We start from the raw sequence: 56,329 nt of genomic DNA, 5'->3' as shown, positions 1-56,329 counted from the left end.
TTGCCCAGATCCCAGGCCCAGTCGATGGCGCCGGTCTTCAGGTCATAAGCGCGGATCACGCCCGAAGGCTCTTCCGTGCGCTGGCTGTCCCACACCCAACCGCCCACGATGACGCGGTTGCCCACGACAAAAGGCTGCGAAGTGGGCATGTAGAAATGCTCTTCGTACGAGCCCAGGCCTTCGGACAGGTCGGTCGAGCCGTTCTTTCCAAAGTTCGAGCAGACCTCACCGGTCTTGGCATCCAACGCCCACAGGCGGGCATCCTTGGTCGTGGTGATGATGCGGGCATCACACTTGCCATCCGCCGACTTCATCTCCTGGGGCATTTCGTAGTAGCCCACGCCGCGGCAGCGGTTCCAGAAGGTGGCTTCCTTGACGTTGGGGTTCCACTCCCAGCGCTTTTCACCGGTTTCGGCATTCAGCGCCATCACGCGGTTTTCTGGCGTGCAAATGTAGAGGCTATCACCCACCTGGATGGGGGTGTTTTGGTCTTCGTAGTTCTTGCCCGTCTTGGAGCCGGTGCGGAACTTCCAGGCCACTTCCAGCTGGCTGACGTTGTCCTTGTTGATCTGGTCCATGGGCGCAAAACGGCCGCTGTCATTGTCGCGCCCATATTGCAGCCACTGGTTGTCAGTGCTCTTGGCATCTGTCAGTGTCTTGACGTCGCGCACCGGTGTTTCGCCCAGCTTGGCGGTGTTTTCTACCGTGCCGTGGGGTGTCATGATGGACGCTGCACCAGCCAGTATGACCACCGCTTGCACTGCAGCAGCGGGCAGGGCGACCTTGTTTTTCTTGTTCGACAGGGCGCGTGTGCACAGGGCAGCCAAGACGCCAAGCACCAGCACAGGAGCCAGGCGAGGCACCAGGCCCCAGAACGATGTGCCGACTTCGGCCAGCGCCCAGATGGCCGTGCCAATCACGACCACCAGATACAGCAGACCGCCGTTGGCATTGCGCTTGCACAGCAAGGCCCCCGAGACGATGGTCAGCAGACCGGCAATGAGGTAGTACCAGGAACCGCCCAGCGTGACCAGGCGAATACCGCCTGCTGCCAGCGCCAAGCCCACCAGCACCAGAACCACGCCGAAGATGCGTGGCAGCAAACCCGTAGAGGGTTTGTCAGTTTGTGTTGAAGACATAAATACACCTTGAAAAGACAACAAGCCCGACCAAAGGGGGGGCGAAGGTTGAATGGCTCATTCAACTCTTGTATATGAATTTTACCAGTTGGTCATTTTTGTTGTGCAATGCAAAAATGACCACAGAGTTTTGTATTGAGTAATTTCAGAAAATATTGAAATATCTACAAATTTAACGCATTGTCGTATGCTGCGCTTTTTAATAAATACAAGCGATGGAGGGTGGCCTTTCGATTGAGCTGCCTGGGGCAGGAGCTGTGCCGCTTGGAAAAAATCGCGCAGCATAGATCAATTCAAATCTCGCGAGATCTGTTGCTTACAGCGCAACACTCGAGCTTGTCAGCTGCTGGCTGGACTTGCTTGACCACGGGTCTGGCGTACCACCAAGGGCTAGTTTCGGCTTGAGATTTATAGCTGACGCTTGACCAAATAGCGGGTGAACTCCAATAGCCATTCCTAAAATGACTTCATAAATGATTGGACCAGTAAGCTATCACTGCGCTCTTTCATGCAATACACGTAAGTAGTGGTGTGGGCAGGGTCGCCAGCAATGCGAACAGGCGTTAAGTTTGGATCTGCGATGAACTCGGCTTCGGATACAGCTCCAATACCGAGTCCTCGAATGACCGCTTCTCTGATTGCTTCACGGCTACCGATTTCTAAGCCAAGTTGAGGCTTGACGCCTGCCTCACTGAGTATTTTTTCTATAGCTGCACGGGTGGTGGATCCCTGCTCACGCAATAACAGACACTGGCCATTGAGATCTTGGATATCTATCTGACGGCGTTGTGCGAAAGCATGATTTTTGTTGACGAATAAGATGATTGCGTGGCGTGCGTACTCACGCGCTTCAAATTCAGGACGTTCGTACAGACCTGCCAGTACAGCGACATCCGTGACGTAGTGCTCTAAGTCGTGCAGTACTTGCTGAGAATTTCCCATGCGGATCGATAACTGCATGTTGGGATGACATGCACGGTACGAGGCAACCATCTCAATGACATGAAATGGACCGACAGCACCAATCTTCAGCTCGCCTTGATTGAGCTTGCCTGAATCGCGAAGGAAAAAATCCGCTTCAGATTCGATGGCAACTAGTTTTTCAGCAATAGCAAGTAACTTTTGACCAGCGCCAGTCAGCGACATGCGGTAGCCCTGACGGTAAAAAAGCTCAATTTTGCTCTGTCGCTCTAACGTAGTGATTTGGCTAGAAATGGTGGGCTGACTCACCCCCAAAGCGCGGGCTGCAGCACTGAGGCTGCCATGTTTAGCGACCGCAATAAATGCGCGATACCGGGCAGTGCTCATGGATGTCTTATCTCAATGTTTCATCTATAGAAAGTGTTCAAACATATTTTGAAACTTTCACATGACAGTCATATGTCTTGCCTAGCATTCAACCCATCGCAACACATGCAGTGTTGTGAACGATGTAAATGCAAAGGATGACTTCCAATGAAGATGAATCGCAAAGTGTGGCTACAAACATCCATCGCATCATTGATGCTGGCCTCTACGGGTGCAGCTACTAATGCGGCTTGGGCGCAAAGCGGCGAATTGCGGGTGGGCTTGATTCCATCGGAAGACGCTCAGGCCATGATGCGTGCAAGCCAGCAAGTAATGGAGCAGCTGGAGCAAAAGACGGGACTGAAGGTCAAGCCCTTTGTAGCTAACGATTACAACGGGGTCATTGAAGCGATGCGCTCGGGCAAGATTGATGTGGCTTACTTTGGCCCTTTTTCCTATGTGCTTGCAGCGCAAATGGCCAATGCCGAAGCATTCGCGATTCCTGTTTCTAAAAAATCAGGTCAGAGCTCCTATCAGAGCATCATCATCAGTAAAAAAGAAAACGGCCCCACGAGTGTGGCGCAGTTGCAAGGCAAGACCTTTGCTTTCGTAGACCCCAGTTCAGCATCCGGTCACTTGTTTCCTAAAGCGGGATTGAAGGGCGACGGCATTGATGCTGATAAATACTTCTCCCGCGTAATTTTCTCTGGATCACACGATGCCAGCATCATGGCTGTGGCGCATGGCAAGGTCGATGCGGCAGCAGTAGCAAGCCCCATTTTTCAGACGGCAGTGGCCAAGGGGCATGTGAAGGCAGAAGACTTTCAGGTGATCTGGACCTCTCAGCCCATCCCTGAATCGCCCATGGCTTGGCGCAAAGGCTTGGATGCCGAGGCCAAGAAAAAAGTAGCCGCAGCACTCGCAGAAATTAAAGGGCTGCCATGGGGCGACCGTGGCGTGCTCAATGGCTTTGCAGCAACTAACGATGCGGCCTATAACGTGGTGCGTGATACAGCCAAGGCCCTGAATTTGGATTTAGGGAAAATGAAATGATCACGATTCGTAACTTGCGCAAAAGCTACGGCAGCAACCATGTGTTGCATGGCATCGACTTGGATGTGAAAGCTGGCGAGTTTGTGGTGATGCTGGGGCTGTCTGGCGCTGGTAAGTCCACGCTGCTGCGTTGTATGAATGGTCTCAATCAAGCCGACAGCGGAACGCTGCAAGTCGGTGGAATTGACTTGATGCAAAAGCACTCACGCCGTGAATTGGCTCGCCATGTTGCGATGGTTTTCCAACACCACAACCTTGTGCAGCGTCTGTCGGTGCGCAAGAACGTTTTGACTGGCCGCTTGGGGCAGGTTGGAACGTTTGCTTCCATGATGCAGATGTTTAAGCAAAGCGATATCGTGCTGGCTAACGAGTGTTTAGAGCGCGTAGGCTTGATCCATAAAGCCGATGAACGCACTGAAGCTTTATCGGGTGGGCAAATGCAGCGCGTAGGCATTGCCCGTGCGCTGGCGCAACAGCCCAATGTGATCTTGGCTGATGAGCCAGTGGCAAGCTTGGACCCAAAGACTGCCCGCAGCGTGCTGCAGTACCTGAGGGACGCCACAAGAGAAATGGGCATTGCTGTGGTTTGCAATTTGCACCAAGTCGATTACGCCAAAGAGTTCGGTGATCGTGTTGTGGGGCTGGCGCAGGGACGCATGGTCTTCAACGACGTACCGGCTGCGCTGGATGCATCTGCATTGGATGCGATTTATCACACACCTGATGCTGAACCCAGATCTCATTGCGAGCAGCAAGCTGCTCCTGCTTCTCAGATCTACAGTCCAGGAATCTGGATGCCTGTAGCAGCAAATGCGGCGCACACTGTTGCCTCTTGCGAGAGGGTCTTGTGATGGGAAGCCCAAATTTGCATAAAGCACATGACCGTTGGGTTTGGACAGCAGGCCGCCCTGAAACGACGGGTAGTTGGCTCAGCTATGCCGCCTTGGCGTTGGGTATTGCTTGGCTATTGCACTGGAGCGCAGGTGGCGCGCAGATGAGCTGGAGCGAATTGGCAGGTGGAATGCCACAGATTGGCGACTTTTTGTCCCGGTCAGTGCCTCCTGACTGGAGCATCTTGCCGCGTTTGTGGGCCCCTGCGATGGAGACCATTCAGATTGCCATCTGGGGAACCTTGCTGAGTGTATTGCTCGCATTGCCGCTGTCATTGATTGCGGCGAGCAATCTACACAGCTGGCACTGGCTTCGCAGGGTGACTCGCCAATTCATGAACGTGGTGCGCAGTATCAATGAACTGATCTTGGCTCTGGTGTTTGTATCTGCCGTAGGTCTGGGCCCGTTTCCGGGGGTGTTAGCTCTGGCGCTGCACGGTATGGGCATGCTGGGCAAGTTCTTTGCAGAAGCGATTGAGGAAATTGACGATGGCCCACTGCAAGCACTGCGAAGTGCTGGTGCCAGCCAGCTTCAAATCATCGCTTTTGGTGTCGTACCCCAAGTTATTACCGCTTGGATTGCTGTGGTGCTCTACCGCTTCGAGGTAAACCTGCGATCGGCCACTGTGCTTGGCATGGTAGGTGCTGGCGGCTTGGGCTTTGAGTTAGTCAGCAGCCTCAAGCTGTTCCGCTATCAAGAAACGGCGACCTGCATCATCGTCATCACGGTGATGGTGATTGCTGCAGACATGGTCTCCAACTGGCTGCGCAACCGCATTCAGCAAGGCGCACGCCACTGATTTAACTACTGGTGCGCTATCAGTGCACCGCTCTTAACCCCTTTAAACATTAGCTTTTGCGCTGTCAATCTCTATGCGCAGGGCTAACTGCATCCTCAATATTTGGAAAGAATTTTGCCGTGTGGAATTATCACAACCCTGTCAACGTCACTGTAGGCGTCAACAGTTTGGAAAAATTACCTGCATTGCTTGGAGGGCGCAGTTGCATTCTGGTGACGTTTCCTGAGGCTCGCGGACTTGGCTTGGTGGAGCGTGTTCAGCAGTTAGTGGGTGAGCAGTTGCAAGGTGTGATCGATACCATTGCTCCGAACCCAGATGTCCAATGGTTAGGTCCTCTGTATGAGCAGGTGCAACGTGAATACGCTGATGTGCCAGTCATCCTTGCTTTAGGTGGTGGTAGCGCCATTGACTCTGCCAAGGCATTGCTGTGCGCTACACCCAACGGCAAGTTTGAAGAATTGCTGGAGGTTCTTGAGCAGGGTGGCCAACTACCCGCCACCAGCGAAACCACAGCACACAAGGCCTTGATCGCGATTCCGACAACTGCAGGCACAGGCAGTGAAGTCACGCCTTGGGCCACCATTTGGGACCAAGCGGGTGGCCGCAAGCATTCGCTGCATCAAGCATGCACTTGGCCGCAGGCCGCCATCATTGATGCAGGCTTGATGAGCAGCTTGCCCGCTGGCGCGACTTTGGCCTCTGGCTTGGATGCACTGTCTCATGCTTTGGAGTCGATCTGGAACGTCAACCGCAATCCAGTTTCCATGTCGCTGGCAGTGCAAGCCGCTCGCCAAGTGATGGCCACCTTACCTGCTTTGATGTGCGATCTGGCTAATGTGCAACTGCGCCGTGATATGGCGCAAGCAGCTTTGCTTGCCGGATTGGCATTCTCCAACACCAAGACAGCGTTAGCGCATTCACTTTCTTACGACATCACGCTGCAACACGGCGTGCCTCACGGTATCGCTTGCTCATTTAGCTTGCCGTTAATTCTAGAGATGGCACTAGGCAGTGACGCGCAGGTAGATACCGCACTGTTGTCCATCTTCGACACGACGGAGCCAGCCATTGCGCAAGCGTGCCTGTGCAACTTCTTGCAAAAGCTCGGTGTTGCAACAGATCCCGCGCATTACGGCGTAGAGGCTCAGGCATGGGAAGCGATGGTCAACAAGGCAGCCAATGGCCCACGAGGGCGCAACTTTATCCGTAGCTTAGCTACCGTTTGATAGTCATTGCATCTAGAAATTTTTTGAAGAAAAGTCCATGAACGCCATCACTTCCGCTGAGATTCAAACGCTCGACAACCAGACTGTTGATTTATCCCCTCTGCAGGCCGTCATCTTTGATTGGGCCGGGACACTGGTTGACTTTGGTTCACTAGCTCCTACGCAGATATTTGTTGAAGCTTTTGCCACGTTTGGCATCAATGTCACTCTTGAGCAAGCACGAGGCCCAATGGGCCTTTCAAAGTGGGATCATATTGATCAACTACTGCAAGAGCCCAATATTGCTGCGCAGTGGAGCAGCACGTTTGGTCAAGCCCCAAATCATGCGGATGTAGACGCGATCTATGCGCGTTTCATGCCCATGCAAATTGCCAAAGTGGGTGAATTCTCCGCACCCATTGATGGTGCAGTACAGGTGCTTGAGTGGTTGCGTGCCAATGGTTTGAAAGTGGGTTCTTGCTCTGGCTACCCCCGGCAAGTGCTCAATCAGTTGCTGCCTCAAGCCGCTCAAGCGGGCATCGCCCCTGACCATGTAGTCGCAGGCGATGAACTCACCGCCGGAGGGCGTCCTGGGCCTTATATGGCTTTAGCGAATGTGCTGGCACTGGGGATTAGTGATGTACGTGCCTGCGTGAAGGTCGATGACACCGTGCCAGGCATTGAAGAAGGGCTTAACGCTGGCATGTGGACAATCGGCTTGAGCCTGTCTGGTAACGAGGTTGGCTACAGCAAAGAGGAATATTTGAACGCGAATGCTGCAGATGTCGAGGCAAAAGTTGCAGCAGCTGAGGCCAAGCTTAAAAAAGCGGGCTCACATTACGTTGCGAGGACGATTGCAGACTTACCGGCAGTTCTGGAAAAGATTGCACATCGTATGCGCCAAGGTGAATTGCCTGCTGGTTAAGAGCGGCTAACACCACCGAGCAAACCGAAGGTTTGCGTTAGCGGCTGTCAAAGGCACATAAAAAAGGACGCGCTATTTGCGCGTCCTTTTTTGTCAGCTGATAAATCAGCAGATAGGGCTGATTACTTGGCTGCAGCGCGAGCGGCTTCAGCCTTGGCTTGGGCTTCGTTGAGCTTCTTTTGCAGGTCAGCGGCTTCTGCTTCGGCCTTGCGGGCCTCTTCTTCCTTAGCCTTCTTGGCTTCGGCTTCCTTGTCGCCACCCATGGCGCCAGCCAAAGCGTTACCAGCCATGGAGCCGGCAATAGCGCCGACAGCAGCACCAGCCATAGTGCCCATCATGCCGGAGCCACGAGTAGGTGCAGCAGCGGCAGCTGGAGCAGCGGCAGGAGCAGCTGCTGCGGGTGCTGGAGCAGCAGGTGCTGCTGCCTTAGGTGCCACGGGTGCGGGCTGAGCAGGAGCCTTGCTGCCAATGCTGGCAGGACGCACGGATTTGCTGCTGTTCATGCGCTTGGCTTGTGCCAGCGAAGGCACAGACAGCGCTGCAATAGCGATAGCGATCACGGAGGCGGCAGCACGGTACGAAGTCTTCACAGAGTGTTTTCCATTCATGGTTGTCATAGATGGCAGCCTGTCGCACAAAGGCGATAGCCCACCAGCATGCCTCGAGACGCTTGTCTCATGTGGCCTGCTTGCTATGGTATTTGGTAGCTAAAGGGGAGATTTCAAGGCCTTGAGAACAAACTGTCCGTAAAAAGACAGGTCTCAGACCTTGGCAGCCTGCTGTTGTGATGTGTATACGGCTGCGTGACTATTGTAGGAATAGTCTGAGAGCAGAAAAGTTCCTGTCGTTATTTATAGAAAAATAAACATAAAAAAGCCTTGTAGTCACCGCAGAGACTACAAGGCTTGCTATCAATTCAATGAATTGAAGTAATTATTTCTTGGAGTTGAGTTGGACCCAGGCCAGAAATTTGCTCATGAATTTGCTCAAAAAATCATGGCTGGCAGCGCCGATATTGCCGTCTGCGTCAAGCAGGGTGTCAGACCAGCGTACAAAACCTTCGGGCTGGGCCATGGTGGGCATGTCTAGAGACACCAGCACATTGCGCAAGTGCTGCTGGGCCATGGCAGATGCGGCGCCACCGGGCGAGCTGCCAATGACGGCTGCGGGAATGCCTGCCCAAACGCTCTTCCCATAGGGGCGGCTCAAACCATCCAGCACATTTTTGAGTGCAGAGGGAATGGAGCGGTTGTACTCAGGGGTGATAAACAGCACGCCTTGGCAGCCGCGAATTTGGGGCTTGATGTCTTCAAAGGGCTTGAAGTCAGGCATGTTGTCAAAGTCGCGGTTGTAAAGCGGCAGGTGGCCGATATCGATAAATTCGAATTCAGCTTGATCTTGCATGAGCTTGGCGAGCCCTTCGCCGAGCTTGCGGTTAATCGATTGCTTGCTGAGGCTGCCGACGATGACGGCGATTTTGGGTTTACTCATTGGCTTACCTTTGGGTTGAGGAGCTTGGGTGTAGAACACTTTAGCAAAGCCGTGCATCACCCAGTCGCCTCAATGAAGTGGGCAAGCAAAAAGCCGCAGCAGGTATTGCGGCGGCTTTTAGGTAATGAGCGTCAGGCTGGATTACTTGAGAACTTCCAGCAGGCGATCGAGTCCGCCTTCGTTGATGGCAACCTTGGCCTCGTTGCGAACGCGGGGCTTGGCGTGGTAAGCCACGGACAGGCCTGCTGCCTGCATCATGGGGATGTCATTGCTGCCATCGCCCACGGCAATGCACTGGCTGGCGTCAATTCCGATGAGTGAGGCTACTTCTAGCAGCGTGCGGCGTTTTTCAGCGCCGTCGCAAATATCGCCCCAGGCTTGCTCGACCAAGCCACCGGTCAGCACACCGTCTTTAGACTCCAGCACATTGGCGCGCACAAAGTCGATATTGAGCAAGCCGCGCACATGTTCGGCAAAGTAGGTAAAGCCGCCGGAGACCAGCAGCACCTTCAAGCCAGCAGCCTTGGCGGCTTTGACCAAGGTCTCAGCACCGGCCGAGAGCTTGAGGCGCTCCTGCAAAACACGGGCCATGTCGGCATCAGTCACGCCGACCAGCTTGCCTACGCGCTGGCGCAGGCTGTCTTTGAAGTCGGTAATTTCGCCGCGCATGGTGGCTTCGGTGATGGCGGCGACTTCTTCCTTCTTGCCTGTGGCGTCAGCAATTTCGTCAATGCACTCGATGGTGATCAGCGTCGAGTCCATGTCAAAAGCGATGAGCTTGTAGTCGCTGAGCTTTTGCGGTGCGGTAATGCCGCGAATCATCAGGCCGGGAGCGAATTCTGTAGCGTCAGTCATTGCGTGTATATGCGAATGCAGGTGGGGCAGAAATAGAGGCCAGCACGGCGCTTTGCCGCTCTGGCCGGATATGGCTGCCATTATCGCGCTGATGCGCGGGCTTGCTGCGGCTGAATGTCTGCGGCTTTCACTAGTTGTGCAAGCAGCTGATGCCATTGTCCAGCGCGGCCGCACAACGCAGTTTAGTTGGTCGATGAAGGGGTGGGGCGTTTTGCTCGTGAAAACAGGCCCCTTCATATAGACACAAAGCTTAAGCGTGCACCTCGGTTTCAGTTTTGAGCGGCTGGCCCAGACTGCGAAGCACATCGCGCACCATTTGCGCCCGGTCCTTGGGGTTCTCCAACTCTTTTTCGATGCGCAGCTTTTCGTTGCCCGCCAACTTGATGTGCTTGTTCTTTTGAATCAATTGAATGATGTTCATCGGATCAATCGGCGGCTGGGGTTTGAAAGTGATGTTGATCACGCCGGGCGCCGCATCGACCTTGATGACGCCATAGGGCGCAGACAGTACACGCAGGCGGTGCACGTCGATGAGGGTCTGAGCCTGCGCAGGTAGCTTGCCAAAGCGATCCACGATTTCTTCCAGCAAGGTGTCGATCTGATCGGCCGTCTTGGCGGTGGCCAGCTTTTTGTAGAACGACAGGCGCAGGTGCACATCGCCGCAGTAATCGTTGGGCAGCAGGGCGGGGGCGTGCAGATTGATGTCCGTCGATGCGGACAGGGGCGAGAGCAGGTCAGGCTCTTTGCCCGCCTTGAGGCTGCGCACGGCCTCGGACAGCATTTCGTTATAGAGCTGAAAGCCCACTTCGAGCATATTGCCGCTTTGGTTCTCGCCCAGTACCTCACCTGCGCCGCGAATTTCCAAGTCGTGCATGGCCAAGTAAAAGCCGCTGCCCAGCTCTTCCATTTGCTGAATCGCTTCCAGCCGCTGCTGGGCGTGTTTGGTCAGGCTGTCCATGTCCGGCACCATCAAATAGGCATAGGCCTGATGGTGGCTGCGGCCCACACGGCCGCGCAGCTGGTGCAGCTGGGCAAGACCAAACTTGTCAGCGCGGCTGATAAGGATGGTGTTGGCTGATGGAACGTCGATACCGGTTTCGATGATGGTCGAGCACAGCAAGATGTTGTAGCGCTGTGCCACAAAGTCGCGCATGACTTTTTCCAACTCGCGCTCGGGCATCTGGCCGTGGGCCACGGCGATGCGCGCTTCGGGCAAGATTTCTTCGAGTTTTTGCTTGCGGTTTTCGATGGTTTCGACTTCGTTGTGCAGAAAATAAACCTGCCCGCCGCGCTTCAATTCACGCAGCACCGCTTCGCGAATCACGCCCGTGCCTTCGTTGCGCACAAAGGTTTTGATAGCAAGACGTCGTTGTGGGGCGGTCGCAATCACCGATAAATCCCTCAAGCCTTCCAGCGCCATGCCCATGGTGCGGGGAATGGGGGTGGCGGTCAGCGTCAAGATGTCGACTTCGGCGCGCATGGCCTTCATGGCCTCTTTATGGCGCACGCCAAATCGGTGTTCCTCGTCGATGATGAGCAGGCCCAAGTTCTTGAACTGGGTCGATTCGCTCAATAGCTTGTGCGTGCCGACCACAATGTCCACCGTGCCGTCGGCAATGCCCTTGATGGCGGCGGTAATCTCTTTGCCAGAACGGAAACGCGAAACCTCGGCCACCTTGATGGGCCATTTGGAGAAGCGATCGACCAGCGTCTGGTAATGCTGCTCGGCCAGCAGCGTGGTGGGGGCCAGCAGCGCCACCTGCTTGCCGCCCATGGCCGCAACAAACGCGGCACGCAGCGCAACCTCGGTCTTGCCAAAGCCCACATCGCCACAAACCAAGCGGTCCATAGGCTGGGGCGAAATCATGTCTTGAATCACGGCATGAATGGCTGCGTTCTGGTCGGGCGTCTCATCAAAGCCAAAGTCGGCCACAAACTGCTCGTAATCAGCCGTAGGGAAGCGGAAAGCATGGCCCACACGTGCTGCGCGGCGGGCGTAAATGTTGAGCAGCTCGGCAGCCGAGTCGCGCACCTGCTCGGCGGCCTTGCGCTTGGCTTTTTCCCATTGCGCGCCGCCTAGTTTGTGCAGGGGCGCATCATCAGGCGATACGCCGGTGTAGCGGCTGATGTAGTGCAACTGGCTGACAGGCACATAAAGCACGGCGCTGGCGGCGTATTCCAGATGCAAAAACTCTTGCAGCGCGGGCGTGCCGTCAGGGTTTTTCTGGCCCATGTCCATATTGATCAGGCCACGGTAGCGGCCAATGCCGTGGTCGGAGTGAACGATGGGGTCACCCACCTTTAGCTCTGACAAGTCTTTAATCAGCGCTTCTACATCGCTGACCTGCTCTTGCCTGCGGCGGCGGCGCCCGGTGGGGCTGGTGGCGAACAGCTCAGTCTCGGTGACAAAGTCCAAACCTTCCGCCACCCATGCAAAGCCCGTCATCAGGGCTGAGGTGGCGATGCCGATTTTTTCGGTGTTGTCGGCTAGGAATTCCGCCAGCGAATCGAACACAGGAGGGTTGACGCCTGAGGCACGGAAAAAATCCAGCAGGCTTTCGCGCCTACCGTCTGATTCGGCCAAAAGCAAGGTACGGGTTGAACTTGCTGCTATATGTTTTTGCAGCTTAGCCAGCGGGTCTTCAGCGCCGCGCACCACAGACAGGTCTTCCAGCTTCTGAAAAATGGCGCTGTCAGCCACGTCTTCGGTGCCGGCTCGCAGGGCTAGTTGTGCGTGCTCTTTGCTGCGGGTATAGAACTGCTCTGAAGTCAGGAACAGTGATTCTGGCGGCAGGGCAGGGTGGTCTGGGTCGCCCTGCACCAAGCGGTAGCGGTCCTTGGTGTCTTGCCAAAAGCGCTGGAAAGCAGGTTCTAGATCACCATGCAAAACCACGTTCGCTTCGTCACCCAAGTAATCAAAAACAGTCGCGGTTTCGTCAAAAAACAGTGGCAGGTAGTACTCAATACCGGCGGTGGCAATGCCCTGTCCCATATCTTTGTAGATACGGCTGCGGGTGGGGTCGCCTTCGAGCATCTCGCGCCAGCGGCTGCGGAACTTGGCGCGGGCCTCCTCATCCATAGGGAACTCGCGCCCGGGCAGCAGGCGCACCTCAGGCACTGGGTAGAGGCTGCGCTGGCTGTCTGGGTCAAATGTGCGGATGGAGTCGATTTCGTTATCAAACAAATCGACACGGTAGGGCACCAAGGAGCCCATGGGGAATAGGTCAATCAAGCCGCCGCGCACAGCATATTCGCCGTGGCTGACCACTTGCGACACATGCTGGTAGCCGGCCAGCGTGAGTTGGGCTTTGAGCTTGGCTTCATCGAGCTTTTGCCCGCTTTTGAATTCAAAGGTGTAGCCGGCCAAAAAAGAGGGCGGAGCGAGCCGGTACAGCGCTGTAGTGGCAGGCACGATGACCACATCGGCGCCTTGCTCCTTGTCACGCTGGTTAATGCGCCACAGGGCGGCCAAGCGCTCGCTGATCAGGTCTTGATGGGGCGAGAAGCTGTCGTAGGGGAGGGTTTCCCAGTCGGGGAAAAGGGCGCAGCGCAGCTCGGGTGCGAAAAAGGCCATCTCCTCCATCAAGCGCTGCGCGTCCGCAGCATCGGCCGTGATGATGGCGGTGACGCGGCCATCGGCCTTCTCACGCTCGCCGAGCTTGGCCAGCAGCAGCGCATCGGCGCTGCCAGTGGGGCGGGGCAGGTGAAAGCGTTTACCAGGAGTGAGCTTGGGCAGTTGCATGGTTTTTCACAGACGAGCGGGGGCAGCCGCGCCGTTGGGCTGGCTGCCTGCATTAAAACGGGGACAGATCAAGCGCGGTTGAGTCTGGCCCTTAAGGATGAACTTAGAGGCTGGACTCATAGGCCAGTCAGCACAGCGCTGATGTTTGGCGACGCATTCACTCAAAATGGGGACAACTCTTTGTGATGCAAGCCGAAAGCTTCGGCTCAATAATTGAACAAGCCGCTTTCGGGCTAAACCGTAATTTTAAAATACAGCGCATGACAGATAGCTTTATTTCGCCTGAGTCCATGCCGGATGCAAAGGCAAACGCCAATACAAGCGCAAACACAAGGACTAATACAGGTGCATACACAGGCGCTGCTTCAGTGACTTCACTTCTGAGCGAGCACGCTGCCGTACCGCGCTGCTGGGCGTTGATTCCCTGCGCGGGAGTGGGCTTGCGCGCCATTGCGGCGGATGCGCTTGCGCCGGAGCTGCCTAAGCAATACCAGAGCGTGGCGGGTCAGCCTATGGTCATGCACACATTGGCGGCCATGCTGCAAGTCGAACGCATGCACAAGGTGTTGGTAGTGACCTCGCCTGCGGATCATTTTTGGCAGGGCCGCGAGCTTGAAAGCCGTTTGACGGTGGCTCCCCATGGCGGAGCAACCCGCGCAGAGACGGTGACTAATGGTTTGCAAGAGCTGCTGCGCATGGGCGCAAGCCCAGAGGACTGGGCGCTGGTACATGATGCTGCCCGCTGTTTGGTGACGGCTGCGCAGGTTAATGCGCTGATGAATGCTTGCCTGCCCGATGCCGTGGGCGGCCTGTTGGCCCTGAAGTTGCCTGATACCTTAAAGCAGCAATCTTCAGATCAGGGCTCTGCTCGCGTTGCGCAGACCGTGGATCGTAGCGATAAATGGCTGGCGCAGACGCCGCAAATGTTCCGCATCGGCGCGTTGTTGTCTGCATTGAAGGCCGCGGGCGATGCGGTCACGGATGAAGCCAGTGCCATGGAGTTTGCAGGCCATGCACCGCTGCTGGTGCCCGGCGGTGCGCAGAACTTTAAAGTGACTTATCCGGATGACTTTGCTTTGGCTGAGGCGGTGTTGATGCAGCGCCGCTCTGCTCGTTAAGAATCGCTCTAACTCTTATTAAATAATTATCAAATTGATAGCTATAAGTCCTTAATTTAAAAGGACTAGACAAGGATTTAATATGAATTTTCGTATTGGTGAAGGCTGGGATGTGCATGCACTTGTCGAAGGCCGTAAGTTGATTTTGGGCGGTGTGGAGGTGCCGCACACAATGGGTTTGCTGGGGCATTCGGATGCCGACGTGCTGCTGCACGCGATTACCGACGCCCTGTTTGGTGCGGCTGCGCTGGGCGATATTGGTCGCCATTTTTCAGATACTGATGCCCAGTTCAAAGGCGCAGACTCCGCCGTGCTGCTAGCCGAAGCCATGCGCCGCGTGCGCGCCAAAGGTTTTGAGGTGGGAAATATCGACAGCACCATCATTGCTCAAGCGCCCAAGCTGGCGCCGTATATTGAAGCCATGCGCCAGCGCATTGCCGACGTGCTGGCGCTGGATGTGGAGCAAGTCAACGTAAAGGCCAAGACGGCAGAGAAGATGGGCCCGGTAGGCCTGAAGCAAGCGATGGAAGCGCGTGCGGTGGTCTTGCTCTATAAGGCTTGAAGACTTCGCCTAGTGGTCAAGGCTCTGAAGGGTTAGCGCTGCCCCATCAGAGCCAACAAGCTCAACTTGAGAAGCCGTCGTTCGCCCTACTTATCGCGGGGCAGGTTGCGCTTGACCTGAGGGCGCTGCAAACGCTGCTCCGGTGCGCCCCCTGCGGTGACACCCATGGCGCGCATTAGCTGCAAGTGGGCGACCAGCCCGCCTGTGGAGGAGTTGGACAGGGCAAACATACCACCCATGCGCAGCACTGTTTTATCGACGATGGAAAGGCCCAGCCCTGCGCCAGCCGCGGCAGTGCGGGCGGTGTCACCTCTAAAGAAAGGTTGCGTCAGTCTGCTTAATTGCTCGGGGGGAACACCCTTGCCGTGGTCACGAATGCGGATGATTACCCACTTTTCGGTTTCTTTAGCGATCACATCAACCTCGGTGGTATCTGTAGAGGGTGATTTGCCGTAGCGGCGGGCGTTTTCAAACAGGTTGGAGATCACGCGCGCCAGCTCCACCTCGTCAGCCATGACGTAAAGGTCTTCTGGCACGTTCATGGTGATTTGCAGTTCGCGGTGGTCCTGCACGGCGTAAACGCAGGAGGCAACCACGGCATGGAGATCCACGGGGCTGAGCATGACGCGGTGGTCCGGTCGTGCGTAATCCAAAAACTTGTCGATGGTGGCGTCTAGCTGCACGATGTCAGCCACCATGTGCTCGCGAGCCACATCGTCGTCTACGCTCATTTCAGTCTCAAGGCGCAGGCGCGCAAGTGGTGTGCGCAGGTCGTGGGAGATGCCCGCCAGCATTACAGCGCGGTCTTGCTCCAACTTGGCCAGTTTCTTGGCCATGCGGTTAAAGCCGATATTGACCTCGCGGATTTCGCTGGTCACGGCCTCTTCATCGAGCTGGCTTGCGTCAAAGTCACCTTCTCGCACACGGTTGGCTGCATACGACAGTTGCTTGAGAGGGCGATTGATCAATCGTGCAATGGCAGCCGCACCAGTTAGCGAAAGCATGGCGGCAGTGATCAGCCAAATCAGCCATGTCTGCCCGCTGGCGGGGGTAAAGCGTGACTGGTCCATCAGCATCCAGTTGCGGTCACCGTTGATGGTGAAACCTACCCACAATCCCTGCTCGCCGTTGACGCTGCGAGCCACTACAGTGCCGTAGCCCAAGCGAGTCGACAGTTCATCAGTAAGCTTTTGGCCCAAGGAGTTTTGCTCGAGCAGCTCAAAATTGTCGCCGGGCTCGCGCGGCAAAATGCGCACGCCTTCTTTGTCGGCCATGGTTTTGATGAGCGAGACGCGATTGATCGCGTCAGAGTGCTCCAGCGCCGCACGGCTCAGAGTCACCATGGAGGCGACTTGTTTGGCTGTTTGCAGCGTGCGCGGCTCAAAGTCTAGGGCTCTGAGCGTTTGCAGCCAGGCCAAAATACTGCCCACGAGCAGCAAAGCCAGCAGGCAAAAAGTGCGCCAAAAAAGATTCAGGCCTACTGGGGAACGCGCCGTGGTGCGCCGCTCGTACTCTAGCGGTACAGGGCTGGTGGCATCGGGTGGCGTGTCGTTGAAAGCGCTCATGGGCAGCAAAGCTGAAAAAATAAACTGAGTCCAAGCGTACGCGTAATTGGCGGGGCAAGGGTTACGGGTTGTCGAAAAAGCGCTGATCTTGTTTCAGATATTGACCCAAGCAGGCTTTTGCAGGGCGCTAAGTGCGGCCCTCAATGCAATAAGCCGCCATGTGGCGGCTTATTGGGCATGAAGCAGTGTGTGCCGGTTGGAGCTAATTAGTTAGAGCCATCGGGTACGAACACATAGCCCACGCCCCACACGGTCTGAATATAGCGCGGTGCGGCCGCATCTTCTTCGATCAGCTTGCGCAGGCGAGAGACTTGCACGTCCAAACTGCGGTCAAACGGCTCAAACTCGCGGCCACGGGCTAAAAGAGCGAGCTTTTCACGCGACAGCGGCTGGCGTGGATGGCGTACCAGTGCTTTGAGCATGGCGAATTCGCCGGTTGTGAGTGGCAGCTCTTCGCCGTTCTTTTGCAGCACGCGAGTGCCCAAATCGAAGGTGAAAGGGCCAAAGGTGGCCACTTCGTTATCGCCAGATGGAGCGCCGGGCGCTTCTTGCGGAGGGCGGCGGCGCAGAACGGCGTGGATGCGGGCCAGCAGCTCACGCGGGTTGAAGGGCTTGCCCAGATAGTCGTCAGCGCCCACTTCCAGGCCCACGATGCGGTCCACATCTTCGCCCTTGGCGGTCAGCATGATGATGGGCGTGCGGTCGTTGGCTGCGCGCAGGCGGCGGCAAATCGATAAGCCATCTTCGCCGGGCATCATCAAATCCAGCACGATCAAATCAACCGTTTCGCGCAGCAAGATGCGGTTTAACGCTTTGCCGTCTTCCGCAATCATGACCTCGAAGCCTTCTTGCGTCAGGTAGCGGCGCAGCAAGTCGCGGATACGGGCATCGTCATCCACCACGAGGATTTTGTCAGTGCGGTTGTTTGTCGTTGCCATGATCTTCCTTGGTGATTTATTTGTAACAGTCGCATTGTTATCGCTTGACGAAAAAAATCCAGTGAAAAGCGAGCAACTTTTGCCAGTTGTTACGAATGTTGCTTTTTAAAATAGAACAATAAATGTTTCATATTGAACTTTATAGATCTTTTTCGAACTATGTATCAGTAACTGTTCTATTTTTGTTTTCAATTGGTGATTCTCGTACAAGAAGTCGCACCGATTGCTGACAGGCTGTAAAAATCCCAATTTGGGTGTGTGGCACATTTCATGTGTATCTGCATGGATTGATTTATTTCCAAGGGTGAACCGTATGACTGAGATCTCAAAACCATTGTTTTCGGCTCGATTGGCTTCGAGCGCCTTGCTGCTGACAGCCGCTTTTGCGGGGGGCAATGTGTGGGCGCAGAACGCTGGAGCTGGCGCACAGCGCACGGCCAATGTGGTGCAACTGTCTGCGCAGGGTACGGTAGAGGTGCGTCAGGATTGGATGACGGCTACTTTGTCGGCCACCAAAGATGGGCGCGATGCGGCGACTGTGCAGTCCCAGTTGCAAAAAGTGGTGGAGGCCGCGATGAGTACACTGCGCGCCGATGCCAAAAATGGCGAAATGGAGTTGAGTACCGGCAATTTTTCTATCTCTCCGCGCTATGGCAGCAGCGGCAAGGTAGAAGGCTGGCAAGGTCAGGCAGAAATTGTGTTGCAGGGCCGTGACTTTGTGCGCATCACTCAGGCGGCGGCCAAGGTGCAGGACATGACGTTGGCCAATATGGGCTTTGGCCTTTCGCGTGAAGCGCGCGAAAAAGTGGAGGGTGAAGCCCAATCCAAGGCGATTGAGAACTTCCGCCAGCGCGCAACCGCTATCTCAAAAAGCTTTGGCTTTGCCGGCTATAGCCTGCGCGAAGTGAGTGTGAACGGCAGCGGCGGCACCGTTAGGCCCATGCCGCGCCCGCGCATGATGGGCATGGCCAAAGCCAGCATGAGCGATGCAGCCCCACTTGCGGTCGAGGCCGATCGTGCCGAGGTGACGGTAAGCGTTGGTGGCTCGATTCAGATGCAGTGAAATGACCACAGCTTGAATTGCTGATTGGGTATAAAAAAGGAGCGATATCTCTCGCTCCTTTTTTACTTTTAGCCAATAAAAGTGCTCAAGTCCAATTAAATAGAGTAGTTACTGCTATAAATTTAAATCTACTTACTGGCGAGCTTGTTGCAGTTTTTACTGCGCAGTCCAGCCGCCATCCATATTCCAAGCCACACCGCGTACGTTGTTGGCAGCTGCGGAGCAGAAGAAAATGGCCAACTCGCCCAGCTCTTCTGGCGTGGTGAATTGCTGTGAGGGCTCTTTTTCGCCCAGCAATTTTTTGGTTGCTTCTTCGTTGCTAATGCCTTGTGCGCTAGCCTTGGCGTCGACTTGCTTTTGCACCAGCGGTGTCAGCACCCAGCCGGGGCAGATGGCGTTGCACGTGATGCCTGTGGTCGCGTTTTCCAGTGCGGTTACCTTCGTCAGGCCCACAACCCCGTGCTTGGCGGCGACATAAGCAGACTTTTCAGCGGAGCCAACCAACCCGTGTACCGAGGCAACATTGATGATGCGGCCCCAGTTGGCTTGCTGCATGGCGGGCAGAGCCAGGCGTGTGGTGTGAAAGGTGCTGCTGAGGTTGATGGCCATGATGGCATCCCACTTCTCAACCGGGAAGTCCTCAATCTTGGCCACATGCTGAATGCCAGCGTTGTTGACCAAAATATCGACGCGGCCAAACTCTGCGGCTGCGTATTTCATCATGGCTTCAATTTCAGCTGCTTTACTCATATCAGCGCCGTGATAGCCGACTTTGATGCCTGCGGCCTTGCCGGCCTCCAACACCTGAGCGCGCGGGGCTTCTACATCGCCAAAGCCATTAAGAACAATATTGGCGCCTTGACGAGCCAGAGCGACTGCGATACCGAGGCCGATTCCGCTGGTCGATCCAGTGACGAGAGCGGTTTTACCTTTCAACATGGACATACAAGGTCTCCGAATGAATTACGATGGGACGGCAGCCATTATCGGCCCCGGCTTTCAAAATGCGCACCCCATGAATCAACCTACGCTGAATTACGTATCGTGCCCCGGAGCCTCTGCAGTGGCTCCCGCTTGGGCTAGTGCCCAGCGCATCCAGGACGTGGCGGCTTCGCCCGCGGGCATGCATCGCATGGCGTACTGGGAGTGGAACAACACCGGTAATGCCGCCCATCCACATGTCATTGTTTGTGTGCATGGCCTCTCCCGTCAGGGGCGTGATTTTGATGTGCTGGCCAAGCAGTTAAGTCGCTTTGCCCGTGTGATCTGCCCAGATGTAGTGGGCCGAGGCGAGAGCGATTGGCTGGCCGAGCCCATGGCCTATCAAGTTCCCATGTACGCCGCTGACATGCTGGCGCTGCTTGCCCAACTGCATGCACAAGCACCGATTGAAACCTTGGACTGGGTAGGCACGAGCATGGGCGGGCTGATTGGCATGGGTATTGCCGGCCAACCCGGTTTGCCGCTACCGGTGCCTGTGAGGCGCATGGTGCTCAACGATGTGGGCCCGGTGATTGAGTGGGCCTCGCTGGAGCGCATTGCTTCTTATGTTGGTAAAAGCTTGCAGTTTCCCAACTTTGAGAGCGCTGCTGCCGCCATGCGCGTGATTTCTGACGGGTTTGGTCCGCATACCGATGCGCAGTGGAGCACACTCTCGCAGGCCATGGTCAAGCCCGATCCGCAAGGCGGCGTGGTGCTGCATTACGACCCGCAAATCTCGGCCCCCATGGTGCTCATGACACGCGAGACCGCGCAGGCTGGCGAGGCCATGCTCTGGCAGTTGTATGACCAAATTCAGGCTCAAGTTTTACTTATTCGGGGGGCAGATTCTGATTTGCTCTCGGCCAGTACAGCTCAGGCCATGTCTGAGCGCGGCCCTAAAGCGTATTGCACGGAACTAGAAGGTGTTGGCCATGCTCCAACACTGGTCGCGCCGGGGCAGGTGGCGTTGATACGAAAGTTTTTACAAGGGGAGAAGGGCTTGCCTGCAAGACTTAGTCTTGCGCAGCAAGCCCAAGAGGAAGCTGAATGAAGACCAGCGATAACGTACTACAAGTCTCTGACGCAGCACCAAAGATTACGGAGCCGACGCCACACCTGATCATGGCGACTTCGGAGATGTTGCCGGAGCAGGCTCATGCCTTAGAGCGCGCACGCGCGTTTGCTGAGCCGTTGATCGCCGGTGAGGTCATGGAGACAGGGGAAAATACCCTGGCTCACGCAGATGCAGTGGCTGCCATTTTGAAAAAAATTGGTGGCTCCGAAACCATGCAAGCGGCCATTTATCTGGTGTATGCCAGCGCGCACCTGAACAAGCCGCAAGAAGTCATTGCTAAGGCATTTGGCGACAACTTTGCCACGTTGGCGGTGGAAACCGTCAAGCTCATCCGCGTGCAGCAGCAGGCGCGAGATGCTGAATTAAGTAGTCAGCATGTGGATGGAGTCGCCACGCAGACTGAGAACGTGCGCAAGATGCTGCTGGGTTTTTCGCGTGACTTGCGTGTGGTGCTGCTGCGCCTTGCATCACGCCTGCAGACGCTGCGCTATTACGCAGCTGAAAAAGCTGTTGTTTCGCCCAGCATTGCGCGTGAGGCGCTTTATGTTTTTGCACCACTGGCGAATCGTTTGGGTATTTGGCAGATCAAGTGGGAGCTAGAAGACCTGTCTTTTCGCTTTCTGGAGCCTGATACCTATCGCCAGATTGCCCGTTTACTCGATGAGAAGCGGGTCGAGCGCGAAATCTATATGGAGCAGATGCGCAGCCGGCTTGAGTCGGATTTGCGTGCGCACAGCATTAGTGCCTCGGTTCAAGGGCGCCCCAAACATATCTACAGCATCGTTAAAAAAATGCGTGGCAAGTCGCTGAGTTTTGATCAGCTTTTTGATTTGCGGGCCATGCGCGTCATCGTGCCTACGGTTAAAGACTGCTACGCCGCACTATCTTGGGTGCATGAGCAATTTAAGCCGTTGGAAAAAGAGTTTGACGACTACATCGCCAAACCCAAGCCCAATGGTTATCAATCGCTGCACACCGTGGTGCGCGATGAGGCAGGCCGCACGATTGAGATTCAGATTCGCACTCAAGCCATGCACGATCACGCCGAGCATGGCGTGGCCGCGCACTGGGCTTATAAAGAAGCGGGCACCAAGGGCTATGCCGGTGTTTCCGCCTCTAGTGAGTACGACGCCAAGATTGCTGTGCTACGCCAGTTGCTGGCGTGGGGGAGTGATTTGACGGGCTCAGCGCAGCGCGGCTTGTTTGAAGACCGTATCTATGTGCTGACCCCCGATGCGGCTGTGATCGAGCTGCCGCAAGGCGCCACGCCTGTCGATTTTGCCTATTCGGTCCACTCGAGTCTGGGCCATCGCTGCCGCGGTGCCAGAGTGGATGGCGCGATGGTGCCGCTGAACACAGCGCTTGAGAGTGGTCAGACCGTTGAAATCAATACAGCCAAGGAAGACCGCCCCTCGCGTGACTGGCTCAATGCAGACCTCGGTTATCTAGTGAGTCACCGAGCCAAGGCCAAGGTGCGCGCTTGGTTTAATGCTCAAGCGACTCATGAAACAGTATCGCGTGGCCGTGAGTCGGTGGAAAAGCTGCTGCAACGCGAAGGCAAGACGGCCGTCAAGCTTGAAGATCTGGCGGGCTTGCTTGGTTTCAAATCTGCAGACGCCCTGTTTGAAGTGGTGGGTAAAGACGAGTACTCGCTTCGCAACATTGAGGCCGTACTTCGCCCTAGTGAAGAAGTGCCTGAGGAAGACACGTTCACCCCAGTGCGTAAAGCGCGAGGACATGACTCATCGCGTGGCGGCGTTTTGGTTGTTGGCGTTGACTCCCTTATGACGCAACTAGCCAAATGCTGCAAGCCTGCGCCCCCTGATGACATTAGCGGCTTTGTGACTCGAGGCAAGGGCGTGAGCGTGCACCGCTGCGATTGCAGCAACTTCCGCGAGATGGCTGCCAAGAGCCCTGAGCGAGTTATCGAGGTGGATTGGGGTCAGCCCAAGAATGTAGACAAGGGTGGCCCGGTCTACCCAGTCGATGTTGCTGTTGAGGCAGCTGACCGCCAAGGCTTGCTGCGCGACATCTCAGATGTGTTTGCGCGCGAGAAGACCAATGTGATTGGTGTGCAAACCCAGTCAGTGAAGGGTACGGCCTGGATGACATTCACAGTGGAAGTCGCTGACTCTGGACGCTTGAACAAAGTGTTGAGCATCGTGGCAAACGTCTCCGGAGTCCGGTCGGCCAGACGTCGCTAATTTCAGTATGTAGCGAGAAAGTTTGCGCTCTCAAAAAATGAGTGAAAACCCGTGCTACAATTGCTTCATCAACGAAACAGGCGCGTAGCTCAGCTGGTTAGAGCACCACCTTGACATGGTGGGGGTCGTTGGTTCGAGTCCAATCGCGCCTACCAAATATCGCAAGCTAAACCAGAGCTTGCAAACAAAAATGCCCGCTAACAAGCGGGCTTTTTTGTTTGTGCAGTATGAAAAAAGTATGAAAACCGTTCAAAAAAACGGCGTTCAAGCAAACACTTTTGTGCGTAGTACGGAAGAAGTACGGAAGGTTCTACGAGCACACCCGTCAAACAAGCACTTTTTCAGCGCAAAAGAAGTAGCTGCAGTTTCCAAAAAAACAGCAAAGCGAGATTTCTTTCTCTATAAATGGCCGGGCTGTCGCTCTGGATCTAAAGAAATCTATGGCTACTTGTCAAATCTCGACGCAAACTCACCGCAGTTTTAACGCCAAGTCCTCACAGGACGAGTTTTGTGGTGAGCGCGGCGCTGCTAAGCTGGATTAGCAATACGAAGCTTATTTCAGCCATAGCACTGGCTGGGAACGTATGCTGCAGGAGCGGGTGAACGATGCAATTGAAGCTCAGCGGATAGCTCGGCACCTGCTCACGTTTTTGAGTTTGAATGAATCACGTTGACCGACATGCATCAAGCCAATCTTTACAGCGCACTGCGCGCAGCGTTTCCTGCAGACCTTCAAACCACGGCGGTAGAGGCTATTGAGCCCGGCGGCCAAAGTTTGTATTACAGCTGGGCTGATTTGGAGCATGGCAGTGCGCGCATGGCCAATTTGCTGGCCTCGCTCAAGCTGCCAGAAGGCAGTCGTATCGCGGTGCAGGTGGAAAAATCGGTGGAAGCCATGATGCTTTACCTGGCCACGCTGCGCTCAGGCCATGTGTTTTTGCCGCTCAACACTGCCTATCAAAGTGCTGAGATGGAGTACTTTATTGGCAACGCCGAGCCTGCGGTGGTGGTGTGCGCGCCGGGCTGCTTTGGTTGGGTGTCCAAACTGGCGTTTAACAACGGCGTGGGCCATGTCTATACGCTGGGCGCAGACCGCACAGGCACCTTGCTAGATCGCGCTGCCCACCACAGCGATGCGCATCAAGTCTTGGCCCGCAAAAGTGATGACTTGGCCGCCATTCTCTACACCAGCGGCACTACAGGGCGCAGCAAGGGCGCGATGCTCAGTCACGGTAATTTGCTCAGCAACGCCGCTGTTCTCAAGGTGTACTGGGATTGGCAGGCCGGTGATGTGCTGATTCACGCCTTGCCCATTTTTCACGTACACGGCCTGTTTGTGGCTATTCATGGCGCGCTGCTCAGCGGCAGCCCCATGATTTGGTTTGCCAAGTTTGAGCCCGAAGCGGTGATGGCCCGCTTCAAAGATGCCACGGTTTTTATGGGCGTGCCCACGCTCTATGTGCGCATGCTGGCCGATGCCAGGCTGGACCGCGATATGGCAGCCCACATGCGGCTGTTTATCTCTGGCTCGGCCCCCATGCTGATTGAGACCTTCAGAGCTTGGAAAACGCGCACCGGCCACAGCGTGCTAGAGCGTTATGGCATGAGCGAAACCGCCATGCTCACATCCAACCCCTGCAAGCCCGATGCCCGTTACGGCAACGAGGGCGAGCGCCGTGGTGGCACGGTTGGTTTTGCGTTGCCAGGCGTGGGTGTGCGGGTGCATGGTGATGATGGCCAACCGCTGGCGGCGGGTGAAATTGGCAATATTGAAGTGCAAGGCCCCAATGTCTTTGCTGGCTACTGGCGCATGCCTGAGAAGACGGCCGAAGAGTTCACTGCCGATGGCTGGTTTAAAACCGGCGACGTAGGCATGCAAGATGCGCGCGGCTATTTCAGCATCGTGGGGCGCAGCAAGGACTTGATCATCTCGGGCGGCTACAACGTCTATCCGGCTGAAGTTGAAGCTTTCATCAACGACTTAGCGGGTGTGGATGAGAGTGCGCTCATCGGTGTGCCGCACCCGGATTTCGGTGAGGTCGGCATCGCCGTCATCGTGCCCCGTAAAGGCGCGCAGGTTGATGGGCAGAAAATTCTGGATGCACTCAAAGCGCAACTGGCCAATTTCAAGGTGCCCAAGCGCTGCTACGTTGTGAAAAGCCTGCCGCGCAATGCCATGGGCAAGGTGCAAAAAAATCTGTTGCGCGATCAGTATCAGAACGATTTTTCCTGATCGATGATGGCATGAGCGCAAGTCGGGGGAGGGCGGTTCAGTCGCCTCCTCCCAGCGGCGTGCCACGCGTTGGCTTTGCGATTCAAGACTGAATTCTTTGCAGGAGCTTGCCCCTTTGGCTTAACTCCTGAAAAGTGAGCTAGCTGTGCTTGATTTTGCAGCATTTCAGCTAGCAATAGCCTAAAAATAAAAGCAGCTTGCGCACAAGCTGCTTTTATTTTGTGAGCGTTATCACGCCAATTTTTGCAACTTAACGCAGCACGAGAACAGGCACGTGCGAGTGCGTCAGAACATGCTGAGTTTCACTGCCCAGCAGCAGGCGCTGCAGGCCCTTGCGGCCGTGCGATGCCATGACGATCAGATCGCACTCGAATTTTTTTGCTGCCTCCACAATCGATTCCGCCACTAAATCGGAGTGAGTGATGTGAGTGGTCACGGCAACTTTGCGCTGGTGGCCCAAGTCTTTCACGCCGTCGAGCAGGCCCTGTGCTTGCGCAGTCCATTGATCTTCGATGCGCTTGGCTTCTTTGTGGTCCAGCAGGTCGCTGCCTTCTAGGTAGCTGCGCGGGTAGTGCGAGACGACCTTGAGCACAATGACCTTTGCGGCGCACAGTGCGGCAAGGTCCAGCCCGGACTGAACTGCTTTTTCAGAGAGTTCGGATCCATCGGTGGCGATCAAAATACGGTTGTACATAGCGTTCTCCTTTGGTTTAGCGGGCCTTGTGAAAACAAGCATAGATAGATTGGGCAACTGGGAGTTGATGCATGTCAAGGTCTATATGATCTCGCTTGGTTACTCTTGATACATGTCCATATCCCCAAATTTCCAGTCCAGTGAGGCCCCGCAAATGCTTGCTGAGACTGGTTTTTTGCATTCGCCACCGGTGCTGACGCACCTGTTGGATGATCCGCAAGAGTGGCGCTCATTTGGCCGCCCTGTTATTGAAGGTGCTCGCCAAGGCTCCAAGGCTTTAGCTCTCGAAGACGCGACCGAGTCCCAGGATTGGGACTCTTTTGTGGTGCTTGAGGGTATGCACTGCGCTGCGTGCGCGCTGACGATTGAGGATGCGCTCAAAGCCGTGCCTGGCGTTAAGGCCGCTGAAGTCAGCGCCGCAACGCGCCGGGCTCGTGTTCAGTGGCATAGCGCTCATGTGCTTCCATCTCAGTGGATGGAGGCGATATCGCGTGCGGGCTATCACGCACTTCCAGCCCGCGATGCGTTTGCGCGTGAGTTGCGGCAGGCTGAAACACGCCGCGCACTGTGGCGCTGGCTGGTGGCGGGCCTATGCATGATGCAGGTGATGATGTATGCATGGCCTGCGTACACGGCTATTCCCGGCGATTTGTCGCTGGAGATGGAGAGGCTGCTGCGCTGGGCGTCATGGGTGCTTTCTTTGCCGGTGATTGTGTTTTGCTGCGGCCCGTTTTTTAAAAGCGCGCTCAAAGACATCAGCCAGCGCCGCGTGAGCATGGATTTGCCCGTGGCTTTGGGCATGTTCATCACTTTCGTCATCAGCACGCTGGGCACGTTTGACCCGGCTGGGCCTTTCGGTCAAGAAGTCTTTTTTGACTCGTTGACCATGTTCGTTTTCTTCTTGCTCACGGGCCGCTGGCTGGAGCTGCGCCTGCGCGACCGCACGGCTGGCGCGCTTGAGGCGGTGATGAACCGCCTGCCTGATTCTGTGCTGCGCCAAACCGAAGCGGGCGAGTTTGAACGTGTTGCCATACGCCGCCTGCGCGTGGGCGATGTGGTGCGGGTGCTGGCGGGTGAGGCCTTTCCCGCTGACGGCCACATCGTGCGCGGCACCACCTATGCGGATGAGGCGCTGCTGACAGGTGAATCCACAGCGGTTTTGCGCTCTACTGGCGATGCAGTAACGACAGGTAGCTATAACTTAGATAGCGTCGTCGATGTGCGCGTGGACAGCGTAGGCGAGGGCACCCGCTTTGCGCAAATCGTCAGTTTGATGGAAAGCGCATCGCTGCAAAAGCCCACCTTGGCCCAGTTGGCCGACAAGGTAGCGCGCCCCTTTTTAATTGTGGTGCTGTTGGCTGCGCTGGCCGCTGCCGTGTGGTGGTGGCCTACCGATCCTGGCAAGGCGTTGATGGTGGCGGTGGCCGTACTCATCGTGACTTGCCCTTGCGCCCTGTCTTTGGCGACACCCGTGGCCATGCTGACAGCCGCTGGCACCTTGGCGCGCAGCGGCGTGCTGGTGCGCAACCTGCAAGGGCTTGAGGCATTGGCTGCGGTGGACACGCTGGTGTTTGATAAGACCGGCACCTTGACCCGCGATGGCTTGGTGCTGCGCGCCCTAATGCCTGCTGTAGGGCAGAGCACAGACGACGCCCTGAGCCTTGCCGCTTTGCTGGCGCGCCAGTCTATGCACCCGGCATCGAAAGCGCTGGCGCAGGCCGCAGTGGCAGCGCAGTTGCCAGTGAGCGATTGGTTGCTCGACTCTGTGCAGGAAGTCGCGGGTAGTGGGCTGGATGTGTGGGTTCAGGCCCGTGTGGTCGCTGGGCAGCGTCGCCATCTGCGTTTAGGTTCTGCTGCCCATGTGCAAGTGGCCGAGTTGGCCCCGCATGAGTTAGGTCAAAGCGTCTTGCTGGCCGAAGAAATACAAGCTGGAGAGTCGCAAGGGCGCTGGGTGGCTTTGGCCCAGTTCCACTTGAGTGAAGATGTGCGCCCCGAGGCGGTGCAGGTAATTGCGGATCTCAAGCAGCAAGGCGTGAACGTGTTGCTGCTGTCAGGCGACCGTTCTGCTGCGGTGGCAACCGTGGCGGCCAAGCTAGGTATTGAGCAAGCCCGTGGCGACTGCAAGCCACAAGACAAGCTGGCCGCTATGCAGGCGGCGCAGGCCGCTGGCCACAAGGTAGCCATGGTGGGGGACGGCTTGAATGACGGCCCAGTCTTGGCTGGAGCCCATGTCTCTTTTGCCTTTGGCAAAGCGGTGCCGCTCGCGCAGTCGAAAGCGGATTTTGTGGTGCTGGGCGAAAGCTTGGAGCTGGTGCTGCAAAGCCTGCTGCTGGCGCGCAAGACCTTGTCTGTGGTGCGGCAGAACTTGGGCTGGGCTGCGGCTTACAACGCTGTCTCCATCCCTTTGGCACTGATGGGCTGGATGCCGGCTTGGCTGGCCGGACTTGGCATGGCGCTGAGCTCGTTGCTGGTGGTAGCTAACGCAGCGCGGCTGGCGCGAAGTATTTCCCCGGCGACCTTGCCAATTCAATCTGACGCGCTGACGGTTGCCCAACCTTTGGCTGCGACTGCTCCGCTCGCCCAAGGAGGGTTGTGATGGATATTTTGTATGTGTTGATTCCGCTGTCGGTGGTGCTGGTCATGGCCATCGTGGCCGCCTTGTGGTGGGCGGTGTACCGAGGTCAGTTTGAGAGCGTGGAGCAAGAAGCTGAGCGGATTCTTCGTGACGATTGATTTGGCTCAACGCGGCCAATGTGTAACTGATAAACACTCTGTAGAAATCTAAGAGGTGCCCGATGGAAGCAACAAATAACAAGGCTGTCTATTACGACGATACGGTCGTAAGGCAGTTCTCTATCATGGCGGTGGTTTGGGGGGTGGTGGGTATGGCTGTGGGCGTTTTTATCGCCGCCCAGCTGGCTTGGCCTGAACTCAACTTCGGCATTCCGTGGCTGAGCTACGGGCGTCTGCGCCCGCTGCATACCAATGCCGTGATTTTTGCCTTTGGCGGCTCGGCGCTGTTTGCGACCAGCTACTACGTGGTGCAGCGCACCTGCCAGACCAAACTATTTATGCCCAAGCTGGCCAGCCTTACCTTTTGGGGCTGGCAATTGGTCATTGTGGCGGCGGCTATCAGCTTGCCGCTGGGCTACACGCAAGGCAAGGAATATGCCGAGCTGGAGTGGCCGATTGATCTGCTGATCACCGTGACTTGGGTGTCTTACGCCATTGTGTTTTTCGGCACCATCGGCATCCGCAAAGTGCGCCACATTTATGTGGCCAACTGGTTCTTCGCCGCCTTTATTTTGGCGGTGGCTTTGCTGCATGTGGTGAATAACATCTCCATTCCTGCAGGCTGGATGAAGAGCTACTCGGCCTACGCAGGTGTGCAAGACGCGATGATTCAGTGGTGGTACGGCCATAACGCGGTAGGCTTTTTCTTGACCGCTGGCTTCTTGGGCATGATGTATTACTTCATCCCCAAGCAAGCCGGTCGCCCCGTGTATTCGTACCGCCTGTCGATCGTTCACTTCTGGGCGCTGATCTTCACGTATATGTGGGCCGGCCCTCACCACCTGCACTACACCGCGCTGCCTGACTGGACGCAATCCGTGGGCATGGTGTTCTCGCTGATTCTTCTCGCTCCCAGCTGGGGCGGCATGATCAACGGCATCATGACGCTGTCGGGTGCATGGCACAAACTGCGCGACGATCCTATCTTGCGCTTCTTGATCGTGTCGCTGTCTTTCTACGGCATGTCCACGTTTGAAGGCCCGATGATGGCCATCAAGACCGTCAATGCGCTGAGCCACTACACCGACTGGACAGTGGGTCACGTTCACTCCGGCGCTTTGGGCTGGGTGGGTCTGATCACCATGGGTTCGCTCTACTACCTGATCCCCCGCCTGTTTGGCCGCGAAAAAATGCACTCCGTGCCCGCTATTGAGCTGCACTTCTGGATGGCCACTGTCGGCATCGTGCTGTACATCGCCGCCATGTGGATTGCCGGTGTGATGCAAGGCCTGATGTGGCGCGCCATCAACCCCGATGGAACGCTGACCTACACCTTTGTCGAAAGCGTGAAGGCGACCTATCCCTTCTATGTGATTCGCGCCACCGGTGGCCTGCTGTATCTGGGCGGCATGCTGGTCATGGCTTGGAACACTTGGAAGACTGCCGTGGCCGGTCGTCCCGTGAAGGTGGCTGTGCCAGCCTTGATGGCCCATGCCTAAGCATTGAGGAGTAACAAGCAATGTCTGAAAAAAATAACGCAACTCCTAACGCGGCCCCTAAGGCAGCAGAGGCTTCAAAAGGCTTCTCGCACGAAAAGATCGAGACCAACAACTTCTTGTTGATTGTGTTGACGCTGTGCGTGCTGCTGGTGGGCGGTATGGTGGAAATTGTTCCGCTGTTCTTTCAAAAGTCCACCACAGAAGCGGTGGCCGGTTTGAAGCCCTACACCCCCTTGCAGCTGATGGGCCGCGATGTGTATCTGCGTGAAGGTTGCTACAACTGCCACTCGCAGATGATTCGCCCCTTCCGCGCTGAGACCATGCGCTACGGCCACTACTCGGTGGCGGGTGAGTTTGTGTACGACCACCCCTTCCAGTGGGGCTCCAAGCGCACCGGCCCTGACTTGCACCGCGTGGGCGGCAAGTACAGCGATGAATGGCATCGCATTCACCTGAACAACCCGCGTGATGTGGTGCCTGAGTCCAACATGCCTGCCTATCCGTGGCTTGAGACCAGTAAGGTCGATGACACCGTGGTGGCCCAGCGCATGAGCGCTTTGCGCAAAGTGGGCGTGCCTTACAGCGATGAAGAAATCGCCGCTTCGCAGGCTGACGTCAAGGGCAAGACCGAGATGGAGGCAGTGATCTCCTATCTGCAGGTTCTGGGCCGCGCCGTCAAATAAGAGAACAAGGAGCTGCAAATGGATATCACCACCATGCGCATTGTTGCCACGCTGGCATCGATGGCCTGCTTCCTGGGCATTTGGTGGTGGGCGTATGCCCGCCGCAATCAGGCCCGTTTTGACGAAGCAGCTCAGTTGCCCTTCCTGCAGGAAGATTGAGCCGGACCACCATAACGAGAACATCCCATGAGCGATTTCGTAAATAATTTTTGGTCGGTCTATGTCGCGGCGATCACGCTGATCGGCATCGTTGGCTGCTTGGTGCTGCTGTTTGTGGTCGCCCGTAAAAAGGTGGACCCCACAGGCGACAACACCACAGGCCATGTCTGGGACGAAGACCTGCGTGAACTCAACAACCCCATGCCCAAATGGTGGATTGGTTTGTTTGTGATCACCATCGTTTTTAGCTTGGGCTATTTGGTCGCGTACCCCGGTTTGGGTGCCTTTAATGGCAAGCTGGACTGGAGCCAAAACGGTGCCTATGAGCGTGAAATGGCCAAGGCCAAGACCGACTTAGAGCCCATGTACGCCAAGTTCACCAGCATGCCCACCGAAGAAATGGCCAAGGATCCCCAAGCCATGGCCATCGGCGAGCGTCTGTTTATGAACAACTGCGCGCAGTGCCACGGCTCCGATGCTCGCGGCAGCAAGGGCTTCCCCAACTTGGCCGATAGCGACTGGCTGCATGGCGGAACGCCTGAAAACATCAAACAAACCATTGTTAATGGTCGTATTGGCGTGATGCCTCCTATGGCGGCGGCAGTCGGTACGGGCGAAGATGTACGCAATGTGGCGCACTACGTGCTGAGTTTGTCGGGCAGTCCGCACGATGCTGTGAAGGCATCTCTGGGCAAGTCCAAGTTTGTCTCTTGTGCGGCTTGCCACGGTATGGACGGCAAGGGTAACACTGCGATGGGCGCGCCCAATTTGGCGGACGACATCTGGCTGCATGGCTGGGGTGAAGCGGCCATCGTCAACATCGTCAACAAGGGCAAGCACAGCGAAATGCCTGCGCAAAAGGACAAGCTGACCGATACACAAATCTCGGTGCTGGCTTCTTATGTGTGGAATCTGTCGCGTCAAGACGGGACAGCGCAAAAGTAAGTCACTAGAAAGAGCGGCGCTTAATGCGCCTCTCTTTTTTGCGCATCTCTTTTGCACCTTTGTTTTTTGCTCCGTTTTTTAGAGGCTAGCTTTCCAACGCTTCTGATGTATTAAGGAATTTCCATGCAATCCGACAAAGGGAATGCTCGCAAGATCATCCCGATTGCGACTGCCGAGCCTGATGAGGGGCACAGCAAAGTTCCGATGTTTGTGTCGGAGCAAAAGGTTTACTCGCGCTCCATCACGGGCCTGTTTGCGCGCTGGCGCTGGGCGATGGTGGTTTTGACCCAGCTGTTCTTCTATGGCATGCCCTGGTTGCAATGGGGCGAGCGCCAGATGCTGCTGTTCGATCTGGAAGCGCGGCGCTTTTATATTTTTGGTCTGGTTCTGTACCCGCAGGACTTTATCTATTTGACGGGCCTATTGATCATCTCGGCGCTGGCGCTGTTCTTGTTTACGGCGGTGGCAGGGCGGCTGTGGTGCGGCTTTTCTTGCCCGCAGACGGTTTACACCGAGATCTTTGTCTGGATTGAAAGCAAGGTGGAAGGCGAGCGCAGCGCGCGCATGCGCCTTGATAAAAACGGCTGGACGTTTGAGAAAGTCTGGAAAAAGTCGCTCAAGCAGTTTCTCTGGCTGGCGGTGGCGCTGTGGACGGGTTTTACCTTCGTCGGCTACTTTGTCCCCATTCGTGAGTTGGCCACGCAGTTGTTTGCTCTGCAAGGGGGCTGGCAAATTTTCTGGGTGCTGTTCTACGCTTTTGCCACCTACGGCAATGCAGGCTATATGCGCGAGCAGGTCTGCAAATACATGTGCCCCTATGCGCGCTTTCAAAGTGCCATGTTTGATAACGACACCATGGTCGTCAGCTACGACACCGGTCGCGGTGAAGGTCGCGGGCCGCGCAAAAAAGGCGTGGATTACCAAAGTCAGGGCTTGGGCGACTGTATTGATTGCAGCTTGTGCGTGCAGGTTTGCCCCGTAGGTATCGACATCCGAAAAGGCTTGCAGTACGAATGCATTGGCTGCGGCCTGTGCATTGATGCTTGCAACACCGTGATGGACAAGATGGAGTACCCGCGTGGCCTGATTCGCCTGACTACGCAAAACGCCATCACCAAAGCGTGGAAGCATGCACAGGTTATTCGCCGCATCTTCCGTCCACGGGTGCTGATTTACTCCGCCGTGCTGGTGGCGCTCAGCATCGCCATGATTGCGAGTCTGGTCATGCGCGAGCCGCTGAAGGTGGACATCATTCGCGACCGCGGGGCGCTCTCGCGCATTGTGGCTGGTGGCAAGCTGGAGAACGTTTACCGCCTGCAGATCATGAACGCCACAGAGTCTGAGCAGCACTACCGCATCAGCGCTGTGGGCTTGGATCAGCTGCAAGTCGCATCTGAGCAAGAAGTGGTCGTCGGCCCGGCTGAGACGCGCGGTATTGCCGTGCGGCTGCAAATTCCCTACGGCTCGGCAGATGCAGGCTCGCACCCAGTTCACTTTAATGTGGATGCGGTCAGCGTTGGCTCAGGCAAGGTGTCTGAGAAAACGGTCTTCCTCGTTCCGCGTTAACTAAAATGCAGAGCATTCAATCCGTATTTGGAATGCTCTGCAGCATCATTGAATAAAAGGTTTCATCATGTCGGCAGCACCCACAAAAGCTTCTCAGCCGCTCAAAATCATCCACCCCGAAGACGGCAAGCCTTGGTGGAAGTTTGGCCATGTTTGGCTCGTTCTTTCCGGCCCTTTTGTCGTTGTGATTGCAGGTTTGGTAACGGGCTATATCGCCATGAGCAAGCCTGACCCCGTGATCGACCCAGACTACTACCGCCATGGTCTGGAAATCAATCAGCGCCTGTCTGATGGCGAAAAAAGTCTGGCCCCAGCGGTTACCGGCCGCAACCATGCGGCGACACCTGCTAAGGATCACCCGACTGACCGCTGAAGTCGTGTTGGAGCTTTTGCACTTAAGGCCGCTTTGCGGCCTTTGTTGTTAGAGCCGCAAACACATCCTTTGATACGTCGTTGCTTCGCCTTGTCGTACGCTTGTATTGCCTGCGGCTTCGCGCCTCGTCTCAATCGTAAATCTTCGATTTGCTAAGTTGTGTTAGCCGCTCATAGTGCTTAAAGATGTGAGCGTTAAGTCCTTTTTTTTTCTTGCTTTCAAGGGAAAATAGGCTTGAAGTTAAGCCAGTGAATGGACTAAGTGCTCTTAAAACTATAGTCATCGCGGGTTTCCCGCCTTGGTGCAAGCCCGCAAAGCAGCCCCTAACGCCGCCACACCTGTGCAAAATAGGATCAGACCCACAGTTCAAGGAGATTCGCTATGCAAACTCGACGCTGGATATGGATTGTTTGGCCCGCATTTTTGATGGCTGCCATCATGGAGCTGGTGGTGTTTGCCTTTGTCGATCCGCAGAATGTGCAGTGGCTGGGCTCGTCGCTGGAATGGTCGCGCAGTGCCATTTATACGGCGGCGTTTTTTGCCTTTTGGCTGGTTTCCATCATCGGCGCGTTGATGGTCACGGCTCTGGGTCGATCCGCCCATGACTTGAATGGCGGCATTGTCTCTGAGCCACGGGTGGAGTCAGTGCAGTAAGAGAATGTCTCATTCGAGATTTGAATAGGGGCCGCGAACACTCCCTTGATACTCGTTACTTCGCCTTGTCGTACGGCATGTACTGCCTGCGGCTTCGCGCCTCGTCTCAAACGCAAACCTGTGGTTTGCTGGGTTGTGTTAGCGGCCCAAAATCTAAACTGAGCCACATCAAACTCTAATGAAGAAAGCCCGATGAGCAGAACTCCATCGGGCTTGTGAAATGTAAAAGCGCCTAGGGCGCTTTTATTGAATGAGCAGCTTACTTGCTGCTGGAGACAGCTCCGCCACCGATACCAATCCCCAAACCGCCGCCAAGCAAACCGCCCAGCAAAGAGCCGGAGCCATTAATCGTAGCGCCGCCGCTCACAGCCGTGTTGCCCGTGCCTCCACCCGCGGTCGCGCCAGAAGTGATTGCGCCGACACCGCCGACCAAGCCTCCTACGACACCTGTCACCGCACCTAAAACACCGCCAACCAAATTACCGACAGGAGCTGTCGAGCCACCGGTATTGCTGCCGCCTGCTACACCGCCAATGCCTGCGGTGACGCCGCCAACTAAGCCGCCAGCCGTGTTCAGAACGCTGCCGACCAAATTTCCGCCAGCGCCATTCCCGATGCCGCCTGCACCGCCAACGCCACCGATAGCTCCGGTGACGCCGCCGACTAAGCCGCCAGCCGTGTTCAGAACCCCGCCGACCAAATTTCCGCCAGGGCCATTTCCGATGCCGCCTGCACCGCCAACGCCACCGATACCTTCGGTAATGCCGCCGACTAAGCCGCCAGCCGTGTTCAGCACGCCGCCGACCAAATTTCCGCCAAGGCCATTACTGATGCCGCCTTGACCGCCGAGAATGCCACCTGTGACACCGCCCGTAATGCCTGTGACCGTACCCAGTACGCCGCCGACAAGATTGCCAGAACCGATTGATCCGCCGGCGCCGCCCGGTGTACCGCCCGCACCCGCGGCACCACCTGTGAGCCCGCCAATGACGCCGCCCTGCAGTCCCTGGTTCAAGCTTTGCATTCCTGATCCCGTAAGGGCGCCGCCCAAGCCTGCTACGGTTTGGCCGACACCAGAAACGACAGCTCCAAGGGGGGCGATGATGGGCGCTCCTGTCCCGGTCACTCCGTTACCGACGTGATTGAGTACGCCGCCTACAGTTCCAAGAAGGTTGTTGACGGGCTGGTCAAGTCCGGTGGTTTGCAGCAAATTTTGGGTTGTGCCGAGAACAGTACCCACGACAGGGTTTACCACTTGACTCACTTGTGTGGTCAGGCCAGAGACTAGTTGGCTATTGCTCAACTGAGCCACTGCGGCTTGCGCACCAGAGAGGGTTGCGCCAAGGGTCTGCACAGTGCCTCCGGCAAGGCCGGCGACATCGCCCACAATGCTCAGCTGGGGCTTATCTAAAGCGCTTACGGTTTGGCCAATAGCGCTGACCGATGCGCCCAAGGCCCCAACTGCGGGTGCAACGCCTTGCAACGTAGTGCCTACTGGGTTGGAGGAGGTGCCGATTTGGCTTAGTCCCGTAGTCACGCCATTGCCCACGCTGGCAACTGCATTGCTGACGTTGCCGAGAATGCCGCCAGCAGGTTGAGCAATGCCGCTTAAAGGTGTGCCATTGGTTGCTGCTCCGAGTACAGAAACGACAAGGGCGTTGGCATCCGTAATCACGCCGCTTGAGTTATTGGGAGGCACTGGCGTAGGGCCTGTGCCAGGGTTAGGGCCTGTGCCGGGATTAGGATTGGGGTTGCCTGCAATGGGTGGCGTTGATGCGTCGTTATTGTTGTTACCTGGTGAGCCGCCTGTGGAACCGCCTGTAGAACCACCTATTGTTCCGCCGGTATTACCGCCGCCGCCAGCTCCAATGCCTCCAGCTGCAATTCCACCGCCACCAGAGCCGTTGGGACCTAAATCACTGCGTAAAGAGCCGCTGCTCGAGCATGCAGAAAGGCTTGCGATTAATGCGATGCTGCACAAAGTGCGCAGCTTCAATGTGTTTTTAGCTGCAATCGCTTCAGTTTGGGAGTCACCCTTGAAATTAATGTTTCGCATATATCCTCGCTACCTAAAAAGCCAATTCAGCATCCCCTGAACCAACTGCCCATGAATCTGTAGGTTGATATTCCTTGCTATGACAGAAACTGTCCAATTCAAACTTACAGAGTTTGGACTACATTTAATTAACATTTACTATCAATTTGTGGTTTCTGGTAGGAGTTTGATTACGAGTTAGTGAGAATGTGTCCTACAAAAATATGAATTTCCTCTAGTGGGCTATTGCTCACGCCACAATAGATGCATGCCGCTTCAACAGCGACGTGATTTCTGTAGCGCTTCAACCAAAAAACCATATGCAATTCGCTAAACGACTCGATAACGTAGAAACCTCTGCGATCCGTGAACTGTTCAAGCTGCTTGGCAAGCCGGGCATCATCAGTTTTGCTGGGGGCTTTCCGGACAGCGCCATGTTTGACGTCGCTGGCATCAGCGCTGCCTCGGCCAAGGCTTTGCAAGAAGAGGCTGGCGCGGCACTGCAGTACGGCGCAACTGAGGGCTATCTGCCGCTGCGCGAGCAACTCTCGACCTTCATGGCCAGCAAGGGCGTGCCCGATGTGGCAGCTGAGCAGCTCATCGTCACCACCGGCAGTCAGCAGGCGCTGGACTTGCTGGGCAAGACCATGCTCGATGAGGGTGACAAAGTCATCGTCGAAGGCCCGACCTTTTTGGCCACCATTCAGTGCTTTCGCCTGTATGGCGCGCAAGTCATTTCAGCGCCTGTAGATGAGCATGGCGTGAAGACCGATGAACTCGAAGCGCTAATCGCCGAGCACAAGCCCAAGCTGGTTTATTTGATTCCCACTTTTGGCAACCCCAGCGGTGCCATGCTGAACTTGGAGCGTCGTAAAAAAGTGCTGGAGTTGGCCGTCAAATACCAAACCTTGGTGGTGGAAGACGACCCCTATGGCGATCTGTACTTTGATGAGGCACCTCCCGCCAGCCTGCTGTCGCTAAGCCGCGAAGTGCCCGGCAGCCGTGAGTGGCTGGCGCATTGCGGCTCTCTCTCCAAGGTGCTCAGCCCCGGCCTTCGCATTGGCTGGGTGATTGCCCAGCCAGAGTTGCTGGCGCGCGCCGTGATGTGCAAGCAGTTTAGCGACGCACACACCAGCACCTTTGCCCAAGCCACTGCTGCTCAATATCTGAAAAGCGGTGTGATGCCCAAAACGCTGGCCCATGTGCGCGAGGTTTATGCCAAGCGTGCCAAGGCCATGGGCGATTTGCTGCGTGAGCAGCTTGGCGATGCGGTGGAGTTTGTGCAGCCTGCGGGCGGCCTGTTTATGTGGGTGCGACTGACCGGTGCGCGGGGTCAGTTGGCCGATGCGGCTGTGCTGGCCAAGAAGGCGATTGCCGAAGGCGTGGCCTTTGTGCCCGGTGCACCGTTTTATGCGCAGAACGAAGATAACGCGACTTTCCGCCTCTCGTTTGCCACGGCCGACGAGGACAAGATTCGGGAAGGCGTTGCACGCCTTGCCAAGGCGCTGAAGGCTTAAGCAGATATGAGTGATACACAAGACGTTTTGCAAGATCGAATCATGGAGCTGGAAATCAAAGCCAGCTATACCGAGGATTTGCTGGAGCAACTCAATATGACGATCTATCGTCAGCAGCAGCAAATGGACGCACTGATTAACGAGGTGCGTGAACTCAAACGCCAAGCGCCTGAAGGCGGTGCGGGCCCGTCACACAACCTGCGTGACGAGTTGCCGCCGCACTATTGAGACGCCAGTGCTTGAACAAAAAGGCCAGATGAATAATCTGGCCTTTTTTTATGTCAAATTGCCTTTGAGTCAAGGTAATTGCTAGACTTCTAGCTATGAATTTTGATGCAATATAAGTTGCCTGATTTATTGCATAAAAATCCTGATTGCATGCGCTGTTAGCGTGGAAAATAGTTGCATCAAGCTTTTATTGATGCCCTGATTTTGAGGACGCCATGAGCATCTGGTCCATCGACGCGCAGACGGTCACCCACAGCATTCAACTGGCGGTTGCGCCGGTATTTTTTTTGACGGCGGTGGCCGGCATGATTGGCTCTGTCGCGGGGCGACTCGCCCGCATCATTGATCGCGCCCGCAAGCTTGAAGAGAACCTGCGTACAGCCACTGATCATGAACTCATTGCCCGCAGCCTCACTGAGTTGCACTACCTGCGCGAGCGCGGCCGGCTGGCCAATGTATCGATTGCACTGCTGACTCTGTGCGGCATGTGTATTGGGCTGACCATTGTTTTGATGTTTGTGGGCCAGGCCTATGGCGTCAACGGTCACAGCTATGCCGTTGTGAGCTTTTTGCTGGGGGTGTTGGCTTTTGTGATGGCGCTGCTGTGCTTTCTTTGGGAAACCATTATGGCCACCCGTATTTTGGACTTTCACATGCTCACCCAAGCCAAGGCAGCTGCTCGGCAGGTGACTGGTGATGCAACGCCGGGTTTGAAGTAAACAAAGCCTGCAGCGTTGATCCATAAATGCAAGTCTCTAAGACTGTTCTCTAGGGCTTCTGCCGGCCATCGTCGGCTCCAGACAACTCGCTGCCGCTTCAATAACGCAGTCTGTGAGACGTTGCAGACTGTGTTGGGCGCTGCGCGTATGGCACCAGTACATGGGAATGTAGAGGTCATGGCCGGGTAGTAATTCAATCAGGCTGCCATCGGCGAGTTGGGGCGCAATCAATGCCTCGGGGTGCATGCCCCAGCCCATCCCCAGCTGACAGGCCCGCGTATAGCCTTGGTTGGATGGCAAAAAGTGGCGATCGCTGTTGCGCCGCCCATCTACGCCCAAGCTTTGTAGCCACTGGTCTTGCAAGCTGTCTTTGCGGTCGTAGCACATCACAGGTGTGCGGGCGATTTCCTGCGCGGTGATGCCGTTGGGCAAATGCTCTTGAATAAAGCCCGAGCTAGCTACTGCGATGTAGCGCATGCGGCCCAGCGGCCAGGTATTGCAGCCGGTGATGGGCGTGGCCGTTGCCGTCACTACGGCCATGACTTCACCTTCCTTCAAACGCTTGGCTGTGTGGTCTTGGTCGTCAATGCTGATCTCCAGCAACTCGTTGCCGTTTTGCGTAAAAGCAGCCATGGCTTGCATAAACCAAGTCGACAGCGAGTCCGCATTCACGGCCAACTTGATCGAGGGCAGGGTGGCTTGACCTTCTGGAATGAGCGCTGGGTTTTTGCGGCGCAAATCGTTTTCCAGCAAGGCCACTTGCTCCACATGTAAGCACAAGCGCCGGCCCGCATCAGTGCCCGTGCAAGGCTGGCCGCGCAGCACCAAGGCTTGGCCCACGCGCTCTTCCAGGAGTTTGATGCGCTGGGAAACGGCCGAGGGTGAGACATGCAGTTTGTGAGCGGCCCGCTCAAAGCTGCCTTCGCGCACCACGGCTGACAGTGCTTCTAGTCCGGCGTAATCAAACATTAGAGTTTCTTAATTTGATTGAGTAAATGTAATTTTACTTAAGATGCTGCGTTACCGATAATTCATGCCATGTTTACCGGTAATTTTTCATCTTCTTGGCTGGTCGGCTTCACCGTTTTGGCTTCGCTCATCATCTCCATCGGGGCGCAAAATCTCTATGTCTTGCGCCAGGCCGTGAGGGGAGAGCATGTGCGCGCCTGCGTGGCTTGGTGTGTGACTAGCGATGTGCTGCTGGTGGTTGTCGGGGTAGCAGGTATGTCTCAAATGCTGCAAAGCTACCCCGAGCTTGCGCGTTACCTCACGCTGGGCGGCGCTGCCTTTTTGCTGGCCTACGGCCTGTTTGCGCTGTGGCGCATGTACGCCGCGCCGGATGTGGACTTGCACAGCCAATCTGCCAATCCTGAGTCTCGCCGCCTGAGAAATGTACTGGCCGTCTTGGTTGCGCTGACCTTGCTCAACCCACATGTGTATCTGGATACGGTGCTGCTTGCTGGCTCCATAGGCGCGCGCCAAGAAGGTGTGAACCGCTGGTCTTATGTGCTGGGCGCGGCTTGCGCCAGCTTGAGCTGGTTTGTGCTGCTTGCTTTTGCGGGCCGTCGCATGAAGCATTTGTTTGAGCAGCCCAAGGCCTGGCGCATCATGGATGGCATGACGGCCTTGATGATGCTCGGCCTTGCGTGGTGGGTCGGCAGCAGCGCGATGGCGATGGAGGTTTGAGGTCTTATTTTCGGCCTAGCTGCTTCAAACTTTAAGCCGGTTGCTCCCACAGAGCGACGGCTTCAATCAGGTTCCAGTTATTGCACTCAATGCGGTACATCGCTGTCGTGCCTTTTTTCTGGCTCAGGCCTTCAATCAACACCGTACTAGGGTCGTGGCGCTGCGCTTCAGACAGGGGGCGAATCTTGTCGTAGTTGTGTTTTTCAGCAATATCCCCGCGAAAGGAAATCGTCACCTGTTCGCGTCGGGGGAAGTAATCCTTGGCGTACTTATCTACGGTGCGGTCTGCAACCAAAACAGCCATGTCTGGCGATGCTGCGGTAGAGATCTTCATCACTTCTCCTTGGGCGTGGGCTTTCAGGTTGATTGCTCGTAGGATACGAGGCTTGCGATGATTGTTGCACTTTGTTTCATGTCGCGCTAGTTTCTACTTAGGCGCTGTTGCGCAGCCACTTCAGCCGTTCATTTACAAAGGCAGCTGCAGCCCCGTCTTAATGCGCTCTAACGCAATCGAGGTGCTGAAGCGGCGAATGTTTTCGTCGCCTTCAAACAAGCGCTTGCAAATAGCTTGGTAGTCATCCATGTCCGTTGCAGTCACGGTGAGGATGTAGTCGGTCTCACCTGTGACGTAAAAGCATTGCTGAACGGCGACTTCATGGGCAATGCGTGCCCTGAAGTCGCGAGACAGGTCTGGCCTGTCATTGACCAGTTGCACGGTGATGATGGCGGTCAGCGTGCGGCCTAGCTTCACGGGGTCCAGCACCGCCGCATTGGCCGCAATGACGCCCGTTTCTTGCAGGCGTTTGATGCGCCGCTGCACGGCGGGTGCAGAAAGGCTAATTTGCTCGGCAATCATGCGCTGGGGCATGAGGTTGTCTTGCTGAAGCAGAGCAAGGATGGCGCGGTCAAAAGAGTCGAGGTCGGCAGCGGGCATGGCGTGAGAGGTGCGGAGGATGAAGAGAGCGAATCTTGCGCAAACAACCTGAAAAATGAGCAAATTTCACGGGTGTTATGCAATATCGTACGCTCCTATGTCAAAAAATAGCTGGAATCATTGGTGGCCCGTGCTGGCCGTGTTAGGCTCGGTCACGGCTCTTGGGGTGGGTACGTCGCTGGCAAAGCAGTTGTTTCCATTGGTGGGAGCGCAGGGCACATCAGCGCTGCGCGTGGGGTTTGCCGCGTTGATGCTGGTGTGCATTTGGCGGCCATGGCGCTGGTCGTTGAACCGCCAGCAAGCCTTGGCTTTGTTGTCTTTTGGCGTGGCCTTGGGGGGCATGAATCTCATGTTCTATATGGCGCTGCGCGACATTCCCTTTGGCATTGCCGTGGCCATTGAATTTTCTGGGCCGCTGGCTGTCGCTATTTATTACTCGCGCCGGGCGGTTGATTTCGTCTGGCTGGCGCTGGCCATTGTGGGGCTGGCGCTGATCTTGCCTTTTGGTGCCAATGCCGCGAGCTTGCAGCTTTCCCCTGTGGGTATTGCATGTGCAGTGGGCGCGGCGATTTGCTGGGCCTTGTATATCGTGCTGGGCAGGCGTTTGGGCAATATTCCCAGCGGGCAGGCAGTATCGCTGGGCTTGTTGTGTGCGGCATTTGTTGTTGTGCCGTTTGGTGTGGCTGAGGCGGGTGCGAAGTTGCTCACTCCATCCATCTTGTTGTTCGGCATCATGGTGGCGGCTATCTCAAGCGCTTTGCCCTATACGCTTGAGATGATGGCTTTGCGCCGCTTGCCGCCTGCGACTTTTGGCATTGCACTTGCTACGGAGCCAGCCATTGCCGCTTTCATGGGCATGATGCTTCTTAGTGAGAATTTGACGCTCATGCAATGGGCTGCCATCGCCTGCATCATGGCAGCAGCCATGGGTAGTGCAATTTCACGTCCTTCGAGCAAAGCGGCAAAGCCTGAGTCTTCTGCCGCTGCTTGATGTTGAGCAATGGCTTTGCAGCGTTTAATGGTGCGCGCTATGAAATAAGGTGCTGTAAGTGCTTTACAACTCAAGGGTTTCATGCATTTTTCGTAGTCAAAAACCCTTGATTTAAACGCTCAACGCTCACTTTTTCTCGTCGTGAAAACACAAAGCGCTGCTTCGGCAGCGTTTTTTTATGGGCTGTGAAAGTGGTGCGGGCGAATGCATCTTCAAGACTTTGAAACATCAAAAATATGTGATGCGGCGCACAGATAGGTACAAAAAATGCCGTGATCGGCAGACTTTTTAAAGTATTTTTTTATCCCTTTTTGAGTTGCTCAATTTGTACTGGTCGCTGGCGCGGGCGCTTTTAATTTGTAGGAGTTTCGGTCTATTCAAATTAGTAGCAAGGTGCTACAACGAGATCACACGGTAAGAAATGTCCAGCAACTTTGCGGCACTTATTTGAGCTCTGGTGCCGCCACGGGAGATCATATGGATGTCATCAGTAATTCCGCAGCACGCTATGTCCGCATGCGTGAAGAAGAAATGTCTCTGGATGAGTATCTAGCCCTGTGCCAGCGTGACCCAATGGCCTATGCGAGCGCCGCTCAACGCATGTTGACGGTGATTGGTGAGGCCGAGATGGTGGACACCCGCAACGACCCAGTGCTCTCGCGTTTGTTTGCCAACAAGGTGATTCGCCGCTACCCCGCGTTCTCTGAGTTTTATGGAATGGAAGACGCCATCGAGCAGGTGGTGAGTTTCTTTCGACATGCAGCTCAGGGGCTCGAAGAGCGCAAGCAAATTCTGTATTTGCTCGGGCCGGTGGGCGGCGGTAAAAGCTCGATTGCTGAGCGCCTCAAATATCTGATGCAAAAAGCACCGTTTTATGCGCTCAAAGGCTCGCCGGTGAATGAGTCACCGCTAGGCCTTTTTGACATTACGGAAGACGGCCCGGTGTTGGAAGAAGAGTTCGGCATTCCTAGGCGCAGTTTGCAGCATGTGCTCTCGCCTTGGGCGGTGAAGCGGCTGGAAGAATTTGGCGGTGATATTCGCCAGTTCCGAGTGGTTAAACGCTACCCCAATATCCTTAAACAGATTGGCATTGCCAAGACAGAACCGGGCGATGAGAATAATCAAGATATCTCCAGCTTGGTGGGTAAGGTGGATATTCGCAAGCTTGAAAATTTCTCGCAAGACGATACCGATGCCTATAGTTATTCCGGTGGCCTGTGCTTGGCCAATCAGGGATTGCTTGAGTTTGTAGAAATGTTCAAGGCGCCCATCAAGGTGCTGCACCCGTTGCTGACCGCCACGCAGGAAGGTAACTACAAAGGAACAGAAGGATTTGGCGCAATTCCGTTTGATGGCGTGGTGCTGGCGCACAGCAACGAAAGCGAATGGAAGGCGTTTCGGAACAACAAAAACAACGAGGCTTTTCTTGACCGTATCTATATCGTCAAAGTGCCTTATTGCCTGCGTGTGAGCGAAGAGGTTCGCATCTATGAAAAGCTCATTCGGGAGTCGTCGCTTGCCCAAGCGGCATGTGCGCCCGGCACGCTCAAGATGATGGCCCAGTTCTCTGTGCTTACGCGCCTGAAAGAACCTGAAAACTCCAGTATCTTTAGCAAGATGCAGGTATATGACGGCGATAGCCTCAAAGACACCGACCCGCGGGCCAAGAGCTTTCAAGAATACCGTGATTACGCCGGCGTGGATGAAGGTATGGAGGGCATCTCCACCCGGTTTGCTTTCAAGATTTTGGCTAAGGTCTTTAACTACGACAGCACCGAAGTCGCGGCCAACCCGGTGCACCTGATGTATGTGCTGGAGCGGCAAATTGAGCGCGAGCAGTTTCCTGCAGAGCTGGAGACCAAGTACGTTGGCTTTATCAAAGAATTTTTGTCACAGCGCTATGCCGAGTTCATTGGCAAAGAAATTCAGACCGCTTACCTAGAGAGCTATAGCGAGTACGGCCAGAACATTTTTGACCGCTATGTGACTTACGCTGACTACTGGATTCAGGACAGCGAGTACCGTGATACCGACACGGGCGAAGTGTTTGACCGCAATGCCCTTAACGCTGAGTTAGAGAAGGTGGAAAAGCCTGCAGGCATCGCCAACCCCAAAGATTTTCGCAACGAGATCGTGAATTTTGTGCTGCGCGCGCGTGCTAACAATCAGGGCAAAAACCCGAGCTGGACCAGCTACGAAAAGCTTCGGGTGGTGATAGAGAAAAAAATGTTCTCCAACACCGAGGAGTTGCTCCCCGTCATCAGCTTCAACGCCAAGGCCAGCGCCGAAGATGCGCGTAAGCACGAAGACTTTGTCACCCGTATGGAGGCCAAGGGCTACACGCCCAAGCAGGTTCGCTTGCTGTGCGAGTGGTACCTGCGCGTGCGCAAGAGCAGTTAGAAAGGGTGACTGTGCTGGTGGAGCAGGGGTTGGCGACACGCCGATGCCTGCTGCATCACGGTCGCTGGTAAAAGGGTTGTGTTCAGCCCCAATACATGGGAGCACAGATGGCATTGCATATCATCGACCGCAGGCTCGCAGGCAAGAACAAATCTGTCGGTAATCGCGAGCGGTTTGTGCGTCGTTTTAAGAAGCAAATCGCAGAGGCGGTGCGCAAGGCTGTGTCCTCGCGTGACATTCGCCATATCGATCAGGCAGAAAACATCACCATCCCTAAAAAGGATATTCAGGAGCCTGTTTTTCACCACGGCCAAGGCGGTGTGCGCGATGTGGTGTTACCGGGTAACAGTGAGCATGTGCGAGGCGACCGAATTGCGCGTCCGCCCAGCGGTGAGGGCGGCTCAGGCTCGCAGGCAAGTGATAGTGGCGAAGGTCAGGATGACTTCACCTTCACATTGAGCAAGGAAGAGTTTATGGAGCTCTTTTTTGAAGACTTAGCCTTACCGCGCCTGCTGCGCAACCACATAGGTAATACGCTGCAATACAAGTCACGCCGCGCGGGTTACAGCCATGATGGCACGCCAAGTAACCTGGCTTTGGTGCGTACCATGCGCGGTGCATTGGGGCGGCGCATTGCTTTGACCAAAGCTCCCCAACGTGAATTGAAAGCGCTTGAGGCAGAGCTGGACGCCTTGCTTGAGCAAGGCGATAGCAGCAGCGACACCGTGCTTGAGTTGCAGCAGCGGATTGACGAGTTGCGCGCGCGTGTCAATAAAGTGCCTTTTTTGGAGCAGTTGGATCTGCGGTTTCGCAATCGCACCAAAGTGCCTGTGCCCAATAGTCAGGCGGTCATGTTTTGCGTGATGGATGTGTCTGGCTCTATGGACCAAGAGCGCAAGGAGTTGTCTAAGCGCTTTTTCATTTTGCTCTACCTATTTCTTACGCGGCATTACGAGAAGATTGAAATCGTCTTTATCCGCCACCACACCAAGGCGGCTGAGGTGAGTGAAGAAGAGTTTTTTCACTCCACCGAAAGCGGCGGCACTGTAGTGAGTAGTGCCTTGGTGCTGCTCGATCAAATCATCAGCGCACGCTACCCGGTAAATGACTGGAATATTTACGTGGCGCAGGCCAGTGATGGCGATAACTTCAGCGATGACGGCGGCAACTGCCGCGGTATTTTGGCTGACCAAATATTGCCGTTGGTACGTTACTTTGCTTACCTGCAGGTGGTGAAGGAAGAGCAAAGTCTTTGGGCGGAATACAGCCGCTTGCTGCCACTGTTCCCGCATTTCGCCATGCGCAAGGTAGCGGATGCCAGCGAAATTTATCCGGTGTTTCGTGATCTCTTTAAGAAAGATGGGGTCTCGGTATGAACCTCACTCTCTACCCCGTGCTGGACCCTAGTGCCAGCCGCAAAGTGTGGACTCAATCGACTCAGGGCGAGCGCCCGCGCGATGTGCCGCAAGTGCCATTGATGGCGACGCAGCGCCCAGCTAGCCCTTTGCCTGACCCGAGTGACTGGACGTTTGAACTGATCGAGCAATACCACGCGGCGATTGCGGCGGCGGCGCAGCGCTACGGCTTGGATACTTACCCCAATCAGTTAGAGATCATCACGGCCGAGCAGATGATGGATGCTTACTCCAGCGTGGGCATGCCTGTGAACTACCGTCACTGGAGCTATGGCAAAGAATTTTTGGCCACAGAACGCCGTTATCGCCGCGGCAATATGGGGCTCGCTTATGAGATTGTCATCAACGCCAACCCTTGCATCAGCTATTTGATGGAGGAAAACAGCACGGCCATGCAGGCGCTGGTGATTGCGCATGCGGCCTATGGGCACAACAGTTTTTTCAAAAACAACTATCTGTTTCGCATGTGGTCCGATGCGGGCAGCATCATTGACTACTTGGTCTATGCCCGTGACTACATCAGTCAGTGTGAGGAGCGCTACGGGGTGGATGCGGTGGAGCAGTTGCTGGACTCTTGCCACGCGCTGTCCAACTTCGGGGTGGATAGGTATTGCCGCCCCTCCAATAAAAGCCTGGCCCAAGAACGTACCGAACGTGAGGAGCGCGAGGCTTATGTGCAGCAGCAGGTCAACGTGCTGTGGAGCACCTTGCCTGCGCGCAAGGATAAGGACCATGTCACTCATGGCCGAGAGCGCTTTCCCAAAGAGCCAGAGGAAAACATTCTTTATTTCATCGAAAAGAATGCGCCGTTGTTAGAGCCTTGGCAGCGGGAGATTTTGCGCATTGTGCGCAAGATCTCTCAGTATTTTTACCCGCAGCGCCAGACGCAGGTGATGAACGAGGGCTGGGCCACCTTCTGGCACTACACTTTGCTCAATACCTTGTATGACGAGGGTTGGCTCACCGATGGCGTGATGCTTGAGTGGCTGTCATCGCATACCAATGTGATCTACCAGCCCCCTGCTGGGCACCGAGCTTTTAGCGGCATCAACCCCTATGCCCTAGGCTTTGCCATGTACCGCGACATTCGGCGTATTTGTGAAAACCCGACCGAAGAAGACCGCCGCTGGTTCCCCGATTTAGCGGGAACGCCTTGGTTGCCGGCGCTGCACCATGCCATGCGCAACTTCAAGGATGAGAGCTTTGTGGGCCAGTATCTCAGCCCTCATTTGATGCGCGAGATGCGGATGTTTGCCCTGCACGATGACCCTGATGAGCGAGAAGTTTTGGTCAGCGCTATTCATGATGAAGACGGTTACCGCCAGTTGCGTCAGCTGTTGTCGCAGCAATACGATTTGGGTACCCGCGAGCCTAATATTCAGGTCTGGAATGTGAACTTGCGCGGTGACCGCTGCTTGACGCTGCGCCATATTGCCTACAAAGGCAGGCCGCTGGCTGAGGATACGCAGGAAGTGCTCAAGCATGTGGCCCGCTTATGGGGCTTTGGGGTGAAGATGGAAAGAATTAATGAGGATGGCGAGTCGCCGACTTTGGTGTATTCGGTTCCAGCGCCTACGAACTGAGGTTTTTTTAATAAATCACGGCGCGGTTGCATGAAGCAACGTTCTGGGCAGAGTTGTCCTAACCCAGGCGCAGCTATGCTTTAGCCACCGTCTGTGGGCAGGTTCGCTCAGAAAAACGATTCACAATGGCGATTCTGTAGTCTGCAATCAAAAGCAAAAAGCGCTGCAAATGCAGCGCTTTTGTTGAAATGTGTCGTTCAATTAGAACGCGGGAACGACAGCACCCTTGTATTTTTCGATGATGAACTTCTTGGTCTCTGCGGAGTGCAGGGCGCCCATCAACTTGGCAATGTCTGCACCGCCTGCGCGATCCTTGCGGGCCGCAACGATGTTGGTGTAGGGCGAATCAGCACCTTCGATGAACAAAGCGTCCTTGGTGGGATTCAACTTTGCTTCAATGGCGTAATTGGTGTTGATCAAAGCCAGATCCACGTCAGCCAGTGCGCGGGGCAGCAGAGGGGCTTCCAGTTCCTTGAACTTCAGCTTCTTGGGGTTCTTGGTAATTTCCAGCGCGGTGGGCGTCAGGCTTTTGGGGTCCTTGAGCTCGATCAGACCTTGCTTTGCCAGCAAAATCAGGGCGCGGCCGCCGTTGGATGGGTCATTAGGGATGGCGATGGTTGCGCCATTCTTCAGATCCTTAATGTTTTTGATCTTGCTGGAGTAAGCGCCGAAGGGCTCCACATGTACCTTGCCATTGGGCACGGCGACCAGCGAGGTCTTGCGATCCTTGTTATAGCTGTCCAGGTAAGGCTGGTGCTGGAAGAAGTTGGCGTCCAGTTGCTTGTCTTCCACGGCTGCATTGGGCTGAACGTAGTCGCTGAACTCCTTGATTTCGAGATCAATGCCCTGAGCCTTCAAGGCGGGCTTGATAAAGTTCAGGATTTCGGCGTGTGGCACGGCCGTTGCCGCCACTTTCAGAACTTCGGCTTGGGCCGACAGCGCCAGAGTGGCAATAGCGATAGCAGAGAGAGCTTTCTTCAACATGGGGTCAGACCTTCTTCGGCAAGTTGCAAAAAATCCCTTGGCCTTATACCGGCCGCGGTGAAGTTAGGTGCATAGTCTAGTGCGGCGCACCAAAGCTGGAAGGACATTTTTCTTATTTGGTTATAAGAACGTCGTTTTTTATTCAAATTCTTGCATTTTTTGAATTGCCTCATCTCTCATGACCCCCGAAACGCTTGAGCGCCTAGTGCGCGTGCAAATGCCCTATGGCAAATACAAAGGCCGCCTGATTGCCGACTTGCCGGGCAATTACCTCAATTGGTTTGCCCGAGAGGGCTTTCCCAAAGGTGAAATTGGGCAGTTGCTGGCCTTGATGCAGGAGCTGGACCATAACGGTTTGAGTGAGCTGCTGGAGCCGATCCGCAAGGCGGCAGGGCTGAGGCCCAGAGCGCAGGAGTAGTTGCCGTGAAAATAAAAAGCCCCTGAGTGATGCTAAGTCACTCAGGGGCTTTTTGTGGGCAGTTGCCTTGTAACAGCCCTTGTACTGCCTTTGTGAACGGCTTTAAGAGTCGTTCTAAGTAAGTTTAGAACATGTCCAAAGGCAGCGCCATGACGCTGGCAGCGCCATTGATCACAGAATCTGCTTGGCCGGGCACACGCGTCAGGATGTGCTCTGCATAGAATTGCGCAGTGGCCAGTTTGGCTTGCATAAAGGCGGCGTCTTGGCCGTTTTTCAGCTGCTGCTCTGCGACTAGAACTGAGCGGCCCAGTTGCCAGCCGGCCACCAGATTGCCTGTCAGCATCAAGTAGGGCACGCTGCCTGCATAAACGGCATTGGGATCAGTCTTGGCATGAGCTGCGATGAACTCAACCACTTGCACAAAGGCTTGGCTGGCTTGCGCCAGATGTTTGGCAACCGTTTTGGCTACGGCACTGTCACTGGCGATGAGTTCAACTTCGGTTTTTTCAATCTGGGCAGCGATGGCTTTGGCCGTTTCGCCGCCATCACGGGCGGTTTTGCGGCCTACCAGATCGTTGGCCTGAATGGCGGTTGTGCCTTCGTAAATAGTCAAGATCTTGGCGTCGCGGTAGTACTGGGCAGCGCCAGTTTCTTCGATAAAGCCCATGCCACCGTGCACTTGCACGCCCAAGCTGGTCACTTCCAGACTCATCTCGGTGCTATAGCCCTTGACCAGCGGCACCATGAATTCATAGAAGGTGGCGTTGGCCGCACGCACCGCTGCATCGGGGTGGTGGTGAGACGCATCGTAAGCGGCAGCGGCTGTGGTGGCCATGGCGCGGCAGCCTTCGTTGAAGGCGCGCATGGTCATCAGCATGCGGCGCACGTCGGGGTGGTGAATGATGGTGGTGCTGGCTTTGACGGATCCATCCACAGGGCGGCTTTGTACGCGATCTTTAGCGTATGCCACGGCATGCTGGTAGGCGCGCTCGGCGACGGCCAGACCTTGCACGCCCACAGCGTAGCGGGCCGCATTCATCATGATGAACATGTATTCGAGGCCGCGGTTTTCTTCACCGACCAGATAGCCCACAGCGCCGGCTCCTGCGCTGTCTGCAATGCTTGCCGCTGTGCCGTCGCCAAACTGCAGCACGGTCGTGGGCGATGCCTTGATGCCCATTTTGTGCTCGATGCTGACGCAGTGCACATCGTTGCGCTGTCCCAATGAGCTATCTTTGTTGACCAAAAATTTAGGCACTACAAACAGACTGATGCCCTTGACGCCTTCAGGCGCACCTGCCACACGGGCCAGCACTAGGTGGACGATGTTGTCCGCCATGTCGTGCTCGCCATAGGTGATAAAGATCTTGGTGCCAAACACCTTGTAGCTGCCGTCACCTTGCGGATCGGCCTTGGTGCGCACAAGCGCCAGATCGGAGCCGGCCTGAGGCTCAGTCAGGTTCATGGTGCCAGTCCACTCGCCGGTCACCAGCTTTTCAAGGTAGGTCGCCTTTAGCTCGTCGCTGCCAGCCGTCAGCAGGGCTTCAATCGCGCCATCGGTCAGCAGCGGGCACAGGGCAAAGCTCAGGTTGGCGCTGTTGAGCATTTCGATGCAGGCTGCGCCAATCGTCTTGGGCAGGCCTTGGCCGCCAAAATCGCCAGGGTGTTGCAGACCTTGCCAGCCGCCTTCGGCGTATTGCTTGAAGGCATCGGCAAAACCGGGTGTGGTGGTGACCTTGCCATCTTTGAAGGATGAGGGGTTCATGTCGCCCTCCACATTCAAGGGGGCGACAACCGTTTCGCAGAGTTTGGCGCATTCTTCTAAAACCGCTTGAGCCGTTTCCAGTCCTGCATCTTCAAAGCCGGGTAGCTGAGCGACTTGCTCGATTTCGGCTAAATGCTCCATGTTGAACAACATGTCTTTGATGGGGGCGGTATAGGTCATCGTTACGGTTTCCTTGAAAGGTTGTCTATGCACTGGCGTCTTCAGGGCCAGTCCTTTGTTCTACTTTGGGCAGCGTGCGCGCCATGACAGCGCTGCTGTAATCGCGTCTTCATATCTTGACGGATACATTAAAGATCCTGCCTGAGTATTGAGTTGACGTTTACGTAAGCGGAATGATTTTAGGGCCTGTTTCAGAGGCTGCAATTCGCAGTCTGAAGCTTCTTGTGAGGCCTGTCAGCAATCTTTGAGATTGATTGGTATTTTGAGGTGCGCTGAAGCTAGATGATTTGAAAGAATATTCAAATTCGATAGCTGCTAGTCCCCGCTCAATATTGGTTGCAGCATAAAAATAAGCTGGAAATGAAAAAAGGAGCACGGTAGGTGCTCCTTTTTTTGAAGTGATGCTGTTTACAGCTTGCGCAGTCTGGAGGCCGCTTCAACCAAGGTGTCATCCTTTTTGGCGAAGCAAAAACGCACCACACGCTGATCGAAACCATCTCCGTAGAACGCTGACATAGGAATGGCTGCCACTCCAATTTCTTTGACTAGCCATTGGCAAAACTCGGCCTCATTGAGCTCAGAGACTGAAGAAATATCAGCGCACAAAAAGTAGGTGCCAGCCGTGGGCAGCAGCTTCAGGCGCGAGCCTTGCAAACCGCTCAAGAACAGATCGCGTTTGGCTTGGTAAAAAGCGGAGAGGTTCAGGTAAGGCGCGGGGTCTTGCATGTACTGCGCCAGACCCGCCTGCATGGGCGTGTTGACGGTGAACACGTTGAACTGGTGCAGCTTGCGAAATTCAGCCGTTAGCGCGGCGGGCGCGGCGACGGTGCCGACCTTCCAGCCTGTCACGTGAAAAGTTTTGCCAAAGCTCGAGACGATAAAGGCGCGTTCGGCAAGGCCGGGGTAGCGGGCGCTGCTCAGGTGCTGGGCGCCGTCGTAGACCATGTGCTCATACACTTCGTCGCTGATGAGAAGCACATTGGTGGGGGCGAGCAGCGCTTCGAGTTGGCGCATTTCCGCATCAGTCCAGATGGTGGCACTGGGGTTGTGCGGGCTGTTGATGATTAAAAGGCGCGTGCGCGGCGTGATGGCTGCTGCGATTTTTGCAAAGTCAGGGCGAAAGCTGCCGGGCGTGAGAGCCACGCGCACAGGGATGCCGCCTGCAGTTTCAATATTGGGCACATAGCTGTCGTAGCAGGGGTCGAGCACGATGACTTCATCGCCTGCATGCACGGTGGCCAGGATGATGGTCAAAATGGCTTGGGTAGCGCCGGCGGTAATGGTGATTTCGCTGGCAGCGTCGTAGCGGTGTGCGTGCAGTGCTTCGATTTTAGAAGCGACTGCTTCGCGCAGCGCAGGCCAGCCGGTCATGGGCGGGTACTGGTTGTGGCCGGCGCGCATGGCATTGTTGACGGCGTCTAACAGCTTGGGGTCGCAGCCAAAATCCGGAAAGCCTTGACCGAGGTTGACGGCCTTGTGCTCAGCGGCCAGCGCCGACATGACGGAGAAAATGGTGGTGCCCACATTGGGCAGTTTGCTGGGGAAAGTGGGAGTCACGATAGTCTTGCAGTGCAGGCTCGGGGCATGGCCCCGGCGGGGGAAATTACAGTCCGAAGTCGTCCACGCTGCCATTCATGGCGCGGATGATGAGGTCGCGCGAGAGGCGGTCGCTGAGCAGCTCGGCAAACTTGTAGACAAAGTTACGCAAATAAGCGCCGCGCTTGATAGCTACGCGGGCAACGCTGGTGCCAAACAGATGTCCGACCGGACGCACGACGAGGTCGTTGAACGGGTCATCGCGCATTGCCATTTCAGCCACGATGCCGATACCCAAGCCTAGGCGCACATAGGTCTTGATCACGTCGGCATCAATCGCCTCCAGCACGATGTGCGGGTGCAGGCGGCGCATGGCAAATGCCTGATCTACCTTGCCGCGACCGGTAAAGGAGGGGTGGTAGGTAATCAGTGCTTCTTGTGCAATATCTTCCAGCGTGATGCGCTCTTTTTGCGCCAGCGGGTGACCTGTGGGGAAGACCAGCACATGCTGCCATTCATAGCAAGGCAAGGTGACCAGTTCTGGGTAGTCGGCCAGCGACTCGGTGGCCATGCCAATTTCAGCGACTTCATCGATCACCATGCGCGCTACTTCAGCGGGCGTGGCCTGATGCAAGCTGATGGTGACCTTGGGGTACATCTCACGCAAACGCGCCACGGCTGGCGGCAGCACATAGCGGGCTTGTGTGTGGGTGGTGGCAATGCTGAGCGTGCCGCTGTCTTGCGCGCTGTACTGCTCGCCGATGCGCTTGAGGTTGCCCACTTCGCGCATGATGAGTTCGATGCTTTTGAGAACTTCTTGGCCGGGCTCGGTAATGCGCTTGAGGCGCTTGCCGTGTCGAGCAAAGATGTCGATGCCCAACTCTTCCTCTAGCTCAATAATGGCTTTGGAGACGCCTGGCTGAGAGGTGTGCAAAGCCTTGGCAGCTTCGGTGAGGTTGAGGTTGCGGCGAGCGGCTTCTTGAACGAAGCGAAATTGATGCAGGTTCATGAGTGCATGGACTAAGAGCTTGCCTCATTATGCTTCAAATATCTAAAGAACCTATTTTTTAGCTTGATTTGATATGTTTGAGCCAGTGCTGTCGTCAACTCGGCGTTTGCCTGCTCATCTACTCACTCAATTGCTTCAATGGCAATTTGGGCAAGAAGCGCAGTCACTCTGGAGTTCTCGCCTGCCGCAGTTTGTAGATCGAAGCGGCAAGCTGGGTGCTGCAGGCGCAATTCGCCCAACAAGCGCGGAATGTCTTCACGCGCATGTTTACCGGTACCGAGAAACAGGGGCATCACCGTTAACTGGTTAACACCTTGCTCAATCAGCGCATTGGCTGCAGTGGGCAGATCGGGCGCGCAGGCCTCAAGATAAGCGCAGGCACAGGGCAGCTTGGGCTGGCTGGCTTGCACGGCGAGCAGCACAGCCTCAATTGGTTGGCGCCACAGGGGGTCTCTTGATCCATGGGCCAGCAAGATCATGCCGGCCCGGGTGGGCTGAGTGCTATGAGTGTTTGACATTGCTTAACGTCTGAGGACCAACCAGCCAAAGGCAGAAAGCGAAAGGGCTGTGTAAAGCATGCCCGGCGCTGCAGCAGCCAGCCAAGGCCACCACGATTGCAACGTGCCAATGTAGCCAAAAACGTTGTTGAGCAAGAAGAAGCTGATACCTGCCATCACGCCGCCAAACACATAGGCGGTGATGCCCCCAGAGCGGAAGTGCAGATAGGCAAAGGGCAGGGCGAGCACCACCATCACCAAGCAGCTAAGCGGGTAAAAGACCTTGCGCCAGAACTCAATTTCGTACTTTTGCGCGGCTTGGCCGTTGTCTTGCAAGTGTTGAACGAACTGGAACAGCGCAATCGTCGTCATGCGATCAGGCTTGAGCAGGGCGCCAGAAACCATGGATGCCGTGACCTTGGTGGGCCAGTTCATGCTGTCTTTACTGCTGCGGTCCATCTTGGTAATGTCACCGTTTTGCGTGACTTGGGTGGACTGCACGTCTTGCAGCTTCCATTGATCGTTTTCCTCATCCACTTGCGCAGACTTGGCATTAAATTGCGCTGCGATGCGGCCATTGGCATCAAACTCAAAGATGCGCACGTTCACAAATTCGCCCGGCTTTTGAATCGCGCCGACATTAATCGCAACCGAGTTCTGACCCTGTTTTTCTTTGAGCCAAGCACCGGTTGCGCCGCGAGAAATTTGGCCTTTGCCGATGACGCGCAGCTTTTGGCTCACACTTTCAGCCGCAGGTGCGATGTAGTCACCCACAGCGACGGTAAGCACTACAAAGCCCATGCCAAGAACCAGCAGCGTGCGCAGCGCAAGCCAAGGGCCCATGCCACTGGTGCGCATGATGGTGAACTCAGAGCTTTGCGCAAACTTCGCCATCACAAAAATAGCGCCAATCAGCACAGCAATGGGCATGAGCTCATAGAGGTGGCCGGGAATGGCCAAGGCCACAAACAGTAGGGCGAGCGTGGTGGTGTAGCCGCCACTGCCGACCCAGCGCATCTCATCGACCAAGTCAAAGAAGAAGAACAGCGCAAGGAATGCGAGCGTAACGTAGAGCACCGCTTGAATGACTTCGCGGTAAATCAGATTGCGAAGAACTTTCATCGTGCCGACTCCTGGCTGGCATGGCTGCGGCGCAGCAGATCGCGGGGTGACCAACGTAAGTGGCGTGCCAGTAAGACAAGAACACTGCAGACCAAAATACTGCCGTGCAGCAGTCCCAAAATGCCCCACATGCCAATTTTGTTGGCGCTGACCCAGCTCTCGCCTAGTGTCATAAGGTTGTAGTAAACGATGAAGGCAAACAGGGCGATCATCAAGCTGGAGCTGTTGCCTGCGCGAGGGTTCACGCTAGAGATGGCGAGACCCAAAATGACAAAGTTCAGTGCGGCAAAGGGCAGGCCCAACCGCCATGCCAGCACGGAGCGGGCAATGGGTTCATCTCGACCAATGAGTTCTTTGGTAGGCATGCTGCGCGCCGCCATCTCTTGCATGGCTACGGGACTGTCGTTATCGACCTTAACGCCGTATTCCTTGAAGTCGGTGATGCGAGTCGTGCCGTCATCGGTGCGCGTTTCCATGCGCTGTCCATTTTCCAAAACCACCATACGCTGGCCATTGATGGTGGCAATGTGCGCACCCTTGGCAGATGTGACAGATTCTTTGCCGGGGTCGCGTGAGACCACAAAGACGTTGCTGGCCGCCATATCGGATGGGGAGTCTTTGTCTACAAAGAACACGCGTGTGCCGCCAGCGGATTCTTGAAACTCGCCGGGAGCGATACGGTCCAAATCGCTGCGCTGCTGAAACTGGGTTTTGATTTGCTCAATTTGCTGATAAGACCAAGGCAAAACGCCAAGCGCCAACACGGCGGTGATCAAAATCACGGGCCAGGCAAAACGCAGCAAGGGGCGCAGCAGGCTGGCGAGGCCTTGACCAGCGGCGAACCAGATGACCATCTCACTGTCGCGGTACATGCGCGA

52 protein-coding genes and 1 tRNA gene (2 of these 53 cut by a window edge) are annotated in these 56,329 nt (G+C 55.7%); 31 read left to right on the top strand and 22 right to left on the bottom strand.

Annotated elements, in window-relative coordinates:
• Positions 1-1,139, bottom strand: the 5' end (the start) of a protein-coding gene (locus KUF54_RS08265; protein WP_219346143.1) for a membrane-bound PQQ-dependent dehydrogenase, glucose/quinate/shikimate family. It extends 1,243 nt beyond the left edge of the window; 1,139 of the gene's 2,382 nt are visible here — the first part of the coding sequence; the start codon lies at positions 1,137-1,139; the stop codon falls past the left edge of the window.
• A gap of 456 nt (positions 1,140-1,595) precedes the next feature.
• Positions 1,596-2,447 (bottom strand): LysR substrate-binding domain-containing protein, encoded by an 852-nt coding sequence (locus KUF54_RS08260; protein WP_219346142.1) that lies wholly within the window; start codon positions 2,445-2,447, stop codon positions 1,596-1,598.
• A 147-nt stretch (positions 2,448-2,594) separates the two neighbouring features.
• Between KUF54_RS08260 and phnD the strand changes: the two genes are divergently transcribed.
• The 5 genes from phnD to phnX all read left to right on the top strand — a co-directional run bounded on the left by phnD (position 2,595) and on the right by phnX (position 7,299).
• Entirely contained in the window at positions 2,595-3,479 is an 885-nt protein-coding gene (phnD, locus tag KUF54_RS08255; protein WP_219346141.1) for a phosphonate ABC transporter substrate-binding protein, read from the top strand.
• Positions 3,476-4,330 (top strand): phosphonate ABC transporter ATP-binding protein, encoded by an 855-nt coding sequence (phnC, locus tag KUF54_RS08250; protein ID WP_219346140.1) that lies wholly within the window; start codon positions 3,476-3,478, stop codon positions 4,328-4,330. Before phnD ends, phnC begins: the two co-directional genes overlap by 4 nt.
• The gene (phnE, locus tag KUF54_RS08245) at positions 4,330-5,169 is read left to right on the top strand and encodes a phosphonate ABC transporter, permease protein PhnE (protein WP_219346139.1); all 840 of its coding nucleotides are present in this window, start codon (positions 4,330-4,332) and stop codon (positions 5,167-5,169) included. Before phnC ends, phnE begins: the two co-directional genes overlap by 1 nt.
• Before the next feature lie 119 nt (positions 5,170-5,288).
• Positions 5,289-6,395, top strand: a complete 1,107-nt coding sequence (gene psrA, locus KUF54_RS08240) for an iron-containing alcohol dehydrogenase PsrA (protein WP_219346138.1) — start codon at positions 5,289-5,291, stop codon at positions 6,393-6,395.
• A gap of 37 nt (positions 6,396-6,432) precedes the next feature.
• Positions 6,433-7,299, top strand: a complete 867-nt coding sequence (phnX, locus tag KUF54_RS08235) for a phosphonoacetaldehyde hydrolase (protein WP_219346137.1) — start codon at positions 6,433-6,435, stop codon at positions 7,297-7,299.
• A gap of 122 nt (positions 7,300-7,421) precedes the next feature.
• Here phnX and KUF54_RS08230 read toward each other — a convergent pair whose 3' ends face one another.
• The 4 genes from KUF54_RS08230 to mfd form a co-directional block, all read right to left on the bottom strand.
• Positions 7,422-7,916, bottom strand: a complete 495-nt coding sequence (locus KUF54_RS08230) for an ABC transporter substrate-binding protein (protein WP_219346136.1) — start codon at positions 7,914-7,916, stop codon at positions 7,422-7,424.
• Positions 7,917-8,232: 316 nt separating this feature from the next.
• A complete protein-coding gene (locus tag KUF54_RS08225; protein WP_219346135.1) occupies positions 8,233-8,790 on the bottom strand; it encodes an NADPH-dependent FMN reductase in 558 nt (185 codons plus the stop codon).
• A 141-nt stretch (positions 8,791-8,931) separates the two neighbouring features.
• The gene (gene serB, locus KUF54_RS08220) at positions 8,932-9,645 is read right to left on the bottom strand and encodes a phosphoserine phosphatase SerB (protein ID WP_219346134.1); all 714 of its coding nucleotides are present in this window, start codon (positions 9,643-9,645) and stop codon (positions 8,932-8,934) included.
• A gap of 250 nt (positions 9,646-9,895) precedes the next feature.
• On the bottom strand, positions 9,896-13,387 hold the full coding sequence (gene mfd, locus KUF54_RS08215) for a transcription-repair coupling factor (protein ID WP_219346133.1): 3,492 nt from the start codon (positions 13,385-13,387) through the stop codon (positions 9,896-9,898).
• 368 nt (positions 13,388-13,755) lie between these two features.
• On the opposite strand from mfd, the gene ispD reads away from it, so the two are divergent.
• Positions 13,756-14,505 (top strand): 2-C-methyl-D-erythritol 4-phosphate cytidylyltransferase, encoded by a 750-nt coding sequence (gene ispD, locus KUF54_RS08210; RefSeq protein WP_370627595.1) that lies wholly within the window; start codon positions 13,756-13,758, stop codon positions 14,503-14,505.
• An 82-nt stretch (positions 14,506-14,587) separates the two neighbouring features.
• Entirely contained in the window at positions 14,588-15,067 is a 480-nt protein-coding gene (ispF, locus tag KUF54_RS08205; protein ID WP_219346131.1) for a 2-C-methyl-D-erythritol 2,4-cyclodiphosphate synthase, read from the top strand.
• Positions 15,068-15,153: 86 nt separating this feature from the next.
• On the opposite strand, the gene KUF54_RS08200 is transcribed toward ispF, so the two are convergent.
• Both KUF54_RS08200 and ompR read right to left on the bottom strand, forming a co-directional pair.
• Positions 15,154-16,632 carry a sensor histidine kinase gene (locus tag KUF54_RS08200; protein WP_219346130.1) on the bottom strand — a complete coding sequence of 493 codons (1,479 nt, stop codon included), beginning with the start codon at positions 16,630-16,632 and terminating at the stop codon, positions 15,154-15,156.
• 206 nt (positions 16,633-16,838) lie between these two features.
• Complete coding sequence (gene ompR / locus KUF54_RS08195; RefSeq protein WP_219346129.1) at positions 16,839-17,570, bottom strand: two-component system response regulator OmpR; 732 nt, start codon at positions 17,568-17,570, stop codon at positions 16,839-16,841.
• A gap of 313 nt (positions 17,571-17,883) precedes the next feature.
• Here ompR and KUF54_RS08190 point away from each other — a divergent pair, with 313 nt between their 5' ends.
• Complete coding sequence (locus tag KUF54_RS08190) at positions 17,884-18,633, top strand: SIMPL domain-containing protein (protein WP_219346128.1); 750 nt, start codon at positions 17,884-17,886, stop codon at positions 18,631-18,633.
• Positions 18,634-18,789: 156 nt separating this feature from the next.
• Here the strand turns inward: KUF54_RS08190 and KUF54_RS08185 are convergent, their stop codons facing one another.
• Positions 18,790-19,572, bottom strand: a complete 783-nt coding sequence (locus KUF54_RS08185) for a 3-hydroxybutyrate dehydrogenase (RefSeq protein ID WP_219346328.1) — start codon at positions 19,570-19,572, stop codon at positions 18,790-18,792.
• 76 nt (positions 19,573-19,648) lie between these two features.
• Between KUF54_RS08185 and KUF54_RS08180 the strand changes: the two genes are divergently transcribed.
• The 5 genes from KUF54_RS08180 to KUF54_RS08160 all read left to right on the top strand — a co-directional run bounded on the left by KUF54_RS08180 (position 19,649) and on the right by KUF54_RS08160 (position 25,126).
• Positions 19,649-20,665, top strand: a complete 1,017-nt coding sequence (locus KUF54_RS08180) for an alpha/beta fold hydrolase (protein ID WP_219346327.1) — start codon at positions 19,649-19,651, stop codon at positions 20,663-20,665.
• On the top strand, positions 20,662-22,893 hold the full coding sequence (locus KUF54_RS08175) for a bifunctional (p)ppGpp synthetase/guanosine-3',5'-bis(diphosphate) 3'-pyrophosphohydrolase (RefSeq protein ID WP_219346127.1): 2,232 nt from the start codon (positions 20,662-20,664) through the stop codon (positions 22,891-22,893). The genes KUF54_RS08180 and KUF54_RS08175 overlap by 4 nt, the downstream gene beginning before the upstream one ends.
• 78 nt (positions 22,894-22,971) lie before the next feature.
• Positions 22,972-23,048: transfer RNA gene (locus KUF54_RS08170), tRNA-Val, on the top strand.
• Positions 23,049-23,083: 35 nt separating this feature from the next.
• Positions 23,084-23,377, top strand: a complete 294-nt coding sequence (locus KUF54_RS08165) for a hypothetical protein (RefSeq protein ID WP_219346126.1) — start codon at positions 23,084-23,086, stop codon at positions 23,375-23,377.
• Positions 23,378-23,572: 195 nt separating this feature from the next.
• A complete protein-coding gene (locus tag KUF54_RS08160) occupies positions 23,573-25,126 on the top strand; it encodes a malonyl-CoA synthase (RefSeq protein ID WP_219346125.1) in 1,554 nt (517 codons plus the stop codon).
• 250 nt (positions 25,127-25,376) lie between these two features.
• Here KUF54_RS08160 and KUF54_RS08155 read toward each other — a convergent pair whose 3' ends face one another.
• A complete protein-coding gene (locus KUF54_RS08155) occupies positions 25,377-25,820 on the bottom strand; it encodes a universal stress protein (RefSeq protein WP_219346124.1) in 444 nt (147 codons plus the stop codon).
• A gap of 154 nt (positions 25,821-25,974) precedes the next feature.
• Between KUF54_RS08155 and KUF54_RS08150 the strand changes: the two genes are divergently transcribed.
• The 9 genes from KUF54_RS08150 to KUF54_RS08110 all read left to right on the top strand — a co-directional run bounded on the left by KUF54_RS08150 (position 25,975) and on the right by KUF54_RS08110 (position 34,432).
• Positions 25,975-28,416, top strand: coding sequence for a cation-translocating P-type ATPase (locus KUF54_RS08150; protein WP_219346326.1), 2,442 nt, complete (start codon positions 25,975-25,977; stop codon positions 28,414-28,416).
• On the top strand, positions 28,416-28,553 hold the full coding sequence (gene ccoS / locus KUF54_RS08145; protein WP_219346123.1) for a cbb3-type cytochrome oxidase assembly protein CcoS: 138 nt from the start codon (positions 28,416-28,418) through the stop codon (positions 28,551-28,553). Before KUF54_RS08150 ends, ccoS begins: the two co-directional genes overlap by 1 nt.
• 62 nt (positions 28,554-28,615) lie before the next feature.
• Positions 28,616-30,052, top strand: coding sequence for a cytochrome-c oxidase, cbb3-type subunit I (ccoN, locus tag KUF54_RS08140; RefSeq protein ID WP_219346122.1), 1,437 nt, complete (start codon positions 28,616-28,618; stop codon positions 30,050-30,052).
• Between the two features lie 20 nt (positions 30,053-30,072).
• Positions 30,073-30,735 carry a cytochrome-c oxidase, cbb3-type subunit II gene (gene ccoO / locus KUF54_RS08135; RefSeq protein WP_219346121.1) on the top strand — a complete coding sequence of 221 codons (663 nt, stop codon included), beginning with the start codon at positions 30,073-30,075 and terminating at the stop codon, positions 30,733-30,735.
• A gap of 18 nt (positions 30,736-30,753) precedes the next feature.
• Positions 30,754-30,894, top strand: a complete 141-nt coding sequence (locus KUF54_RS08130; protein ID WP_219346120.1) for a CcoQ/FixQ family Cbb3-type cytochrome c oxidase assembly chaperone — start codon at positions 30,754-30,756, stop codon at positions 30,892-30,894.
• A gap of 27 nt (positions 30,895-30,921) precedes the next feature.
• A complete protein-coding gene (gene ccoP / locus KUF54_RS08125; RefSeq protein WP_219346119.1) occupies positions 30,922-31,839 on the top strand; it encodes a cytochrome-c oxidase, cbb3-type subunit III in 918 nt (305 codons plus the stop codon).
• Positions 31,840-31,962: 123 nt separating this feature from the next.
• On the top strand, positions 31,963-33,405 hold the full coding sequence (gene ccoG, locus KUF54_RS08120; protein ID WP_219346118.1) for a cytochrome c oxidase accessory protein CcoG: 1,443 nt from the start codon (positions 31,963-31,965) through the stop codon (positions 33,403-33,405).
• A 67-nt stretch (positions 33,406-33,472) separates the two neighbouring features.
• On the top strand, positions 33,473-33,778 hold the full coding sequence (locus KUF54_RS08115) for a FixH family protein (RefSeq protein WP_219346117.1): 306 nt from the start codon (positions 33,473-33,475) through the stop codon (positions 33,776-33,778).
• Between the two features lie 381 nt (positions 33,779-34,159).
• Positions 34,160-34,432 (top strand): hypothetical protein, encoded by a 273-nt coding sequence (locus KUF54_RS08110; protein ID WP_219346116.1) that lies wholly within the window; start codon positions 34,160-34,162, stop codon positions 34,430-34,432.
• 259 nt (positions 34,433-34,691) lie between these two features.
• Here KUF54_RS08110 and KUF54_RS08105 read toward each other — a convergent pair whose 3' ends face one another.
• The gene (locus tag KUF54_RS08105; RefSeq protein WP_219346115.1) at positions 34,692-36,488 is read right to left on the bottom strand and encodes a collagen-like triple helix repeat-containing protein; all 1,797 of its coding nucleotides are present in this window, start codon (positions 36,486-36,488) and stop codon (positions 34,692-34,694) included.
• 299 nt (positions 36,489-36,787) lie between these two features.
• Here KUF54_RS08105 and KUF54_RS08100 point away from each other — a divergent pair, with 299 nt between their 5' ends.
• The 3 genes from KUF54_RS08100 (at position 36,788) to KUF54_RS08090 (ending at position 38,931) form a co-directional block, all read left to right on the top strand.
• Complete coding sequence (locus tag KUF54_RS08100; RefSeq protein ID WP_219346114.1) at positions 36,788-37,984, top strand: PLP-dependent aminotransferase family protein; 1,197 nt, start codon at positions 36,788-36,790, stop codon at positions 37,982-37,984.
• 6 nt (positions 37,985-37,990) lie between these two features.
• Complete coding sequence (locus KUF54_RS08095; RefSeq protein ID WP_219346113.1) at positions 37,991-38,212, top strand: SlyX family protein; 222 nt, start codon at positions 37,991-37,993, stop codon at positions 38,210-38,212.
• A 215-nt stretch (positions 38,213-38,427) separates the two neighbouring features.
• Complete coding sequence (locus KUF54_RS08090; protein WP_219346112.1) at positions 38,428-38,931, top strand: DUF2721 domain-containing protein; 504 nt, start codon at positions 38,428-38,430, stop codon at positions 38,929-38,931.
• A gap of 36 nt (positions 38,932-38,967) precedes the next feature.
• Here KUF54_RS08090 and KUF54_RS08085 read toward each other — a convergent pair whose 3' ends face one another.
• Positions 38,968-39,900, bottom strand: a complete 933-nt coding sequence (locus tag KUF54_RS08085; RefSeq protein ID WP_219346111.1) for an HTH-type transcriptional regulator ArgP — start codon at positions 39,898-39,900, stop codon at positions 38,968-38,970.
• Positions 39,901-39,969: 69 nt separating this feature from the next.
• Between KUF54_RS08085 and KUF54_RS08080 the strand changes: the two genes are divergently transcribed.
• Complete coding sequence (locus tag KUF54_RS08080) at positions 39,970-40,617, top strand: LysE/ArgO family amino acid transporter (RefSeq protein ID WP_219346110.1); 648 nt, start codon at positions 39,970-39,972, stop codon at positions 40,615-40,617.
• Positions 40,618-40,648: 31 nt separating this feature from the next.
• Here KUF54_RS08080 and KUF54_RS08075 read toward each other — a convergent pair whose 3' ends face one another.
• Complete coding sequence (locus tag KUF54_RS08075) at positions 40,649-40,951, bottom strand: hypothetical protein (RefSeq protein WP_219346109.1); 303 nt, start codon at positions 40,949-40,951, stop codon at positions 40,649-40,651.
• 132 nt (positions 40,952-41,083) lie between these two features.
• The gene (locus KUF54_RS08070; protein ID WP_219346108.1) at positions 41,084-41,551 is read right to left on the bottom strand and encodes an Lrp/AsnC family transcriptional regulator; all 468 of its coding nucleotides are present in this window, start codon (positions 41,549-41,551) and stop codon (positions 41,084-41,086) included.
• 97 nt (positions 41,552-41,648) lie between these two features.
• Between KUF54_RS08070 and KUF54_RS08065 the strand changes: the two genes are divergently transcribed.
• A complete protein-coding gene (locus KUF54_RS08065) occupies positions 41,649-42,542 on the top strand; it encodes an EamA family transporter (RefSeq protein ID WP_219346107.1) in 894 nt (297 codons plus the stop codon).
• A gap of 79 nt (positions 42,543-42,621) precedes the next feature.
• Here KUF54_RS08065 and KUF54_RS08060 read toward each other — a convergent pair whose 3' ends face one another.
• Positions 42,622-42,771, bottom strand: coding sequence for a hypothetical protein (locus KUF54_RS08060; RefSeq protein ID WP_219346106.1), 150 nt, complete (start codon positions 42,769-42,771; stop codon positions 42,622-42,624).
• A 248-nt stretch (positions 42,772-43,019) separates the two neighbouring features.
• Between KUF54_RS08060 and KUF54_RS08055 the strand changes: the two genes are divergently transcribed.
• The 3 genes from KUF54_RS08055 to KUF54_RS08045 all read left to right on the top strand — a co-directional run bounded on the left by KUF54_RS08055 (position 43,020) and on the right by KUF54_RS08045 (position 47,940).
• Entirely contained in the window at positions 43,020-44,942 is a 1,923-nt protein-coding gene (locus KUF54_RS08055; RefSeq protein ID WP_219346105.1) for a PrkA family serine protein kinase, read from the top strand.
• A 107-nt stretch (positions 44,943-45,049) separates the two neighbouring features.
• The gene (locus tag KUF54_RS08050) at positions 45,050-46,318 is read left to right on the top strand and encodes a YeaH/YhbH family protein (protein WP_219346104.1); all 1,269 of its coding nucleotides are present in this window, start codon (positions 45,050-45,052) and stop codon (positions 46,316-46,318) included.
• On the top strand, positions 46,315-47,940 hold the full coding sequence (locus KUF54_RS08045; RefSeq protein ID WP_219346103.1) for a SpoVR family protein: 1,626 nt from the start codon (positions 46,315-46,317) through the stop codon (positions 47,938-47,940). Before KUF54_RS08050 ends, KUF54_RS08045 begins: the two co-directional genes overlap by 4 nt.
• Positions 47,941-48,141: 201 nt before the next feature.
• Here KUF54_RS08045 and KUF54_RS08040 read toward each other — a convergent pair whose 3' ends face one another.
• On the bottom strand, positions 48,142-48,924 hold the full coding sequence (locus KUF54_RS08040) for a MetQ/NlpA family ABC transporter substrate-binding protein (RefSeq protein ID WP_219346102.1): 783 nt from the start codon (positions 48,922-48,924) through the stop codon (positions 48,142-48,144).
• A gap of 178 nt (positions 48,925-49,102) precedes the next feature.
• Here KUF54_RS08040 and KUF54_RS08035 point away from each other — a divergent pair, with 178 nt between their 5' ends.
• Positions 49,103-49,342: a DUF3820 family protein gene (locus KUF54_RS08035; RefSeq protein ID WP_219346101.1), complete on the top strand. Its 240-nt coding sequence runs from the start codon at positions 49,103-49,105 to the stop codon at positions 49,340-49,342.
• Between the two features lie 124 nt (positions 49,343-49,466).
• On the opposite strand, the gene KUF54_RS08030 is transcribed toward KUF54_RS08035, so the two are convergent.
• The 6 genes from KUF54_RS08030 to lptF all read right to left on the bottom strand — a co-directional run.
• A complete protein-coding gene (locus tag KUF54_RS08030; RefSeq protein ID WP_219346100.1) occupies positions 49,467-51,287 on the bottom strand; it encodes an acyl-CoA dehydrogenase in 1,821 nt (606 codons plus the stop codon).
• Between the two features lie 408 nt (positions 51,288-51,695).
• Complete coding sequence (locus KUF54_RS08025) at positions 51,696-52,862, bottom strand: pyridoxal phosphate-dependent aminotransferase (RefSeq protein ID WP_219346325.1); 1,167 nt, start codon at positions 52,860-52,862, stop codon at positions 51,696-51,698.
• Between the two features lie 28 nt (positions 52,863-52,890).
• Positions 52,891-53,832 carry a CysB family HTH-type transcriptional regulator gene (locus KUF54_RS08020; RefSeq protein WP_219346099.1) on the bottom strand — a complete coding sequence of 314 codons (942 nt, stop codon included), beginning with the start codon at positions 53,830-53,832 and terminating at the stop codon, positions 52,891-52,893.
• A gap of 122 nt (positions 53,833-53,954) precedes the next feature.
• Positions 53,955-54,350, bottom strand: coding sequence for a sirohydrochlorin chelatase (locus KUF54_RS08015; RefSeq protein WP_219346098.1), 396 nt, complete (start codon positions 54,348-54,350; stop codon positions 53,955-53,957).
• Positions 54,351-54,353: 3 nt separating this feature from the next.
• Positions 54,354-55,451, bottom strand: coding sequence for an LPS export ABC transporter permease LptG (gene lptG / locus KUF54_RS08010; RefSeq protein WP_219346097.1), 1,098 nt, complete (start codon positions 55,449-55,451; stop codon positions 54,354-54,356).
• Positions 55,448-56,329 carry the 3' portion of an LPS export ABC transporter permease LptF gene (gene lptF / locus KUF54_RS08005; protein ID WP_219346096.1) on the bottom strand. Its footprint extends 228 nt past the window's final position, so 882 of the gene's 1,110 nt are visible here — the last part of the coding sequence; its start codon lies off the right edge, out of view; it ends in the stop codon at positions 55,448-55,450. The genes lptG and lptF overlap by 4 nt, the downstream gene beginning before the upstream one ends.

Source organism: Comamonas sp. Y33R10-2 (genome assembly GCF_019355935.1).
In the GTDB taxonomy this organism is placed as follows: Bacteria; Pseudomonadota; Gammaproteobacteria; order Burkholderiales; family Burkholderiaceae_C; genus Comamonas.
This window is presented reverse-complemented; position numbering and strand designations above follow the sequence as displayed.

Excerpts from the sequence above, each read along its gene's own strand:
- KUF54_RS08080 (WP_219346110.1), top strand. The coding sequence starts at position 39,970 with ATGTTTACCGGTAATTTTTCATCTTCTTGGCTGGTCGGCTTCACCGTT.
- KUF54_RS08055 (WP_219346105.1), top strand. The coding sequence starts at position 43,020 with ATGGATGTCATCAGTAATTCCGCAGCACGCTATGTCCGCATGCGTGAA.
- ompR (WP_219346129.1), bottom strand. The coding sequence starts at position 17,570 with ATGGCAACGACAAACAACCGCACTGACAAAATCCTCGTGGTGGATGAC.
- KUF54_RS08190 (WP_219346128.1), top strand. The coding sequence starts at position 17,884 with ATGACTGAGATCTCAAAACCATTGTTTTCGGCTCGATTGGCTTCGAGC.
- lptG (WP_219346097.1), bottom strand. The coding sequence starts at position 55,451 with ATGAAAGTTCTTCGCAATCTGATTTACCGCGAAGTCATTCAAGCGGTG.
- KUF54_RS08085 (WP_219346111.1), bottom strand. The coding sequence starts at position 39,900 with ATGTTTGATTACGCCGGACTAGAAGCACTGTCAGCCGTGGTGCGCGAA.
- KUF54_RS08090 (WP_219346112.1), top strand. The coding sequence starts at position 38,428 with ATGAGCATCTGGTCCATCGACGCGCAGACGGTCACCCACAGCATTCAA.
- KUF54_RS08180 (WP_219346327.1), top strand. The coding sequence starts at position 19,649 with ATGAATCAACCTACGCTGAATTACGTATCGTGCCCCGGAGCCTCTGCA.
- KUF54_RS08075 (WP_219346109.1), bottom strand. The coding sequence starts at position 40,951 with ATGAAGATCTCTACCGCAGCATCGCCAGACATGGCTGTTTTGGTTGCA.
- phnE (WP_219346139.1), top strand. The coding sequence starts at position 4,330 with ATGGGAAGCCCAAATTTGCATAAAGCACATGACCGTTGGGTTTGGACA.
- KUF54_RS08015 (WP_219346098.1), bottom strand. The coding sequence starts at position 54,350 with ATGTCAAACACTCATAGCACTCAGCCCACCCGGGCCGGCATGATCTTG.
- serB (WP_219346134.1), bottom strand. The coding sequence starts at position 9,645 with ATGACTGACGCTACAGAATTCGCTCCCGGCCTGATGATTCGCGGCATT.
- ccoP (WP_219346119.1), top strand. The coding sequence starts at position 30,922 with ATGAGCGATTTCGTAAATAATTTTTGGTCGGTCTATGTCGCGGCGATC.
- KUF54_RS08070 (WP_219346108.1), bottom strand. The coding sequence starts at position 41,551 with ATGCCCGCTGCCGACCTCGACTCTTTTGACCGCGCCATCCTTGCTCTG.
- KUF54_RS08155 (WP_219346124.1), bottom strand. The coding sequence starts at position 25,820 with ATGTACAACCGTATTTTGATCGCCACCGATGGATCCGAACTCTCTGAA.
- phnC (WP_219346140.1), top strand. The coding sequence starts at position 3,476 with ATGATCACGATTCGTAACTTGCGCAAAAGCTACGGCAGCAACCATGTG.
- ccoN (WP_219346122.1), top strand. The coding sequence starts at position 28,616 with ATGGAAGCAACAAATAACAAGGCTGTCTATTACGACGATACGGTCGTA.
- ccoO (WP_219346121.1), top strand. The coding sequence starts at position 30,073 with ATGTCTGAAAAAAATAACGCAACTCCTAACGCGGCCCCTAAGGCAGCA.
- KUF54_RS08185 (WP_219346328.1), bottom strand. The coding sequence starts at position 19,572 with ATGTTGAAAGGTAAAACCGCTCTCGTCACTGGATCGACCAGCGGAATC.
- KUF54_RS08225 (WP_219346135.1), bottom strand. The coding sequence starts at position 8,790 with ATGAGTAAACCCAAAATCGCCGTCATCGTCGGCAGCCTCAGCAAGCAA.
- KUF54_RS08035 (WP_219346101.1), top strand. The coding sequence starts at position 49,103 with ATGACCCCCGAAACGCTTGAGCGCCTAGTGCGCGTGCAAATGCCCTAT.
- mfd (WP_219346133.1), bottom strand. The coding sequence starts at position 13,387 with ATGCAACTGCCCAAGCTCACTCCTGGTAAACGCTTTCACCTGCCCCGC.
- KUF54_RS08020 (WP_219346099.1), bottom strand. The coding sequence starts at position 53,832 with ATGAACCTGCATCAATTTCGCTTCGTTCAAGAAGCCGCTCGCCGCAAC.
- KUF54_RS08065 (WP_219346107.1), top strand. The coding sequence starts at position 41,649 with ATGTCAAAAAATAGCTGGAATCATTGGTGGCCCGTGCTGGCCGTGTTA.
- KUF54_RS08230 (WP_219346136.1), bottom strand. The coding sequence starts at position 7,916 with ATGACAACCATGAATGGAAAACACTCTGTGAAGACTTCGTACCGTGCT.
- KUF54_RS08115 (WP_219346117.1), top strand. The coding sequence starts at position 33,473 with ATGTCGGCAGCACCCACAAAAGCTTCTCAGCCGCTCAAAATCATCCAC.
- KUF54_RS08050 (WP_219346104.1), top strand. The coding sequence starts at position 45,050 with ATGGCATTGCATATCATCGACCGCAGGCTCGCAGGCAAGAACAAATCT.
- KUF54_RS08160 (WP_219346125.1), top strand. The coding sequence starts at position 23,573 with ATGCATCAAGCCAATCTTTACAGCGCACTGCGCGCAGCGTTTCCTGCA.
- KUF54_RS08130 (WP_219346120.1), top strand. The coding sequence starts at position 30,754 with ATGGATATCACCACCATGCGCATTGTTGCCACGCTGGCATCGATGGCC.
- KUF54_RS08165 (WP_219346126.1), top strand. The coding sequence starts at position 23,084 with ATGCCCGCTAACAAGCGGGCTTTTTTGTTTGTGCAGTATGAAAAAAGT.
- KUF54_RS08150 (WP_219346326.1), top strand. The coding sequence starts at position 25,975 with ATGCTTGCTGAGACTGGTTTTTTGCATTCGCCACCGGTGCTGACGCAC.
- KUF54_RS08175 (WP_219346127.1), top strand. The coding sequence starts at position 20,662 with ATGAAGACCAGCGATAACGTACTACAAGTCTCTGACGCAGCACCAAAG.
- ccoS (WP_219346123.1), top strand. The coding sequence starts at position 28,416 with ATGGATATTTTGTATGTGTTGATTCCGCTGTCGGTGGTGCTGGTCATG.
- KUF54_RS08030 (WP_219346100.1), bottom strand. The coding sequence starts at position 51,287 with ATGACCTATACCGCCCCCATCAAAGACATGTTGTTCAACATGGAGCAT.
- KUF54_RS08105 (WP_219346115.1), bottom strand. The coding sequence starts at position 36,488 with ATGCGAAACATTAATTTCAAGGGTGACTCCCAAACTGAAGCGATTGCA.
- ccoG (WP_219346118.1), top strand. The coding sequence starts at position 31,963 with ATGCAATCCGACAAAGGGAATGCTCGCAAGATCATCCCGATTGCGACT.
- phnX (WP_219346137.1), top strand. The coding sequence starts at position 6,433 with ATGAACGCCATCACTTCCGCTGAGATTCAAACGCTCGACAACCAGACT.
- KUF54_RS08060 (WP_219346106.1), bottom strand. The coding sequence starts at position 42,771 with ATGTTTCAAAGTCTTGAAGATGCATTCGCCCGCACCACTTTCACAGCC.
- KUF54_RS08040 (WP_219346102.1), bottom strand. The coding sequence starts at position 48,924 with ATGTTGAAGAAAGCTCTCTCTGCTATCGCTATTGCCACTCTGGCGCTG.
- KUF54_RS08100 (WP_219346114.1), top strand. The coding sequence starts at position 36,788 with ATGCAATTCGCTAAACGACTCGATAACGTAGAAACCTCTGCGATCCGT.
- phnD (WP_219346141.1), top strand. The coding sequence starts at position 2,595 with ATGAAGATGAATCGCAAAGTGTGGCTACAAACATCCATCGCATCATTG.
- KUF54_RS08045 (WP_219346103.1), top strand. The coding sequence starts at position 46,315 with ATGAACCTCACTCTCTACCCCGTGCTGGACCCTAGTGCCAGCCGCAAA.
- KUF54_RS08110 (WP_219346116.1), top strand. The coding sequence starts at position 34,160 with ATGCAAACTCGACGCTGGATATGGATTGTTTGGCCCGCATTTTTGATG.
- KUF54_RS08095 (WP_219346113.1), top strand. The coding sequence starts at position 37,991 with ATGAGTGATACACAAGACGTTTTGCAAGATCGAATCATGGAGCTGGAA.
- KUF54_RS08260 (WP_219346142.1), bottom strand. The coding sequence starts at position 2,447 with ATGAGCACTGCCCGGTATCGCGCATTTATTGCGGTCGCTAAACATGGC.
- ispF (WP_219346131.1), top strand. The coding sequence starts at position 14,588 with ATGAATTTTCGTATTGGTGAAGGCTGGGATGTGCATGCACTTGTCGAA.
- KUF54_RS08200 (WP_219346130.1), bottom strand. The coding sequence starts at position 16,632 with ATGAGCGCTTTCAACGACACGCCACCCGATGCCACCAGCCCTGTACCG.